The sequence below is a fragment of the Mycobacterium sp. NGS67 genome, assembly GCF_059812185.1.
The window spans coordinates 112,259-169,929 of record NZ_JCALCF010000011.1; the positions used below are offsets into that span (position 1 = coordinate 112,259).

General features: G+C 67.5%; 50 protein-coding genes and 3 pseudogenes (1 of these 53 cut by a window edge). 15 read left to right on the top strand and 38 right to left on the bottom strand.

Features of this window, described 5'->3' with window-relative positions; translation table 11 throughout:
* On the top strand, positions 1-663 hold the 3' portion of the coding sequence (locus AC5Y4D_RS12880) for a serine hydrolase (protein WP_500037330.1). Its footprint begins 294 nt before the window's first position; the window shows 663 of its 957 coding nt (coding positions 295-957); its start codon lies off the left edge, out of view; the stop codon is at positions 661-663.
* Between the two features lie 87 nt (positions 664-750).
* Here the strand turns inward: AC5Y4D_RS12880 and trmD are convergent, their stop codons facing one another.
* From trmD to AC5Y4D_RS12905, 5 genes are all read right to left on the bottom strand, one after another.
* Positions 751-1,437, bottom strand: coding sequence for a tRNA (guanosine(37)-N1)-methyltransferase TrmD (gene trmD / locus AC5Y4D_RS12885; RefSeq protein ID WP_500037331.1), 687 nt, complete (start codon positions 1,435-1,437; stop codon positions 751-753).
* A gap of 16 nt (positions 1,438-1,453) precedes the next feature.
* Entirely contained in the window at positions 1,454-1,975 is a 522-nt protein-coding gene (gene rimM / locus AC5Y4D_RS12890) for a ribosome maturation factor RimM (protein ID WP_499942114.1), read from the bottom strand.
* A gap of 5 nt (positions 1,976-1,980) precedes the next feature.
* Positions 1,981-2,223 carry an RNA-binding protein gene (locus AC5Y4D_RS12895; protein WP_036354608.1) on the bottom strand — a complete coding sequence of 81 codons (243 nt, stop codon included), beginning with the start codon at positions 2,221-2,223 and terminating at the stop codon, positions 1,981-1,983.
* A 5-nt stretch (positions 2,224-2,228) separates the two neighbouring features.
* Positions 2,229-2,735, bottom strand: a complete 507-nt coding sequence (gene rpsP, locus AC5Y4D_RS12900; protein ID WP_499942112.1) for a 30S ribosomal protein S16 — start codon at positions 2,733-2,735, stop codon at positions 2,229-2,231.
* Positions 2,736-2,890: 155 nt separating this feature from the next.
* Positions 2,891-3,310: a nuclear transport factor 2 family protein gene (locus tag AC5Y4D_RS12905; protein WP_499942110.1), complete on the bottom strand. Its 420-nt coding sequence runs from the start codon at positions 3,308-3,310 to the stop codon at positions 2,891-2,893.
* 46 nt (positions 3,311-3,356) lie between these two features.
* On the opposite strand from AC5Y4D_RS12905, the gene AC5Y4D_RS12910 reads away from it, so the two are divergent.
* Positions 3,357-4,226: a D-alanyl-D-alanine carboxypeptidase family protein gene (locus AC5Y4D_RS12910; RefSeq protein ID WP_500037332.1), complete on the top strand. Its 870-nt coding sequence runs from the start codon at positions 3,357-3,359 to the stop codon at positions 4,224-4,226.
* Between the two features lie 66 nt (positions 4,227-4,292).
* Here AC5Y4D_RS12910 and AC5Y4D_RS12915 read toward each other — a convergent pair whose 3' ends face one another.
* The 5 genes and pseudogenes from AC5Y4D_RS12915 to ffh form a co-directional block, all read right to left on the bottom strand.
* The gene (locus AC5Y4D_RS12915) at positions 4,293-4,883 is read right to left on the bottom strand and encodes a TetR/AcrR family transcriptional regulator (RefSeq protein WP_500037333.1); all 591 of its coding nucleotides are present in this window, start codon (positions 4,881-4,883) and stop codon (positions 4,293-4,295) included.
* Positions 4,884-6,709 (bottom strand): annotated as a pseudogene (locus AC5Y4D_RS12920) (N-acyl-D-amino-acid deacylase family protein).
* Positions 6,710-6,741: 32 nt separating this feature from the next.
* Positions 6,742-7,440 carry an Rv2253/PknI dimerization domain-containing protein gene (locus tag AC5Y4D_RS12925; RefSeq protein ID WP_500037334.1) on the bottom strand — a complete coding sequence of 233 codons (699 nt, stop codon included), beginning with the start codon at positions 7,438-7,440 and terminating at the stop codon, positions 6,742-6,744.
* Between the two features lie 213 nt (positions 7,441-7,653).
* On the bottom strand, positions 7,654-8,730 hold the full coding sequence (locus tag AC5Y4D_RS12930) for a metal-dependent hydrolase family protein (RefSeq protein ID WP_500037335.1): 1,077 nt from the start codon (positions 8,728-8,730) through the stop codon (positions 7,654-7,656).
* Between the two features lie 7 nt (positions 8,731-8,737).
* Positions 8,738-10,294 carry a signal recognition particle protein gene (gene ffh, locus AC5Y4D_RS12935; RefSeq protein ID WP_500037336.1) on the bottom strand — a complete coding sequence of 519 codons (1,557 nt, stop codon included), beginning with the start codon at positions 10,292-10,294 and terminating at the stop codon, positions 8,738-8,740.
* Positions 10,295-10,435: 141 nt separating this feature from the next.
* On the opposite strand from ffh, the pseudogene AC5Y4D_RS12940 reads away from it, so the two are divergent.
* A pseudogene (locus AC5Y4D_RS12940) lies at positions 10,436-10,600 on the top strand (alpha/beta hydrolase); the annotation flags it as partial.
* Positions 10,601-10,687: 87 nt separating this feature from the next.
* Positions 10,688-12,403 (top strand): DEAD/DEAH box helicase, encoded by a 1,716-nt coding sequence (locus tag AC5Y4D_RS12945; RefSeq protein ID WP_500037337.1) that lies wholly within the window; start codon positions 10,688-10,690, stop codon positions 12,401-12,403.
* 89 nt (positions 12,404-12,492) lie between these two features.
* Here the strand turns inward: AC5Y4D_RS12945 and AC5Y4D_RS12950 are convergent, their stop codons facing one another.
* From AC5Y4D_RS12950 to sepIVA, 11 genes are all read right to left on the bottom strand, one after another.
* The gene (locus AC5Y4D_RS12950; protein ID WP_500037338.1) at positions 12,493-14,961 is read right to left on the bottom strand and encodes a [protein-PII] uridylyltransferase; all 2,469 of its coding nucleotides are present in this window, start codon (positions 14,959-14,961) and stop codon (positions 12,493-12,495) included.
* Between the two features lie 31 nt (positions 14,962-14,992).
* Positions 14,993-15,331: a nitrogen regulatory protein P-II gene (glnB, locus tag AC5Y4D_RS12955; protein ID WP_036354580.1), complete on the bottom strand. Its 339-nt coding sequence runs from the start codon at positions 15,329-15,331 to the stop codon at positions 14,993-14,995.
* A 2-nt stretch (positions 15,332-15,333) separates the two neighbouring features.
* The gene (locus AC5Y4D_RS12960; RefSeq protein WP_499942366.1) at positions 15,334-16,728 is read right to left on the bottom strand and encodes an ammonium transporter; all 1,395 of its coding nucleotides are present in this window, start codon (positions 16,726-16,728) and stop codon (positions 15,334-15,336) included.
* A 157-nt stretch (positions 16,729-16,885) separates the two neighbouring features.
* Positions 16,886-18,220, bottom strand: coding sequence for a signal recognition particle-docking protein FtsY (gene ftsY / locus AC5Y4D_RS12965; RefSeq protein ID WP_500037339.1), 1,335 nt, complete (start codon positions 18,218-18,220; stop codon positions 16,886-16,888).
* A 236-nt stretch (positions 18,221-18,456) separates the two neighbouring features.
* Positions 18,457-22,062 (bottom strand): chromosome segregation protein SMC, encoded by a 3,606-nt coding sequence (smc, locus tag AC5Y4D_RS12970; RefSeq protein WP_500037340.1) that lies wholly within the window; start codon positions 22,060-22,062, stop codon positions 18,457-18,459.
* A 57-nt stretch (positions 22,063-22,119) separates the two neighbouring features.
* Complete coding sequence (locus AC5Y4D_RS12975; RefSeq protein ID WP_499942094.1) at positions 22,120-22,398, bottom strand: acylphosphatase; 279 nt, start codon at positions 22,396-22,398, stop codon at positions 22,120-22,122.
* The gene (locus AC5Y4D_RS12980) at positions 22,388-22,798 is read right to left on the bottom strand and encodes an OsmC family protein (protein ID WP_499942092.1); all 411 of its coding nucleotides are present in this window, start codon (positions 22,796-22,798) and stop codon (positions 22,388-22,390) included. The genes AC5Y4D_RS12975 and AC5Y4D_RS12980 overlap by 11 nt, the downstream gene beginning before the upstream one ends.
* On the bottom strand, positions 22,795-23,676 hold the full coding sequence (mutM, locus tag AC5Y4D_RS12985; protein WP_499942090.1) for a DNA-formamidopyrimidine glycosylase: 882 nt from the start codon (positions 23,674-23,676) through the stop codon (positions 22,795-22,797). Before mutM ends, AC5Y4D_RS12980 begins: the two co-directional genes overlap by 4 nt.
* A 9-nt stretch (positions 23,677-23,685) precedes the next feature.
* Positions 23,686-24,405 carry a ribonuclease III gene (gene rnc, locus AC5Y4D_RS12990; RefSeq protein WP_499942089.1) on the bottom strand — a complete coding sequence of 240 codons (720 nt, stop codon included), beginning with the start codon at positions 24,403-24,405 and terminating at the stop codon, positions 23,686-23,688.
* Positions 24,402-24,980 (bottom strand): YceD family protein, encoded by a 579-nt coding sequence (locus AC5Y4D_RS12995; RefSeq protein ID WP_499942087.1) that lies wholly within the window; start codon positions 24,978-24,980, stop codon positions 24,402-24,404. The genes rnc and AC5Y4D_RS12995 overlap by 4 nt, the downstream gene beginning before the upstream one ends.
* Positions 24,981-25,038: 58 nt before the next feature.
* Positions 25,039-25,776, bottom strand: coding sequence for a cell division protein SepIVA (gene sepIVA, locus AC5Y4D_RS13000; RefSeq protein ID WP_499942086.1), 738 nt, complete (start codon positions 25,774-25,776; stop codon positions 25,039-25,041).
* 301 nt (positions 25,777-26,077) lie between these two features.
* Here sepIVA and AC5Y4D_RS13005 point away from each other — a divergent pair.
* A pseudogene (locus AC5Y4D_RS13005) lies at positions 26,078-27,259 on the top strand (permease); the annotation flags it as partial.
* A gap of 158 nt (positions 27,260-27,417) precedes the next feature.
* Here the strand turns inward: AC5Y4D_RS13005 and AC5Y4D_RS13010 are convergent.
* On the bottom strand, positions 27,418-28,665 hold the full coding sequence (locus AC5Y4D_RS13010; protein WP_499942084.1) for an HNH endonuclease signature motif containing protein: 1,248 nt from the start codon (positions 28,663-28,665) through the stop codon (positions 27,418-27,420).
* A gap of 107 nt (positions 28,666-28,772) precedes the next feature.
* Here AC5Y4D_RS13010 and purU point away from each other — a divergent pair, with 107 nt between their 5' ends.
* Positions 28,773-29,708 (top strand): formyltetrahydrofolate deformylase, encoded by a 936-nt coding sequence (gene purU / locus AC5Y4D_RS13015; RefSeq protein WP_499942365.1) that lies wholly within the window; start codon positions 28,773-28,775, stop codon positions 29,706-29,708.
* Between the two features lie 11 nt (positions 29,709-29,719).
* Here the strand turns inward: purU and AC5Y4D_RS13020 are convergent, their stop codons facing one another.
* Positions 29,720-30,772 (bottom strand): NAD-dependent epimerase/dehydratase family protein, encoded by a 1,053-nt coding sequence (locus AC5Y4D_RS13020; RefSeq protein ID WP_499942083.1) that lies wholly within the window; start codon positions 30,770-30,772, stop codon positions 29,720-29,722.
* Between the two features lie 115 nt (positions 30,773-30,887).
* Here AC5Y4D_RS13020 and AC5Y4D_RS13025 point away from each other — a divergent pair, with 115 nt between their 5' ends.
* A complete protein-coding gene (locus tag AC5Y4D_RS13025) occupies positions 30,888-31,853 on the top strand; it encodes a metallophosphoesterase (RefSeq protein WP_499942081.1) in 966 nt (321 codons plus the stop codon).
* A gap of 6 nt (positions 31,854-31,859) precedes the next feature.
* Here AC5Y4D_RS13025 and coaD read toward each other — a convergent pair whose 3' ends face one another.
* The 6 genes from coaD to AC5Y4D_RS13055 all read right to left on the bottom strand — a co-directional run bounded on the left by coaD (position 31,860) and on the right by AC5Y4D_RS13055 (position 38,918).
* The gene (coaD, locus tag AC5Y4D_RS13030; protein ID WP_499942079.1) at positions 31,860-32,345 is read right to left on the bottom strand and encodes a pantetheine-phosphate adenylyltransferase; all 486 of its coding nucleotides are present in this window, start codon (positions 32,343-32,345) and stop codon (positions 31,860-31,862) included.
* Between the two features lie 23 nt (positions 32,346-32,368).
* Positions 32,369-32,923 (bottom strand): 16S rRNA (guanine(966)-N(2))-methyltransferase RsmD, encoded by a 555-nt coding sequence (gene rsmD, locus AC5Y4D_RS13035; protein ID WP_499942363.1) that lies wholly within the window; start codon positions 32,921-32,923, stop codon positions 32,369-32,371.
* Positions 32,920-36,303: a pyruvate carboxylase gene (locus tag AC5Y4D_RS13040; RefSeq protein ID WP_500037341.1), complete on the bottom strand. Its 3,384-nt coding sequence runs from the start codon at positions 36,301-36,303 to the stop codon at positions 32,920-32,922. The genes rsmD and AC5Y4D_RS13040 overlap by 4 nt, the downstream gene beginning before the upstream one ends.
* Positions 36,304-36,311: 8 nt before the next feature.
* Entirely contained in the window at positions 36,312-36,941 is a 630-nt protein-coding gene (locus tag AC5Y4D_RS13045) for a vitamin K epoxide reductase family protein (RefSeq protein ID WP_500037342.1), read from the bottom strand.
* 4 nt (positions 36,942-36,945) lie between these two features.
* Entirely contained in the window at positions 36,946-37,707 is a 762-nt protein-coding gene (locus AC5Y4D_RS13050; protein WP_500037343.1) for a DsbA family protein, read from the bottom strand.
* Positions 37,708-37,793: 86 nt separating this feature from the next.
* Positions 37,794-38,918 (bottom strand): alpha/beta hydrolase, encoded by a 1,125-nt coding sequence (locus AC5Y4D_RS13055; protein WP_500037344.1) that lies wholly within the window; start codon positions 38,916-38,918, stop codon positions 37,794-37,796.
* 279 nt (positions 38,919-39,197) lie between these two features.
* Between AC5Y4D_RS13055 and AC5Y4D_RS13060 the strand changes: the two genes are divergently transcribed.
* Positions 39,198-40,046: an aldo/keto reductase gene (locus tag AC5Y4D_RS13060; RefSeq protein WP_499942361.1), complete on the top strand. Its 849-nt coding sequence runs from the start codon at positions 39,198-39,200 to the stop codon at positions 40,044-40,046.
* 4 nt (positions 40,047-40,050) lie between these two features.
* Here AC5Y4D_RS13060 and AC5Y4D_RS13065 read toward each other — a convergent pair whose 3' ends face one another.
* From AC5Y4D_RS13065 to AC5Y4D_RS13075, 3 genes are read right to left on the bottom strand one after another with little or no spacing between them, the layout of a single operon-like run.
* A complete protein-coding gene (locus AC5Y4D_RS13065; protein ID WP_500037345.1) occupies positions 40,051-40,764 on the bottom strand; it encodes an HNH endonuclease family protein in 714 nt (237 codons plus the stop codon).
* Complete coding sequence (gene recG, locus AC5Y4D_RS13070; RefSeq protein ID WP_500037346.1) at positions 40,761-42,989, bottom strand: ATP-dependent DNA helicase RecG; 2,229 nt, start codon at positions 42,987-42,989, stop codon at positions 40,761-40,763. The genes AC5Y4D_RS13065 and recG overlap by 4 nt, the downstream gene beginning before the upstream one ends.
* Positions 42,990-42,991: 2 nt before the next feature.
* The gene (locus AC5Y4D_RS13075; RefSeq protein ID WP_500037362.1) at positions 42,992-44,644 is read right to left on the bottom strand and encodes a DAK2 domain-containing protein; all 1,653 of its coding nucleotides are present in this window, start codon (positions 44,642-44,644) and stop codon (positions 42,992-42,994) included.
* 287 nt (positions 44,645-44,931) lie between these two features.
* On the opposite strand from AC5Y4D_RS13075, the gene rpmB reads away from it, so the two are divergent.
* Positions 44,932-45,126: a 50S ribosomal protein L28 gene (rpmB, locus tag AC5Y4D_RS13080; protein ID WP_036354526.1), complete on the top strand. Its 195-nt coding sequence runs from the start codon at positions 44,932-44,934 to the stop codon at positions 45,124-45,126.
* Here rpmB and AC5Y4D_RS13085 read toward each other — a convergent pair.
* Both AC5Y4D_RS13085 and AC5Y4D_RS13090 read right to left on the bottom strand, forming a co-directional pair.
* On the bottom strand, positions 45,113-47,926 hold the full coding sequence (locus AC5Y4D_RS13085) for an MMPL/RND family transporter (RefSeq protein WP_500037347.1): 2,814 nt from the start codon (positions 47,924-47,926) through the stop codon (positions 45,113-45,115). The two genes, rpmB and AC5Y4D_RS13085, sit on opposite strands and share 14 nt — an antisense overlap.
* On the bottom strand, positions 47,919-48,308 hold the full coding sequence (locus AC5Y4D_RS13090; RefSeq protein WP_500037348.1) for a hypothetical protein: 390 nt from the start codon (positions 48,306-48,308) through the stop codon (positions 47,919-47,921). The genes AC5Y4D_RS13085 and AC5Y4D_RS13090 overlap by 8 nt, the downstream gene beginning before the upstream one ends.
* Positions 48,309-48,451: 143 nt before the next feature.
* On the opposite strand from AC5Y4D_RS13090, the gene AC5Y4D_RS13095 reads away from it, so the two are divergent.
* The 6 genes from AC5Y4D_RS13095 (at position 48,452) to AC5Y4D_RS13120 (ending at position 54,124) form a co-directional block, all read left to right on the top strand.
* Complete coding sequence (locus tag AC5Y4D_RS13095) at positions 48,452-49,672, top strand: sensor histidine kinase (protein WP_500037349.1); 1,221 nt, start codon at positions 48,452-48,454, stop codon at positions 49,670-49,672.
* Positions 49,669-50,325 (top strand): response regulator transcription factor, encoded by a 657-nt coding sequence (locus AC5Y4D_RS13100; protein ID WP_499942061.1) that lies wholly within the window; start codon positions 49,669-49,671, stop codon positions 50,323-50,325. The genes AC5Y4D_RS13095 and AC5Y4D_RS13100 overlap by 4 nt, the downstream gene beginning before the upstream one ends.
* Positions 50,326-50,425: 100 nt before the next feature.
* Positions 50,426-50,869: a nuclear transport factor 2 family protein gene (locus AC5Y4D_RS13105; protein WP_500037350.1), complete on the top strand. Its 444-nt coding sequence runs from the start codon at positions 50,426-50,428 to the stop codon at positions 50,867-50,869.
* A 4-nt stretch (positions 50,870-50,873) separates the two neighbouring features.
* Entirely contained in the window at positions 50,874-52,067 is a 1,194-nt protein-coding gene (locus tag AC5Y4D_RS13110; protein WP_500037351.1) for a sulfotransferase family protein, read from the top strand.
* On the top strand, positions 52,036-53,304 hold the full coding sequence (locus AC5Y4D_RS13115) for a DUF1214 domain-containing protein (protein WP_500037352.1): 1,269 nt from the start codon (positions 52,036-52,038) through the stop codon (positions 53,302-53,304). The genes AC5Y4D_RS13110 and AC5Y4D_RS13115 overlap by 32 nt, the downstream gene beginning before the upstream one ends.
* A 1-nt stretch (position 53,305) precedes the next feature.
* On the top strand, positions 53,306-54,124 hold the full coding sequence (locus AC5Y4D_RS13120) for an oxidoreductase (RefSeq protein WP_500037353.1): 819 nt from the start codon (positions 53,306-53,308) through the stop codon (positions 54,122-54,124).
* Between the two features lie 71 nt (positions 54,125-54,195).
* Here AC5Y4D_RS13120 and AC5Y4D_RS13125 read toward each other — a convergent pair whose 3' ends face one another.
* The 4 genes from AC5Y4D_RS13125 to AC5Y4D_RS13140 all read right to left on the bottom strand — a co-directional run bounded on the left by AC5Y4D_RS13125 (position 54,196) and on the right by AC5Y4D_RS13140 (position 57,653).
* Positions 54,196-54,849, bottom strand: coding sequence for an LppA family lipoprotein (locus AC5Y4D_RS13125; protein WP_500037363.1), 654 nt, complete (start codon positions 54,847-54,849; stop codon positions 54,196-54,198).
* 5 nt (positions 54,850-54,854) lie between these two features.
* Entirely contained in the window at positions 54,855-56,498 is a 1,644-nt protein-coding gene (locus tag AC5Y4D_RS13130) for an alpha/beta hydrolase (RefSeq protein ID WP_500037354.1), read from the bottom strand.
* Positions 56,495-56,785, bottom strand: a complete 291-nt coding sequence (locus AC5Y4D_RS13135; protein ID WP_500037355.1) for a hypothetical protein — start codon at positions 56,783-56,785, stop codon at positions 56,495-56,497. Before AC5Y4D_RS13135 ends, AC5Y4D_RS13130 begins: the two co-directional genes overlap by 4 nt.
* Before the next feature lie 265 nt (positions 56,786-57,050).
* A complete protein-coding gene (locus AC5Y4D_RS13140; RefSeq protein ID WP_499946581.1) occupies positions 57,051-57,653 on the bottom strand; it encodes a DUF1707 SHOCT-like domain-containing protein in 603 nt (200 codons plus the stop codon).
* Positions 57,654-57,671 lie beyond the last annotated feature (18 nt).

Below are 57,671 nucleotides of genomic sequence, written 5' to 3' on the forward strand. Positions count from 1 at the left end.
GTGGCCATCCTCGACCGAGTCACGCATCAGTCGGTCTCCAACGGCAACGACCAGATCATCGCCACCGCGTCAGTGGCGAAACTGTTCATCGCCGACGAGTTGCTGCTGCGGGAGTCCGAGGGCCGTGCGGTGCTGTCCCCCGACGACCACCGTGCGCTGGACGTGATGCTGCAGTCGTCCGATGACGATGCGGCCGAGCGGTTCTGGGGCCAGGACGGCGGCGATGCCATCGTCACCACGGTCGCCAACCGCTACGGGCTGACCTCGACCACTCCGCCCAGCGACGGACGGTGGTGGAACACCATCAGCTCGGCCAACGACCTGATCCACTACTACGAGGGGCTGCTGGACGGTTCGGGCGGGCTGCCGTCGGACCGCTCCCGGCTCATCCTCAACAATCTGGCCCGGTCCACCCCCACTGGCATCGACGGCTACCCGCAGCGATTCGGGATACCGGACGGCTTGTATGCCGAGCCCGTCGCGGTCAAGCAAGGTTGGATGTGCTGCATCGGCGCCGATTGGATGCATCTGTCCACCGGGGTGATCGGAGCGGACCGCCGCTACATCATGGTGATCGAGTCGCTGCAGCCCTCCGACGACGCCACCGCCCGCGACACGATCACCCAGGCCGTCAAGACGATCTTCCCCAACGGCCGCATCTAACCTTTGTTGCGCGAGCAGACGCAGAATCGCATTCAGATCGCCCGTTTCGTGCGATTCTCTGTCTGCTCGCGGCGCGAAGGGGCGGGCTCACTCCAGGAGTTCCGGACGGCGCTCGCGGGTGCGTTGCAGCGACACCTCCCGCCGCCAGGCGGCGATGCGGGCATGGTCCCCGGAGAGCAGAATCTGCGGAACGTCCAGTCCACGCCAGCTCGGCGGGCGGGTGTAGCTCGGCCCCTCCAACAACCCGTCCAGCGCCGACGAATGCGAATCATGTTGATGCGACGCCGGATTGCCCAGCACTCCGGTCAGCAACCGCAGCACGGCCTCGATCATCACCAGTGCCGCCGACTCGCCGCCGGGCAGCACGTAATCGCCGATCGACACCTCTTCGACGCGCATCCGGCGGGCTGAGTCCTGCACCACGCGCTGGTCGATTCCCTCGTATCGGCCGCAGGCGAACACCAGATGACCCTCGGTGCTCCAGCGCTGCGCGGTGGGCTGATCGAACAGTCTCCCGGCGGGGGTGGGAACCACCAATAGCGTTTCCGCCGAACAGATTTCGTCCAGCGCATCGCCCCATACCGGCGCTCGCATGACCATCCCGGGGCCGCCGCCGTAGGGCGCATCGTCCACCGAGTGGTGCACGTCATGGGTCCAGCGCCGCAGGTCGTGCACCCGCAAATCCACCAGTCCAGACGCGATTGCCTTGCCGGGCAACGATTCCCGCAGCGGGTCCAGATAGGCCGGGAAGATCGTGACTATATCGATTCTCACGTCGACACGTGCCCTGTCAGCCGAGATCCAGCAGACCGTCGGGCGGCTCGATCTCCAGGGTGCCGTCCTGCAGCGACACCGAGGTGACGATCGCGCTGACGAACGGCACCAGTACCTCACCGGAATCGCCCTTGACGGCCAACAACTCGGCGCCCGCGGTGTGCAGCACCTCGGCGACGACGCCGACCTCGCGCCCGGCCGTCGTCGTCACCCGCAGACCCTCCAGCTGATGGTCGTAATAGGTGTCCGGCTCGTCGATCGGGGGCAGTTCGTCGGAGTCGATGACGAACAGGCTGCCTCGCAACGCATCGGCGCCGTCCCGGTCGGTGACGCCGGCCAACCGCACCAGCAACCGGGCACCGTGCGGGCGCGCACCCTCGACGACATAGCTGCGCGTAGGAGCAGCATCGCGCGGTTTCTTGGCGCGCAACCTGCTGCCCGGTGCGAACCGGGTGTCGGGATCGTCGGTGCGAACGTCGACCACGACCTCGCCGGTGATCCCGTGGGCCTTGGCCACGCGCCCGACGATCAGCTCCACGGGTGCTACTGGTCGGTGTCCACCACGTCGACGCGGATGCCGCGGCCACCGATTCCGGCGACCAGCGTGCGCAGCGCGGTGGCGGTGCGTCCTCCACGACCGATCACCTTGCCCAGGTCGTCGGGGTGGACGTGGACCTCTACGGTGCGTCCCCGACGGCTGGTGACCAGGTCGACCCGCACGTCGTCAGGGTTGTCGACGATGCCGCGGACCAGGTGCTCGACGGCGTCGACCACGACGGTGCTCACCGGGCTCAGCTCTCGGTGGCGGGCTCGGCCGGCACGGACTGCTCGCCCTGCTCGGACTCGGCGGTGGCGGCCGCCTTCTCCGCGCCGGTCTCGGCGGCCTCGTCACCCTTGGCGGCCTTCTTGGGCGCGGACTTCTTCTTCGGCTTGGTGGCCTCGGTGGTGGGCCCGCCGTCAGCCTCGGCCAGCGCGGCGTTGAACAGCTCGAGCTTGCTGGGCTTGGCGGGCTTGACCTTCAGCCGGCCCTCGGCGCCGGGCAGGCCTTTGAACTTCTGCCAGTCACCGGTGATCTTGAGCAGCTTGAGGACGGGCTCGGTGGGCTGGGCGCCCACGGACAGCCAGTACTGCGCGCGCTCGGAGTCGATCTCGATCAGGCTCGGCTCTTCTTTGGGGTGGTAGCGGCCGATGACCTCGATGGAGCGGCCGTCGCGGCGGGTGCGCGCATCGGCGACGGCCACGCGGTACTGGGGGTTGCGGATCTTGCCAAGCCGGGTGAGCTTGATCTTGACAGCCATGACTGAACTCCTGTGGGTGTCACGCTGCAATTCAGCGACCGGGGCGGGATGCCCGGGTCCGGTTTTGCCTCGCGTGTATGACCGGGGCACGACCTTGGTCGCGCGACGGACAGCCGCCCATTGTGCCAGAAAGCCATGCCCGCGCGGAAATTCGCTTACATGACCTTCTGAAAAGTCTTGGTCTCGACGCGCCGCGTCATCCGCCAGCCTTGCGGGGTGCGCACGAACTCGTCGTCGTACCAGAGCCCGCAGAACAGGATCTGGTCCTGCTCGCCACCGAGCACCATCGGGTTGAAGCAGATCACCCGCGAGGATGCGGTGTCCCCGTCGATGCGGACCGAGAAGTTGCCGAGCATGTGCGAATAGGCCGGGAAATTGGGCAGCACGTCCGACAGCCACTTCTTCACCTTTGGATACGGACCGTCGATGCCGCCGAGTTCGCGGTAGTCGATGTAGGCGTCCGGGGTGAAGACGTTGTCCAGGTCGTCGAAGCGACGTTGGTCGATGGCTGTGCTGTAATCCACCAGCAGCTGTTGAATCTCCAGACGGTCGGAAATTTCGGCCAGGCTCAGCATGCAAACGATTCAACACCCCGCCATCGCGCCGTTAAACTCAGCGCCCATGCGAAAGCTCTTGGCTGCGGCCGCCGCGCTGTTGGTGTTCTGTAGTGCCCCGGTGTCCAACGCGGACACCGACGTGCAGCAGGCTGCCGGGTCGGTGCCGATCCCGGACGGTCCGGCGCAGACCTGGATCGTGGCCGACCTCGACAGCGGGCAGATCCTGGCCGGCCGCGACCAGAACGTCGCGCACGCTCCGGCGAGCACCATCAAGGTACTGCTGGCGCTCGTGGCGCTCGACGAGCTGGACCTGAACTCGTCGGTCGTCGCTGATTCGCAGGACACGGCGGTCGAATGCAACTGCGCCGGCGTCAGAGCCGGACGCAGTTACACCGCACGCCAACTGCTCGACGGTCTGCTGCTGGTGTCGGGGAACGACGCCGCCAACACGCTGGCGCACATGCTGGGCGGTCAGGAGGCCGCGGTGGGCAAGATGAACGCCAAAGCGGCGTCGCTGGGGGCGGGCAACACCCGCGCCGCGACACCTTCCGGGCTGGACGGGCCCGACGGCTCCGGCTGGTCGACGGCACATGACCTCGCCGTCATCTTCCGCGCGGCGATGGCCAACCCGACGTTCGCGCACATCACCGCCGAGCCGTCGGCCATGTTCCCCACCGAGAACGGCGACCAGCCGATCCTCAACCAGGACGAGTTGCTGACCCGCTACCCCGGCGCGATCGGCGGCAAGACCGGCTTCACCAACGCCGCCCGCAAGACATTCGTCGGCGCGGCCGCGCGCGGCGGCCGTCGCCTCGTGATCGCGATGATGTACGGCCTGGTGCACGCCGGCGGGCCGACCTACTGGGATCAGGCGGCCAGCCTGTTCGACTGGGGATTCGCGCTCGGTCCGCAGGCCGGCATCGGCTCGCTTTAGCACCGCGAGCAGACACAAAAGCCCCTGGTTTCGGCACGAAACCGGGGCTTTTGTGTCTGCTCGCGCTCAGGGCCAGGCCGCACCGAAAAGCTTGGTCAGCACCGGAATCCGGCGCTCGGCGATCTCGGGTTGCGGCAGAACGCCTTCCACCACCGCGGCACCGTCGAAGGTATTGGTCAGCAACGCCACCAGGACCGGAAGTGTGTCCTCGGGAACGTCCCCGGTCCCGGGCATCGCCCGCGCCGCCTCGTACATCTTGGACCGGTATTGCCAGAGTTCGTGCTGCAACGTTGCCCGCAGCTTTTCGTCGGTGCGAGCGGCGATCATCAGCTCGTAGAGCACGGCGTTGACGGGGCCGGCGGTGATGTCGCGCAGGATCGTCAGCGCCGCCTCCAGCGCCGGCCGCTCGGCCGGTATCTCGGCGACCTGCTTGGTGAACGACTCGATCTGTCGCCGCAACACCTCCGACGCGGTGGCCGCCATGAAGTCGCCCATCGTTTCGAAGTGGCGGAACAGCGCGCCCACCGACACCCCGGCGCGTTTGGTGATCACCGCAGCCGAGGCCCGGGCGTAGCCGGACTCGATGATGGTGTCGATGCAGGCATCCAGAAGCCGGCCGACGGTCTCCTCACGGCGCTGCTGCTGAGTCCTGGCCATCTAGGCGGGCACGCTCGCCAGCGCCGCCTGCCGCTCGCCGGCGCGCAGGTAGCGGCCCGACTTCACGGTCTGGCCGTAGCCCTCGCAGAACTCGCCGTCGCGGAAGACCACGGCACCTCCGACCCCCGTCGCGACGACGGTCGCATCGTTGCGGTTGACCATCCGTCGCAGGCCGCCGTAGAACGGGACCGCCTCCTCGTTGTAGCTGTCCACCGAGTCGTCGAGGTGGGCGGGGTCGATGACCACGAAGTCTGCCCGGTCGCCTTCGCGCAGCGTGCCGGCGTTGATGCCAAACCACTCGGCGACTTCGGCCGTGAGCCGGTACACCGCGCGCTCCACGCTCAGGAACGGCTTGCCCGCCTGCAACGCGTCCCGCGTTCGCTTGAGCAACCGCAGCGGGAAGTTGTAGAAGGCCATATTGCGCAGGTGCGCACCGGCGTCGGAGAACCCCATGTGCACGCTCGGGTCGGCGGCCAGCTTGTTCAGTTGCTTGGGACGGTGATTAGCGACGACGGTCGTCCAGCGCACGTTGCGCTCCCCGTTCTCGACCAGGATGTCCAGGAAAGCGTCCAGCGGGTGCAGTCCACGTTCGTCGGCGATCGCACCAAAGCTCTTGCCTACCAACGTCTTGTCGGGGCATTCGACGATCACCGCGTCGTGGAAGTCGCGGTGCCACAACGACGGACCGAGCTTCTTGCGGTCGAACTGACGGCGGAACCGGCGCCGGTAGGACTCGTCGGCCAGCAGCTCGTTGCGTTGCAGTTGATCACGAAGATGCAGGGCGGCGGTGCCGGCACCGAACTCCTCGAACACCGGCAGATCGATTCCGTCGGAATACAACTCGAACGGCACGGGCAGGTGCTGGAAACGCACGCTGGAGCCGAGCAGCCTGTTCAGCAACCGGGTACCGCGCCCGAAGATGTGCACGCCCATCGGCATCGACTTGGCGTCGGCCGAGACCAGCATGCTCATCCGAACACCCTTGCTGCGGTTGAGGATTCGGCTGCTGGTCAGGAAGAACATGAACGGCGACAGCGGGCTGTTGACATTGGGCGCGCTCTGCAGGATGCGGCCGCGTTTGCGTAACACTGCGATCAACCGGCGCCGTTCCCGCCAGGTCGCGAAGGTCGACGGCAGCGCGCGGGAGCGGAAGCGCTCCCCGTCGAGCTTGTCGATCGGCGCGTCCATGCCGGACATGCCCAGCATCCCGGCGTCCAGCGCTTGGTCGAGCAGTTTGGCCATCTTCTCCAGCTCGGCGTCGGTCGGCCGCACCGTCTCGTCGGTGGCGCGTTCGAGGCCCAGCACCGAGGTGCGCAAGTCCGAATGACCAAGCATCGAACTGATATTGGGACCCAGCGGCAGGGCGTCGAGCTTCTCGATGTACTCCGCGGGCGTCGACCACGTCCTGTTGTTCTCCAGAGCGCCGAGTACAAAGTCACGCGGCACCGCCTCGACCCGACTGAACAGGTCGGCGGCGTCCTCCGAATCCGCGTAGACCGTCGACAGCGAACAGTTGCCCAGCATCAGAGTGGTGACCCCGTGCCGCACCGACTCGCGCAGGCCCGGGTCGAGCAGGATCTCGGCGTCGTAGTGGGTGTGCACGTCGATGAATCCGGGCAGCACCCACTTCCCGCCCGCGTCGATCACCTCGGGGCATCCGGTCTCGTCCAACGGGGTGGCCGACACCGTGGCCACGACACCGTCCCGGATGCCCAGCGTCCGGGTCTTGGGCTTCGCGCCGGTGCCGTCGAACCACAGGCCGTCGCGGATGATCACGTCGTAGGTCACTGTTCCTCCAAGTCGTGGGCCGGCCCGAACGCTAACATAGATAGCGATCACTCGCAATCTTTTCCCGGCTTCAGCCTCCCGGTTTCGAGCCGGGTTTGGTGCCGGTCGGCGGCGCACCGGTCGCGCCGGGGATCTGGGCCGGATCGGGCACGTCGACTTCCGGTGGTATCTCCCCGCTGCGGGTGATCGCGGCAGGGACGCGGATGACGCCACCTTTCTGGCCGCATTCGTCGGTCTGGACCGAGACGACCATTTCGCCGACGAGTTCGCCGTGCGGTTGCGGGCGCAGCGACAGCACCTGCTCGGTGGTCTGGGTACTCGCGGAGCCGCTGGCCGCGACGCACGGGAAACCGTTGGTTTCCGGACGGGACCGCCACTGCCCGTCGCCGAATTCCAGGATCAGCGGGTGCACGCCGGGCGACATCTCCCGGGTGTGCTCGCTGCTGTCGAGCAGTGTCGCCGCGGCCAGGCAAGTAGCGGAGCACGACGACCGGATGGCCCACCAGGTCGTGACGTCCGGGGGCTGCGGATCAGGTCTGCCGTCGAATGTCTGCGCGGAGCGCCGCAGCTCGAGGCGGTAGGTCCCGGACGACAACGGCGTTCCGGGAGCAGGCGTCGCCACTGCACCCGTCGACTGGTCGGCGGCGGGGGTCTGGTGCGCATGCAGATGATGCCCGACGGTCTTGCCCTCGGCGAACAGGCCGATCCCCAGGATCACCGCGGCCACCCCGAGCACGCCGCGGCGCAGCCAGCGACGCGAAGTCGTCATCGACGTTTCCTCGGAGTTCGGGTAGTCCACGGCGACGGCGCCCGTATCTTCAGCCGCTGCCAACCGGGCAGCCCTGATCTCTCGACCGGGTACGACTGGCCCGTCGACGAGGAAGTCAGCATCCGCACGACGGTGTGACCGGCAAACGTCGCGCCGCTGGCCAAGGCCATCCGGTGATATTAACCCCGCTCGGCGACCAGCCGGCGACAATCCTCAGCTGGGCCGAAACACGTTGCCGCGCAATATCACCAGATCGGGCCGGCTCAGCACACCGGGACCTTGACGCGGATCCTCGGCATAGCACAGCAGGTCCGCGGATGCACCGTGGTCCAGTCCGGGCCGGCCCAGCCAGCGCCGGGCGTCCCAGCAGGCCGCGCCCAGCGCCTCGGTCGGGCTCATCCCGATGCCCTTGAGCGCCTCCACCTCGTCGGCGACGCGTCCGTGCCGGATCATGCCGCCGGCGTCACTGCCGGCATAGATCGGCACGCCGGCTTCGTGGGCGGCGTTGAATCGTTCGGTGCTTCGCGCGTACAGGTCACGCATGTGCGCGGCGTAGACGGGGTAGCGACTGGCCGAGTCCGCGATGCCCGGGAAGTTCTCGATGTTGATCAAGGTGGGGACCAGCGCGGTGCCGTGCTCGAGCATCAGCGCGACGGTGTCGTCGGTGAGGCCGGTGCCGTGTTCGATGCAGTCGATGCCGGCGCTGAGCAGGCCGGGTAGCGCGTCTTCGCCGAAGACGTGCGCGGTGACCCGTGCGCCGTGGGCGTGCGCGACGTCGATTGCCTCTTTGAGGATGTCGTCGGACCACAGCGGGGCGAGGTCCCCGATCCCCCGGTCGATCCAGTCCCCGATCAGCTTGATCCAGCCGTCTCCGAGTCGCGCCTGTTCGGCCACCGCATCCGGCAGTTGCGATTCGTCTTCGAGATCGATCGACAAGCCCGGGATGTAGCGCTTGGGCAGCGCCAGATGCTGTCCGGCGCGGATGATCCGGGGAAGATCAGCGTGGTCGTCGAGGCTGCGGGTGTCGATGGGCACCCCGCAGTCGCGCACCAGCAGGACACCGACGTCGCGTTCGATCTCGGCCTGGACGATCGCCTCGTCGAGTTCGACGCCGCCGTCCTCGCCGAGTCCGATGTGGCAGTGCAGATCCACCAAGCCGGGCACGATCCAGCCGCCGTCGAAAATCGTGTCGGCGCCGTCCACCGGCTCGGTGCTGATGTGGCCGTCGTCGACCCAGAGGTCGCTGACGGCTTCGTCGGGCAGCGTCAGCCCTCGCACGTGCAGGCGCACGGCGCGGTTAGCCCTTACCCGGGAACTTCAGCTTGGACAGGTCGAAATCGGCCAGGCCCGGCGGCAGCTCGTTGAGCCCCTCGGGCATCTGCGACAGATCGGGGAACCCGGCCGGCATGCCCGGCATCCCGGCTCCGAACGGGCTGCGCACTTTCGGCGGCGTCGGACCGCGACCGCCCTTCTTGCCCTTCTTGCCCTTGGCGGCCTTGGACTTCCGGGTCGCCGACTTGCGCCCCATCCCGGGGATGCCCATGCCGCCGAGCATCGAGGACATCATCTTGCGGGCCTCGAAGAAGCGGTCGACGAGCTGGTTCACCTCGGAAACGGTGACGCCCGATCCGTTGGCGATCCGCAGCCGTCGCGAGGCGTTGATGATCTTCGGGTCGGCGCGCTCCTGTGGGGTCATGCCGCGGATGATGGCTTGGATCCGGTCCAGCGACTTGTCGTCGACCTCGGCAAAGGCGTCCTTCATCTGCGCCCCGCCGGGCAGCATGCCCAGCAGATTGCCGATCGGGCCCATCTTGCGCACCGCGAGCATCTGCTCGAGGAAGTCCTCCAAGGTCAGCTCGCCGGCGCCGATCTTGGCCGCGGCCGCCTCGGCCTGCTGGGCGTCGAAGACCTGCTCGGCCTGCTCGATGAGGCTGAGCACGTCGCCCATGCCTAGGATGCGGCTGGCCATCCGGTCGGGGTGGAAGACGTCGAAGTCCTCGAACTTCTCCCCGGTCGACGCGAAAAGGATTGGCACACCTGTCACTTCGCGGACCGACAGCGCGGCGCCGCCGCGGGCGTCGCCGTCCAGCTTGGTCAGCACCACGCCGGTGAAGCCGACGCCGTCGCCGAAGGCCTGCGCGGTGGCCACGGCGTCCTGGCCGATCATCGCGTCCAGGACGAACAGCACCTCGTCCGGGTCGACGGCCTCGCGGATGGCCGCGGCTTGGGCCATCAACTCCTCATCGATGCCCAGTCGTCCGGCGGTGTCGACGATGACGAAGTCGTGGTGCTTGGATTTGGCCTCGGCGATACCCGCCGCCGCGACGGCGACCGGGTCACCCGGTCCCGACTCCGGTGAGGCACCCGGGTGTGGGGCGAATACCGGCACCCCGGCGCGCTGCCCGACCACCTGCAGCTGGTTCACCGCGGCGGGACGCTGCAGGTCGCAGGCCACCAATAGCGGCGTGTGCCCTTGGTTCTTCAGCCGAAACGCCAGCTTTCCGGCCAGCGTCGTCTTACCGGAGCCCTGCAGGCCGGCGAGCATGATCACCGTCGGCGGGGTCTTGGCGTATGCCAGCTCACGGGTCTGGCCGCCGAGGATGCCGATCAGTTCCTCGTTGACGATCTTCACGACTTGCTGCGCCGGGTTCAGCGCACCGGACACCTCGTGGCCGCGGGCGCGTTCCTTGATCCGGTGGACGAAGGCCCGCACCACGGGTAGTGAGACGTCGGCTTCGAGCAGCGCGAGCCGGATTTCGCGGGTGGTGGCGTCGATGTCGGCGTCGGTCAGGCGGCCCTTGCCGCGCAAGCCCGCGAGCGCACCGGTCAACCGGTCGGAGAGCGATTCAAACACGTGGGCCAGCCTAATGGTCAGTGTCGACACGCCCGGCACGAGCGTGCACAGTTGTACGACGACACGCGGCAATTTCTGGCAATCTGTGCACGCTCGGCACGAGACGGGGATCTACGGATGCTTGAGGTGATCGAGAAGGGTCTGGGCGCCGAGCACGACGGCTTCGTCAGTCGATCGGACGTGCACGTCACCGCGCACGCCTACCGGACCGAAGCCGAGTTCTTCGACATGGGGCACAACATGATGCTCGAACCTGGCTGGAGCGACGTCGCCGAGCGTATCCGGGAGCGGCTGGAAACGCGATAGGCTCGGGTCGCTACCGCGACGAAAACCGTTGCCATGCTATGTTTTACAGCCGCACGCACGCCGAGCAGGTACGGGGGATCTTTGTCGATGCAGCCGGTCAGGCCCGCCGACAGCATCGCCGAAGGCAGCCGGCCACTGCGCGGCTGGCAGCGCCGCGCGCTGGTCAAATACCTGGGCAACCAGCCGCGTGACTTCCTGGCCGTGGCCACCCCCGGATCGGGCAAGACGGCGTTCGCGCTGCGCATCGCCGCCGAACTGATCAGCCATCGCGCGGTCGAGCAGATCACCGTCGTGGTGCCCACCGAGCACCTCAAGATCCAGTGGGCCCAGGCCGCCGGGCGCCAGGGCCTGTCGCTGGACCCGAAGTTCAGCAACTCCAACCCGCAGACCTCACCGGAGTACCACGGCGTGATCGTCACCTACGCCCAGGTCGCCGCGCATCCGAGCTTGCACCGGGTGCGCACCGAGCAACGCAAGACCCTGGTGATCTTCGACGAGATCCACCACGGCGGCGACGCCAAGACGTGGGGCGATGCCATCCGCGAAGCCTTCAGCGACGGCACCCGCCGACTTGCGCTGACGGGCACCCCGTTTCGCAGCGACGACTGTCCGATCCCTTACGTCGACTACGAGCCCGACGGCGACGGTGTGCTGCGCTCCCGCGCCGACCACACCTACGGCTACGCCGAGGCCCTCGCCGACGCAGTGGTCCGCCCGGTGGTGTTCATGGCCTATTCCGGGCAGGCGCGCTGGCGCGACAGCGCCGGCGAGGAGCACGAGGCGCGATTGGGCGAGCCGCTGTCGGCCGAGCAGACCGCCCGGGCCTGGCGGACCGCGCTGGACCCCGCCGGGGAGTGGATGCCGGCGGTGATCACCGCGGCCGATCGCCGGCTACGCCAGCTGCGCGAGCACGTGCCCGACGCCGGCGGGATGATCATCGCCTCGGACCGGACCGCGGCCCGCGCCTACGCCACCCTGCTGCAGCGGTTGACGGGCGAAGCGGCGACCGTCGTGCTTTCCGACGACCCCGGGTCGTCGGCCCGGATCAGCGAGTTCGCCGCGAGCACCAGTCGCTGGCTGGTCGCGGTGCGGATGGTCTCCGAAGGCGTCGACGTGCCCCGCCTGTCGGTCGGGATCTACGCCACGAGCGCGTCGACGCCGCTGTTCTTCGCCCAGGCCATCGGCCGGTTCGTGCGGTCCCGCCGGCCGGGCGAGACCGCAAGCATCTTCCTGCCGTCGGTGCCGAACCTGCTGCAACTGGCCAGCGAGCTGGAAGCCCAGCGTGATCACGTGCTGGGCAAGCCGCATCGCGAATCGCTTGAGGATCCGCTGCTCGAGGATCCCGCCACCAAGACGCAGACCGAGCCGGGCGAAGCCGAGAACGGTTTCGTGTCGCTGGGCGCCGACGCCGAGCTGGACCAGGTCATCTTCGACGGGTCGTCGTTCGGGACCGCCACCCCCGCCGGCAGCGAGGAGGAAGCCGACTATCTCGGCATCCCCGGGCTGCTCGACGCCGAGCAGATGCGCGCCCTGCTGCACCGCCGCCAGGACGAGCAGCTGCAGAAGCGCGCGGCCGTCCAGGGACCGTCGGCGCCGAGCACCACGCACGGGCAACTTCGCGACCTGCGCCGCGAACTCAACGCGCTGGTCTCGGTCGCCCATCACCGCACCGGCAAGCCGCACGGCTGGATCCACAACGAGCTGCGGCGTCGCTGCGGCGGCCCGCCGATCGCCGCGGCGACCCGGGATCAGCTGCAGGCGCGCATCGTGGCGGTGCGCCAGCTCAATTCCGAGCCCGTCTAGCAACGCCGAGCGTGAACTACACGACGCTTGAGCGGTGTGTCGCGTCGTGGGATTCACACTCGCCGCACCGCGGCTAATCCGCGACGCGGCTAATCCCCCACCGGCTCGTCGACCAGGACCACAGCCGGGGCCCCCAACACACCCAGCAGGTTCTTCTCCACGGCCCCGCGCGCGTTCGACTCCGGCGGGACCGTCACACAGAACACGTCGGCCGCCGTCGAACCGAAGGTGTTCACCTTCGCCCAGACGATGTCGGTGTCGGCCCGCTCCAGCGCCCACGCCAGCAGAGCCAGCAGACCCGTGCGGTCCATGGCCCGCACTTCCAGGATCAGCTGACCGGGCGTGTCGGTGTCCAGCCACAGGATGCGCGGCGGCGCGGTCGAGCGGGTGACCGGCACCCCGACCTGCACCTCCCCCGCCCGGGCGGTCGCCGAACTGGTGGCTTCGATGTCCCGCTTCTCCAGCGTCCCCAGCACGTCGACATCGCCACGCAAGGCACCCACGAAGGCTTGACGCAACATGTCGGCCGCGGGGGGCGAACCGAACAGCGGCGACACCACGAATTCGGTGATGGCAACGCGCTCATGCACATTCACCGAGGCCGAGTGCACGCGCAGCGAGTTCAGCGCCAGCACCGCGGCGGCTTTGGACACCAGGCCGCGCTCGTCCGGGGCCACCATCACCGCGTGCAACCGCTCGCCTTCGGCGGGGTTGATCTCGACGTGCACACCTTGCTGGGCGGCCAACGAAAGATAGTGCGGCGCAGTCGGTTCGGCTTGAGGCAGCGGTTCGCCGGCCATCGCCATCCGGCAGCGACGCACCAGATCCTCGATCAGGGACGCCTTCCAGTCGCTCCACACACCGGGCCCGGTGGCCTTGGAGTCGGCCTCGGTCAGGGCGTGCATCAACTCCAGCAGTTGCGGGTCCCCGCCCAGCGCCTCGGAGACGGCTTCGATGACCGCCGGGTCGTTCAGGTCGCTGCGGGTGGCCGTGATGGGCAGCAGCAGGTGGTGACGGACCATGTGGGACAGCGTGTCGATGTCAGCCGAGGACAGCCCGAGCCGCTCCGCGATCGGGACCACCAGATCCGCACCGAGCACACAGTGGTCCATGCCCCGGCCCTTGCCGACGTCGTGCAGCAACGCACCGAGCGCCAGCAGGTCGGGCCGGGCCACGTTGGTGCTCAACGGTGCCGCGTGCACGGCGCACTCCACCACGTGCCGGTCCACCGTCCACTTGTGGGACACGTCGCGCGGCGGCAAGTCACGGATCGGGTCCCACTCCGGCAGCAGTTGGCCCCACAACCCGGTCCGGTCGAGCGCCTCGATCGTCGGCACCGCGGTGGGGCCGGCCAGCAGCACCACCAACAGGTCGTCCAGCGCCGCACGCGGCCACGGAATCGGCAGCGGGGGTGCGCTGTCGGCCAGCCGGTTGAGCGTGGCCGCACCGATGGGCACCCCGGTATCGGCCGCGGCCGCGGCCACCCGCAGCACCAGACCGGGATCGCGGTCGGGCTGGGCGTCTCTGGCCAGCACGATCTCCCCGGCGTACTCGACGACACCCTCGTCCAGCGGGCGGCGCTTGGGCCGCCCGATGAACGCCGAGATGCCGCGACGGGGCAGTGCGTTGTTGGCGGTCCGCAACCCGGTGACGGCGTGGTAGCTGATCGTTCGCCCGGCGCTGGAAAGCATGCGCGCCAGGTCGAATCGGTCGCCGACCCCCAACACGGCGCTGACCTCGTCGGCGAACTGCGCCAGCACCTGGTCGCGGCCGCGGCGCGAGACCACGTGCAGTTCGGTGCGCACGTCGAGCAGGGTGAGGTAGGCGTCGTCCAGCGACCCGGCCGGGGTGTCCGGACGGGACATGCCGTGGCGGTCGATCAACTGGGCGAGCGCCAGCGCGTTGAGCAACTGGACGTCGCGCAGACCGCCGCGGCCGGACTTCAGGTCGGGCTCGGCGCGGTGTGCGATGCGGCCCAGACGCAGCCAGCGGGCGTGCGTCATCTCCACGAGTTCGTCCATGCGGGAACGGATTCCGGTGCGCCACTGCCGGCGCACACCGTGGATCAATTCCTCCGAGAGACCTTCCTCGCCGGCGATGTGACGCGCTTCCAGCAGACCCAGCGCCGCGGTCATGTCCGAGTTGGCGATGCCCAACGCGTCGCTGACCGTGCGCACACTGTGATCGAGCCGAATGTTGGCGTCCCACAACGGATACCACAACTTGTCCGCGACCGGTCCCAGCACGTCGGCCGGCTTGCCGTCGTGCAGCAACACCAGGTCGAGGTCGGAGTACGGCAGCAATTCGCGCCGCCCCAGCCCCCCGACGCCGATCAGGGCGTAGCCGCTGCCGTCGGTGATGCCGATCTCGGCGGCCTTTGCGGTCAGCCAGGATTCGTGCAGTTCGAGCACCGCCTTGCGCAGCTCGGCGGGTGCGCGGTCACGAAGATCGTCAGACAGCAGTTCGCGCCGTGCGGCAGCCAGATCGACTGCCGCGACGGCGCTTCCTGCTTGCTTAGATTCCGATGACTCAGCGGGGTCGGGCGGAGTCGACGTCACACCCGCCCGGCCCGTCCGATGAGGTTCGGCGTCACAGCGCGTCGGGCCCGCGTTCCCCCGTGCGCACCCGCACGATGGTGTCCACCGGGCTGACCCACACCTTGCCGTCGCCGATCTTCCCGGTCCGTGCCGCACGGACGATGCTGTCCACGACCTTGTCGACGATGGAGTCGTCGACGACGACCTCGATGCGGACCTTGGGCACGAAGTCGACGGAGTATTCGGCGCCCCGGTAGACCTCGGTGTGACCCTTCTGCCGGCCGTAGCCCTGAATCTCGCTGACCGTCATGCCCAGGACGCCGGCGTCCTCGAGGCTGGTCTTGACATCGTCAAGGGTGAACGGCTTCACGATCGCGGTGATCAGCTTCATGTCTATTCCGCCTCCACTTTCTCGGCCAAGCGCGCCCCTAGCCCGTTCGGGGTGTCCGGCAGGCTGGCACGTGGAAGAACCGAACCGCTGGCGACCGCGAAGTCGTAGCCACTCTCGGCGTGCTCCGACTCATCGATCCCCGCGGCCTCCTGCTCAGCCCCGAGACGCAGCCCGATGGTGTACTTCAGGATAAGCGCAATGATCAGCGTGCCAAGAGCCGAGTAGGTCAACACAGCAAACGCGCCGATGGCCTGTTTGCCGAGCTGGCCCCAACCGCCGCCGTAAAACACCCCCGCAACCGCCGCGGGGGCCTGCGGCGTGGCGACCAGGCCGACCATCAGGGTGCCGGCCAATCCGCCGACCAGGTGCACGCCGACCACGTCGAGCGAGTCGTCGAACCCGAGCTTGAACTTCAGCCCCACCGCCAGCGCACACAGCACGCCGGCCACTGCGCCGATTACCAAAGCGCCCACCACGTTGACCGACGAACACGACGGCGTGATGGCGACCAGTCCCGCGACGATGCCCGAGGCGGCACCCAGCGTGGTGGCCTTGCCGTCGCGGATGCGCTCGGTGAGCAGCCAGGCGAGCATGGCGGCCGCCGTGGCGATGGTGGTGGTGATGAACGTGGTACCGGCGGCGCCGTTCGAGCTGGTGGCTGATCCGGCGTTGAACCCGTACCAGCCGAACCACAGCAGGCCGGCGCCGAGCATCACGAACGGCAGGTTGTGCGGCCGGAACAGCGTGGTGGGCCAGCCCTTGCGCTTGCCCAGGACCAGCGCCAGCACCAGGCCCGCCACACCGGCGTTGATGTGGACCGCCGTACCGCCGGCGAAGTCGACCGCTTTCAGCTTGTTGGCGATCCACCCGCCCGACTCGGCGACGCTGCCGTCGAACGCGAACACCCAGTGCGCGACGGGGAAGTAGACGATTGTGGCCCACAGTCCGGAGAACACCAACCAGGCGCTGAACTTCATCCGGTCCGCCACCGCACCCGAGATCAGGGCGACGGTGATGATCGCGAACATGAGCTGGAAGGCCACGAACACCGTGGCCGGCAGGGTGCCCACCAGCGGGATGGTTGTCTCTGCCACAGCCGGGGTCTTGCTCGGATCGGCAGCGATGTAATTGCCACCGATGAGACCTTTCAGGCCCCAGAACTGGGTCGGGTTGCCCACGACGCCACCCGTGTCGTTACCGAATGCCATCGAGTAGCCGTAGAGCACCCACAGCACGGTCACGACGCCCATCGCACTGATGCTCATCATGATCATGTTCAGAACACTCTTGGCACGCACCATGCCGCCGTAGAAAAACGCCAGGCCCGGCGTCATCAACAGCACGAGCGCAGAACTTGCCAACATCCAGGCCGTGTCGCCCGTATCGGGATGGCCCATCAGCGGGAAACTCACTCGCTATCACCTCCAGTCAGCGTCGGGAGGGCCCCAGATGGATGACTGGCGACCTGATCCAGAACCATGCGCATAAGTTGTTGCGCGAATGGGGCAGCGATGTTTCGTCGCGATTAACGTAAAGGCTGCTGTGTAATACCTGTCATCCGAGCAGGGCGTCGACGAACGCCTTCGGCTCGAACGGCGCCAGATCATCGGGGCCTTCGCCCAGCCCGACCAGCTTCACCGGCACTCCGAGTTCCTGCTGGACGCGGAACACGATGCCGCCCTTGGCCGTTCCGTCCAGCTTGGTCAGCACCGCACCGCTGATGTCGACGACCTCGGCGAAGACCTTGGCTTGGGCCAATCCGTTGTGCCCGATCGTGGCGTCGAGCACCAACAGCACCTCGTCCACCGCGGCGCGACGGGTCACCACCCGTTTGACCTTGCCCAGCTCGTCCATCAGGCCGACTTTGGTGTGCAGCCTCCCGGCGGTGTCGATGAGGACGACGTCGGCGCCGGCGGCGATGCCCTTGTCGACGGCGTCGAACGCTACCGACGCCGGATCGGCGCCTTCGGCACCGCGCACCACCTCCGCGCCGACCCGCGACGCCCAGGTCTGCAGCTGGTCGGCCGCGGCGGCCCGGAATGTGTCGGCGGCACCCAGGACCACCCGCCGGCCGTCGGCCACCAGCACCCGCGCGAGTTTGCCGACCGTGGTGGTCTTGCCGGTGCCGTTGACGCCGACGACCAGCAGCACCGACGGATGATCGGCGTGCGGCAGGGCTCTGATGGAACGGTCCATGCGGGGTTGCAGTTCGTTGACCAGGACGTCGTGCAGCACGGCGCGAGCGTCGGCCTCGGTGCGAACATTGCTGCTCGCCAGCCGGCTGCGGAGCTGCGACACCACCGATTCGGTGACCACCGGGCCCAGGTCGGCGACCAGCAGCGTGTCCTCGACGTCCTGCCAGGAATCCTCGTCCAGGTCGCCGCCGCCGATCAGGCCCAGCATGCTGCGGCCCAGCGCATTCTGTGACCGGGCCAGTCGGCCCCGTAGCCGTTCCAGCCGCCCTTCGGTGGGCGCGATCTCCTCGATCTCGGGCGCCTCGGGCTCCAGCACCTCGAGCGTCTCGAAGCCTTGCGGTATTTCGGGTTCGACCGGCGCCTCGGGCTCGACGACCTCGGGCAGCTGGACCTCGGAGATCGGGCGTTTGGGCGCGTCGCGCGGGAGGGTCGCGTCGTCGCCGACGGCGGGCAAACCGCTGGTGTCGATGCGTTCTACGGGTTCGGGCCGGTCCAGGGTCTCGGTCTGACTCTGGCCCTGGCTGAAGGTGATGCCCGACGAGGCGGTGTAGCCACCGGACTTGTCGATTGCCTCCGTTTCGCGTGGCGCCAGGCTGATCCGCCGCCTGCGGTAGCGCACCAGGCCGACGACGATCGCGGTGATGACGAGAAGGGCGGCGACGACGGCGATTGCGATCCACAGACTTTCGGACACGTTGTCGATCCTTCCAGCCGTGGGGCGCGCGGCTCTCGGTGGGTTGACGACGGTCGCATCCGCCTGCACGTCCCGGACCTCGAATGTGCAGGCAGGACTCTCGGTGTGAAGTCAGGGCTTCGGTTGTGCAGCCAGGGTGGGGATTTCGCGAAAATCCAACCGCCACTGCCCAATCAAAGCCCTGAGTTCACAATCAAAGCCGTCAGTACCCGCTCGAACTTCCGTCGGGCCGCGACTCATCCAGGTGTGCCCACCAACCGGTCTACCTGCTGTCCCCGGATTCGCTGCGAGATAACCGCGGTGATCCCGTCACCCTGCATCGTCACGCCGTAGAGCGCGTCGGCGACCTCCATGGTGGGCTTTTGATGGGTGATGATGATCAGTTGCGAGCGGTCGCGCAGCATCTCGAACAGCCCGATCAGCCGGCGCAGGTTGACGTCGTCGAGCGCCGCCTCCACCTCGTCCATGATGTAGAACGGCGACGGCCGGGCGCGGAAGATGGCAACCAGCATCGCGACCGCCGTCAGTGCCTTCTCCCCACCGGACAGCAAAGAAAGCCGGGTCACCTTTTTGCCGGGGGGACGGGCCTCCACCTCGATGCCGGTGGTCAGCATGTCATCCGGCTGGGTCAGCCGCAGCCGACCCTCGCCGCCGGGGAACAACGCGGTGAACACCGTCTGGAACTCCCGTTCCACGTCGAAGAACGCATCGCTGAACACCTGCAGGATGCGGGAGTCGACTTCGGCGACGACGTCGAGCAGGTCCTTGCGCGCGGCCTTGACATCTTCGAGCTGAGTGGACAGAAAGTTGTACCGCTCTTCCAGGGCAGCAAATTCTTCGAGGGCCAATGGATTGACCCGGCCGAGCTCGGTCAGCTCACGCTCGGCGCGTTTGGCACGCCGCTCCTGGGTGGTGCGGTCAAACGGCATCGGTGCGGGCGCCACGACCTGCTCGCCGCGTTCACGCGCCTGTTCGAACTCGGCCATCTCCAACTCGGTCGGCGGCAGCGGGACGTCGGGACCGTATTCGGCGACCAGGTCGGCCGGCGCCATCCCGAACTGCTCGAGCACCATCTGCTCGAGTTGCTCGATGCGCAGCGCCGCCTGCGCATTGGCCACCTCGTCGCGGTGCAGCGAATCGGTCAGAGCCGACACCCGCGCGCTCAGCGTGTTCGTCTCCTCGCGGACCGCGGCCCGGGCCGCGGATCGTTGCCGGCGTTCGGCGGCCAACTCGTCGCGCAGTCGTGCAGCCGCCTCGACCACTGTGTCGAGGCGGCGGGCCAGTACCCGACCCGATTCGGCGACCGCCGCGGCCACGGCACCGGCGCGCAACCGGGCGGCGCGCGCCTGTTCGGCCCGCAGCCGCGCCTCGCGTTCGGCCGCGGCCGCCCGGCGCAGCGAGTCGGCTCGTCCGCGCACCGCGTTGGCCCGCTCCTCGGCGGTGCGTACCGCCAACCGGGCCTCGACCTCGACGCTGCGCGCGCTCTCGGCGGCGGCGGCGATGGCTTCCCGGGCCTCGGCCGGGCTGGCCTCGGCCTCGGTCACGAGCTCGGTCTGCTGCGCATTACGCAGCCGCGTCTCCAACTCGACGACGTCCTCGACGGTCCGCCCGCGCGCGGCTTCGAGTTCTGCGCGTTGCTGCAGCAGCCGGGTCCACTCGTCGTCGGCCGCGCGCGCGTCCTGTCCCAACCGGCCCAGTTGCTCGTACATTGCCGAGATGGCGGTGTCGGACTCGTTGAGTGCCGCCAGTGCCTGCTCGGCGGCTTCCTGGCGGGCGGTCTGCTCGGTCAGCGCGCCGGACAGCGCCGCGTTCAGCTGCGCCACCTGCTCCTCGGTGGCAGCCAGCTCCCCGCGCGCCTTGTCGATCTCGGAGGCGACCTCCAACGTGGACAGCTTGCGGTCGGATCCGCCGCTCACCCGTCCCGCGCCTACCACGTCGCCATCGACGGTGACCGCCCGCAACTGCGGACGGCCGGCCACCAGATCCAGCGCCGCACTCAGATCGTCGACGACCGCGACACCGGACAGCATCGCGACCATCGCGCCGCGCAGTCGCGGCGGCGCTTCGATCAGGTCCACCGCCCACAGCACACCCGCGGGCAACTGCGCCGACTCGGCCGCGGCGGCAGGCCAGTCGCTCAACACCAGCGCTGCGCGGCCGCCGTCGGCCTGCTTGAGCGCGGTAACCGCACCGCGCGCGGCGTCGACGCTGTCGGCCGCCAGCGCGTCGGCCGCCGAACCGAGCACCGCGGCCAGTGCCGCCTCGTAGCCGGGCCGCACCTTGACCAGTTCCGCAACAGAGCCCAAAAGCCCTGCGCCACTGAGGTTTCGGGTGAGCCAAGCGGCACCGTCCTTGCGCTCCAAGCTCACCGACAGTGCGTCGATGCGGGCCCGCAGCGACGCGACCTGACGCTCGGCGCTGCGTTCGTTGGCCTGCAGCTCGGCGACTCGCGCCTCGGCCAGCCGCAACGCCGACACCGTCCGCTCGTGTTGCTCGTCCAGGCCCAGCTCGCCCTGGTCCAGTTGGCCGACGCGGCCCTGCACGCTCTCGAATTCGGCGCGGGTCTGCTGCGCTCGGGCGGCCGCCTGTTCGATCCGCTCCGAGAGCCGGGCGACGCTTTCGTCGATCGACTCGACCCGCGCCCGCATGGTCTCCACCTGCCCGGCCAGCCGCGCCAGACCTTCCCGACGGTCCGCCTCGGCGCGCACCGCCGCCAGGTGCGCCTTGTCGGCTTCCACGGCGCGGCGCTCCCATTCGGCCAACTCGGCACGGGCGGCGTCCAACCGGGCGCGCGCCTCTTCCAGTTCGGTGAGCAACTGTCGCTCGCGGGAGGCCACCTCGTCGGCCTCGGCTTCCAGGGCGTCTGGGTCGGTGTCGCTGGCCCGCACCGGCTCGACGTCGAGGTGCTGTGCGCGTTCGGCGGCGATGCGCACCGTCGCACCCACCCGCTCGGCCAGCGCGGACAATCGAAACCACGTGTGCTGCACCGCCTCGCTGCGTTGCGACAGCACGGCAAGCTCAGCCTCGTGCGCAGCCAGCTCCTCGGAAGCCACCGACAGCCGGGCGGCGGCTTCGTCGTGCTCGCGGCGCATGGTGGCCTCGGCGTCGAAGATCGCCTGCCGCTCGGTGCGCCGGCTCACCAGGTCGTCGGCGGCCAGCCGCAACCGTGCATCGCGCAGGTCGGCCTGGATGGTCTGGGCGCGACGCGCCACCTCGGCCTGACGGCCCAGCGGCTTGAGTTGGCGGCGCAGCTCGGTGGTCAGGTCGTTGAGCCGGGCCAGGTTCGCGGCCATCGCGTCGAGCTTGCGCAGCGCCTTCTCTTTACGCTTGCGGTGCTTGAGCACGCCGGCGGCTTCTTCGATGAACGCGCGCCGGTCTTCGGGGCGGGACTGCAGGATCTCGTCGAGCTTGCCCTGCCCGACGATCACATGCATCTCGCGGCCGATGCCGGAATCGCTCAGCAGCTCCTGTACATCCATCAAACGGCAACTGCTGCCGTTGATTTCGTACTCGCTGGCCCCGTCGCGGAACATCCGGCGGGTGATCGAAACCTCGGAGTACTCGATCGGCAGTGCGTTGTCGGAATTGTCGATGGTGACGGTGACCTCGGCGCGGCCCAACGGGGCACGCGAGGAGGTGCCGGCGAAGATGACGTCTTCCATCTTGCCGCCGCGCAGCGTCTTGGCGCCCTGCTCCCCCATCACCCAGGCCAGCGCGTCGACCACGTTGGACTTGCCTGAACCGTTGGGCCCGACAACGGCGGTGATGCCGGGCTCGAAACGCAGAGTCGTCGGCGCGGCGAAGGACTTGAAGCCCTTCAGCGTCAGACTCTTGAGGTACACGGTGGGCCAGATTACCGCTGGATCAGACGGCGGTGACCCGGCGCGCCCGTCGTCCGATCACCGTTCGACGAATCCGGTGAATTGTTCCGTCGGCTTCGACCAGTCTTCGACGACTTTGTCCACCCGGCCCGGAGTGTCCCCGCCACGTAACAGCTCGAGCAACCGTTCGCCGGCTTCCCGCGGCCCCTGCGCAACCACCAACACGCGGCCGTCGGCGTGATTCGCCGCGTACCCCGTCAGCCCCTGCTCCAGCGCACGGCAGCGGGTCCACCAGCGAAAACCAACGCCCTGGACATGCCCGTGCACCCAGGCGGTCAATCGCACGTCATCCGACATCTGCGACCCCGAACGTGACCGTGGTGCCCGACTTGAGGGTGCGCCCGACGGTGCACACCATGTCGACGGCCCGCTCGACGACAGTCAGCACGCGCTCCTTGTCCTCGGCGCTGAGACCCGAAAGGTCCAGTTCGAGCGTCTCCTCGAGCAGCGGATAGACCTCGTTGTCCCGGTCGGCGGCGCCCGATACCCGGACCGTCGCTGTGTAGTCGTCGCCCAGCCGGCGCGCCAAAGGCTGATCGCTGGCCATTCCGCTGCACGCGGCCAGCGCGATCTTCAGCAGCTCGCCCGGTGTGAAGACCCCGTCGACGTCTTCGCTGCCGACGAGCACCTGCGCTCCCCGCGAGCTGTGCCCGGTGTACCGGCGCGGGCCGGTGCGTTCGACCCACAGTTCGGTCATGTTTCCCCTTTCCTCGCGGTGTTTCGCGGCCGCGGCTGGCATTTCGGGCAGTAGAACGACGAGCGGTTCATGAACTTCTCCCGGCGCATCACCGCTCCACAGCGCCGGCAGTTCTGCCCTTCGCGACCGTAGGCGTCCAGCGACCGGTCGAAGTAACCCGACTCGCCGTTGACGTTGACGTACAGCGAATCGAACGACGTCCCGCCCTCGGCGAGTGCCTCCCGCATCACTTCGGCGGCGGCATCCAAGACCGCCCGCAGTCGCCGCCGGGGTAGGGTGGCGGCGATCCGCGCGCCGTTCAGCTGCGCGCGCCACAACGCCTCGTCGGCGTAGATGTTGCCGATTCCCGACACGACCTGTTGGTCGAGTAACTGGCGCTTGATCTCGGAGTGCTTGCGCCGCAACACATTCACCACGGCTTCGGCGTCGAACCCGGGATCCAGCGGATCACGCGCGAGGTGCGCGACCGGCGCCGGTACCACGCTGCCGTCCACCGTCACGAGGTCGGCGAGCAGCCACCCGCCGAACGTTCGCTGATCGGCGAAACTCAGTACGGTCCCGTCGTCGAGGAGCGCCGAGATCCGGACGTGGTCGGCGCGCGGAACCTCCCCCAGCAACATCTGACCGCTCATCCCCAGGTGCACGACCAGTGCGGCGTCGGGGTCTGTGCTCTTCTCCAGCAGCAGCCACAGATACTTGCCGCGGCGATCGGTGCCGGTGATCTTCGCATCCAGCAGCCGAGCGGTCAGGTCGCCCGCCCCGGCCTCGTGCCGGCGCACCGCGCGGGGGTGGTGGACCCGGACGGCGGTGATCGTCTTGCCCACCACGTGAGCCTGCAAACCGCGCCGTACCACCTCGACTTCGGGTAGTTCTGGCATCGATAACCGTCAGGGCTTCCCCGCGGGATCGAGCACGTGCGCTGCCTCGAGTGCCTTGTAGGCGGCCGACGCCGCCTTCTGCTCGGCTTCTTTTTTCGAACGCCCCACACCAGACCCGTATTGGGTCTCCATCACGACCACCACCGCCGTGAATTCCTTGTCGTGATCCGGCCCGGTCGAGGTCACCTGGTACGTCGGGGTGCCGAGGGCACACGATGCGGTGAGTTCCTGCAGGCTGGTCTTCCAGTCCAGCCCGGCACCCAGCGTCGGCGCGGTATCCAGCAGCGGGCCGAACAGTCGCAGGATCACCTCGCGGGCCACGCTGATGCCGTGTTGCAGGTAGATCGCACCGAGCAACGATTCCATGCCGTCGGCCAGGATGCTGGACTTGTCCGCGCCGCCGGTGTTGGCCTCACCGCGCCCCAGCATCACATGCACGCCCAGGCCGCCGTCGGGCAGATGGCGCGCGACGTCCGCCAACGCCTGGGTGTTGACGATGCTGGCCCGCAACTTGGCCAGATCGCCTTCGGAACGGTCGGGGTGGCGGTGATAGAGCTCGTCGGTGATGGTCAGTCCCAGCACCGCGTCGCCGAGGAACTCCAACCGCTCGTTGGTGGGCAGGCCGCCGTTCTCGTAGGCGTAGCTGCGGTGCGTCAACGCCAACGACAGCAGGTCTTCGGGCAGGTCGACGCCGAGCGCATCGAGCAGAGTCTGCCGCGACGGGGTCACCGCTCGTCTCCGTCCCGGGGCGGGAACATGCCCGCCAGCTTGGCCCAACGTGGGTCGATCTGGTCGTGCGAGTGGTCGGGTTCGGCGGCCAGCGAGACACCGCACTGCGGGCACAGGCCCGGGCAGTCGGGTGAGCAGACCGGCGCGAACGGCAGTTCCAGGCCGACGGCGTCGACGATGGGTTGCTCGAGGTTGATCGTCTCGGCGACGACGTGGCCGACCTCGTCCTCCTCCGTGGTCGCCTCGGTCGCACTGTCCGGGTAGGCGAACAGCTCGGTCAGCGTCACGCGTACGCGACCCTGGATCGGCGACAGACAACGCGAGCATTCTCCGCTGGTCGGCGCGGATACAGTGCCGGTCACCAGCACGCCTTCGTAGACCGACTCCAGCCGCAGGTCCAGGTCCAGGGGTGCGCCCGGCTGGATGGCGATCAGGTCCAGGCCGATGCGTGACGGGCTGTCCACGGTCTGATGCACCGCGAACATCACCCCGGGCCGGCGGCCCAGGCGGGCGATGTCCATCGTCAACGGCGTGGTGGCGGGTCGCTGCGCCGTCTGGCTGTGCTGCTTTGCCACAAGGAAATCCTACGGCGCGCGGCCGGCAGGTCCACGGCCAGTTCGCCGGGGGAAACGCCTAACGCGTCACGTAGTCGTGCGTACCGGCCGCGGTCCGCAGCTGGTGGCGGCCCCGGCCGACCGACCGCAGGGTGCCGTTCAGGAACTCTTCGAACTCGGCGAGTTTGTTGTCGACGTAGATGTCGCACTCGCCGCGCAACCGGTCGGCCTCGGCGTGCGCGGTGTCGATCAGACGGGTGGATTCGGCGTGCGCGGCCTGCACCACCTCGTTCTGCGACACCAGGCGCTGCTGCTCCTTGATGCCCTCTTGCACGGCCTTTTCGTAGGAGATGTTGCCGTTCTCGATCAGCCGGTCGCATTCGGACTTGGCGCGGCTGATGCTGGCGTCGTACTCGCGCTTGGCCGATGCGGCGATCCGCATGGCTTCCTCGCGGGCCTCACCGACCATCCGCTCGCTGTGCTGACGGGCTTCGCTGACCATCCGGTCAGCCTGAGCCTTGGCATCGGAGAGCAGGCGGTCGGCCTCCGCGCGGGCGTGGTTGATCATCGACTCCGACTCGGTGGTCGCCGATGACACCATCGAGTCGGCGTGGGTCTTCGCGTCGTGCAGCATCGAGTCGCGCGCGTCCAGCACGTCCTGTGCATCGTCCAGTTCGCCGGGGATGGCGTCCTTGATGTCGTCGATCAGTTCCAGCACATCGCCGCGCGGCACGACGCAGCCCGCGGTCATGGGCACGCCACGGGCTTCTTCGACGATCGCGCTCAGTTCGTCCAACGCTTCAAAGACTCGGTACACGGCCATACCCTCCTGGCGTCTCGCCACAATTCCTGATTGTTACCAGTGTGCCTGGTGTTACCTATGTGACGTCGGTGGTGACGTCGGTGTGTCGGGGTGAATTTGTCGTCGTACATCCCTGGTTTGCCACCAGACTATCGCCGCGAGCGGCGCCCGGTCAGCCGTGCAGGAGACGCGGCTCGCGTCGTGGCCGCCCCGATCGTGGTGCGCTTTGCCCGCGCTCGTCCGGGATTTCTTTGGCATCGCTGGTGGGGTTGACAACCTAGATACCCTTGGGGGGTATATCGACGGGAGGCCGGAGATGGATCGAGCGGTAAATGCACTGGGTCACGCGTTGGCGCTGACGGGGTCCATGACATGGGAAATCCTCTGGGCGCTGATTCTGGGTTTCGCCTTGTCGGCCGTGGTGCAGGCCGTGGTGCGCCGGACAACCATCGTCGCGCTGTTGGGGGACGACCGGCCGCGCACGCTGGCCGTCGCGACGGGCTTGGGTGCGGCGTCATCGTCGTGCTCCTATGCCGCGGTGGCGCTGGCCCGGTCACTGTTTCGCAAGGGTGCCAACTTCACCGCAGCTATGGCGTTCGAGATCGGCTCCACCAACCTGGTCGTGGAGCTGGGCATCATTCTGGCCCTGTTGATGGGCTGGCAATTCACCGCCGCGGAATTCGTCGGCGGGCCGCTGATGATCATCGTGCTGGCACTGCTGTTCCGGTTCTTCGTCCGCGAACGACTCATCGATGCCGCGCGTGAGCAGGCCGAGAAAGGCATCGCCGGTTCGATGGAAGGCCATGCCGCGATGGACATGTCGATCCAGGGCGACGGGTCGTTTTGGCGGCGACTGTTCTCCGGACCGGGGCTCACCTCGGTCTCGCACGTCTTCGTGATGGAGTGGCTGGCGATTCTGCGTGACCTGATCCTGGGCCTGTTGATAGCGGGCGCGATTGCCGCATGGGTTCCCGAAACCTTCTGGCAGAACTTCTTTTTCGCTGACAACCCGACATTGTCGGCGGTGTGGGGGCCTGTCGTCGGGCCTGTCGTGGCGATCGTGTCGTTCGTCTGCTCTATAGGAAACGTGCCGTTGGCCGCTGTGCTGTGGAACGGCGGCATCAGCTTCGGCGGGGTCATTGCGTTCATCTTCGCCGACCTGCTGATCCTGCCGATCCTGAACATCTATCGGAAGTACTACGGCACCAAGATGATGCTGACGCTGCTGGCCACGTTCTACGCCGCGATGGTCGTGGCCGGCTATCTGGTCGAATTGATCTTCGGCACCGCAGGTCTCATCCCGGATCAACGCAATGCGATGGTGATGTCGGGCGGGATCTCCTGGAACTACACGACATGGTTGAACATCGTCTTCTTGCTTGTTGCGGCGGTATTGGTCGCTCGGTTCTTTGTCACGGGCGGAATGCCGATGCTGCGCATGATGAATGGTTCACCGGACGCCGAGCACGCGCACGGTGAGCACGCGCATGGTGAGCACGCGCACGGTGGGCACGCGCACGGTGAGCACGGGCATGGCGGGCACGGGCACGGGCACGCGCATGGCGGGCACGGGTGCCACTGACGGGACACCGCGTACCGCACTGGCGAACTTGGCTGCGTTGAGAGTCCGCAGCGGCATCTCGGCGACGGAATCGGCTATGGCTCAGCCCGTTTGGGCTGGAAGGGCGTGTACCACCACCAGTCGGCGCGTTCGCCGAGTGGACCGCGACACGGTGGGACGTCCGGCGGAGGCTGGGTGGGCGGTCGGGCCAGCGATCCCGGGGGCAGGGTCTGGCCGTCGCTGTCGGTGACGGTCAGGTTGTCCGCGGTTCCGGTGATGGTGATCGCCCCGCGGTGGTGCAGCCGATGGTGATACGGGCAGACCAGCACCAGGTTGTGCAGTTCGGTAGGACCGCCGTGTTCCCAGTGCCGGATGTGATGGGCATGCAGACCCCGCGTCGCGCCACAGCCGGGCACGGCACACGTCGGGTGGCGGTGCTCCAACGCGCGGCGCAGCCGCCGACTGATCGTGCGGGTACTGCGGCCAGCACCGAGGGGCTCGCCGTCGCGTTCGAACCACACCTCGCACGTGGCATCACAGGTCAGGTACCGGCGGTCAGCGTCGCTGAGCAGCGGACCCAGATGCAGCGCACCCACCTGCTGTTCCACGTCGAGGTGGGCGATCACCGTGGTGTGCTGGCCATGGGGGCGGCGGGCCGCTTCGGTGTCCCAGCCGGCCTCCACCAACCGCATGAATGCCTCGCCAAGCGCCGGCAACGGAGGCCGCACCTCGGGGTCATCGTCGGCATGATCGCGCGTCCATTCCGCGATCAGCGCTTCCCGATGCGAGGCCAACGCCGCCTCGAACTTGGCAGCATCCAGCCGCGGGAGTCTGATCCGCCAGCACGTGAACTGCTCATCGGAGGTCTTGGTAACCGAAGGCCGCGGTTCCAGGTCGGGTCCGGGATCTGGTTCGGGGTCCGGGCGAGGTTCGAGCTTGACCGCGGTGCGCAACTCGTTGACCGTGGCGACCCGGGCCAGCTGCTCATAATGCTTATCCGAGCCCGCCCCGGCACGCGCGGCGATGACCCCGACCTGATCCAGCGACAACCGGCCCTTGCGCAAGCTGCGGGCACAGCGCGGGAACTCCTTGAGCCGCCCGGCGACCGTAGTCATCGTCTGCGCCGTCGCCGGAGACACTCCCAGCTTCCAGGCCACCAACGCCGAAATCGACCGGCACCCGGTATTGCCCCACAACTGATCACCATCAAGCTCAGCGATGATCTCCACCAGCTGCCCATCAATGGCGTTACGCTGACCGGCCAACTCCGCGAGCTTCTCAAACAACACGTCAATCCGCTTGACCTGGCTCACCGGCTCAGCAGACAAAGCGCTCGAAGACATGTCCTCATCATCGCAGGGGCCACCGACAAGTCCCGGCTGCCGAATCGCCGATGGACCGCGCCGTAGCTCCCTACCCGGCCATTTCCGGCGGTATCGTGGCCTGCGGAATTCCGAGGCGAAAGGGGCCGCGGGTGTCGACGCCGAACGTGCCGGGCAGCTTTCCGCAGCGACCGACCGGTCCCCCACCTCCCGCCGACATCGGCCGTCTGCTCCTGCGGTGCCACGACCGGCCCGGAATCATCGCCGCGGTCAGCACCTTCCTGGCTGGAGCCGGCGCCAACATCATTTCCCTCGATCAGCATTCCACCGCCCCCGAAGACGGAACCTTCCTGCAGCGCGCGATCTTTCACCTACCCGGTCTTACCGCGGCGATCGACGGACTCGAACAGGAATTCGCCAGTACCGTGGCCGAGAAATTCGGCATCGACTACCGCTTCACCGAAGCCGCCAAACCCAAACGCGTCGCCATCATGGCGTCCAGGCAAGACCACTGCCTACTGGATCTGTTGTGGCGCAACCGCCGTGGCGAGCTTCAAATGTCCATCGCGATGGTCATCGCCAACCATCCCGATCTGGCCGAGCGTGTCCGCCCGTTCGGGGTGCCGTTCGTCCACATTCCCGCTACCCGCGACAACCGCGCCGAAGCCGAGCAGCGTCAGCTCCAATTGCTCAGTGGGAACGCGGATCTGGTTGTGCTGGCGCGTTATATGCAGATCCTCACTCCGGAATTCCTCGCCGCGGTCGGGTGTCCGTTGATCAACATTCATCATTCGTTCCTGCCGGCGTTCATCGGCGCGGCGCCTTACAAGCGTGCTCGGGAACGTGGTGTCAAACTGGTCGGGGCGACCGCGCATTACGTCACCGAAGTGCTCGACGAGGGACCGATCATCGAACAAGATGTGGTGCGCGTCAGGCACACTGACACCGTCGACGACCTGGTGCGCGTCGGCGCCGACGTCGAACGGGCCGTGTTGTCCCGCGCGGTCCTGTGGCACTGCCAGGACCGGGTGATCGTGCACGACAACCAGACCATCGTCTTCTGAAACGACGAAACCTACTCGGCCGTGGCAACGTCCATGATCGAGTCGCCGAATCGGGCGCGAAGCGCCCCCCACACATCGGCATACTGTCCCGGCGACTTGCGATACGCGGCATGGCGTTTGACGAACTGGCGCGCCACTGGTGACACGAGCCGCGTCGGGTGCCGCCGCCAGCCGGCCCGCTGCCGGATCTCGGCCAACATCTCGGGCCACGAATACCGTTGGAATTTCAGCACTTCTTGGGCGCGGGTCACGTCCATCCAGTCGTTGAGATACCAACCGTCGTCGTTATCCGGGTCTCCGGGTCGCCCCGCCGGCATCGCGCCCGGCATGCCGGCCGCCGCTGCCATCTTCGGCCCGATCTCGGCCTGCAGCAGCCGGTGCGATTCGTCACCGGCGACCAGCAGCACCTCACGGACCACGTCAGCGTGCGCGGACGCAGCGAATGCCGTTGCGACATCACGGGTGTCGATGCAATGCACGCGTCCGTCGCTGGGCATCGCGCTGCCGAAGAACAGTGCGTCAGGGGTGAATGGCATGGCCTTGAGGTCGACGCTGAGCACGCCACCGAGTCGCAACACCACCCAGTCCAGAGCCGACGACCGCACGATTTGCTCGGCCTCGAGTTTCTGGCTCCCGTACACCTCGCATGGGCGTAGCGGTGTATCCAGCTCAATCACGTCGTGGCGGTAAGGGTTTCGTGCGCCATAGACCGAGCAGCTCGAGGCATGCAGGAAGCGCGGCGGATTGGGTAGCTCTTCGGCGGCACGTACCAGCGCTGCCGTCGCGTCGACATTCACTCGCCGGGCCAGTTTGGGATCGTAGTAGATCAACGGCGGGATCACCCCGGCCAGGTGCACGATGACATCGGGCGCCACCTCTGACACCACTTGCCGTACCTGCTCCGCGTCGCGCAGATCGACCGGCCGGGTCTGGACACCTGCCGGCACCGTGCCCGCCGTACGGTTCACCGTGGCAACCACCCGCCACCCGTCCGCTGCGAACCGCTTGACAGTGTCGACACCGACCAGACCGAAGGTGCCGGTGATCAGCACGGTCTCTGACATGGATGTCCCCGATCCCGTCAACGTCGTTGTCCTGAGAGGACCGTAGCCCACTCAAGAGAGTGAGTGCCATGTTTCGGCCCGAGGGCTTGTCAGACCCGAGTGTCAAGATCAAGGCATGCAGTACTACGACATCATCGGCGACATTCACGGTTGCGCTTCCGCGCTCGAGAAACTGCTCGCCGAGCTGGGTTACGCGCGTGCGGATGTGACCGGCGCATACCGCCATCCCACCCGTCAGACCGTCTTCGTCGGCAATCTGGTCGACCGCGGACCCGACCAACTCCGCGTCCTCGAGGTGGTCAAACGCATGGTCGACGCGGGCAGTGCGCAGATCGTCATGGGCAACCACGAATTCAATGCGATCTCCTACGCGACCAGGAACCCGGAGCACGAGGGACGTCACTTGCGTCGGCGCACCAAGAACAACCAGCACCAGCACAGCGCGTTCCTGAAGCAGCTCACGCTCAGGCAGCGGCGTCGCTACATCGAGTGGTTCAAAACGCTGCCGCTATGGCTCGACCTGGGCGGCATTCGAGTCGTGCATGCGTGCTGGCACGAAGAATCGATGAAATACGTTGAGGCCGAACTGGGTTCGAACCGTTTCAGCTCGCTGGACCAGTTCGCCAGGGCGTCGACGAAGGGCGACCGGTTGTATACCACGGTCGAAGTTCTGCTCAAGGGACCGGAAATCAGCCTGACTGATCATGGCCAGTTGCCCTACCGGGACAAGGACGGCCGGCTACGCGGCAATGCCAGGATCCGATGGTGGGACGACGAGGCGACGACTCTGAGCAAGATCGCGGAGATCGGCGACAACTTCACCACCGAGGACGGTCGGCCCTACCCGCCGTTGCCCGACATCGAGGTGCCGGCCGACGATCGTTCCTTCGTCTACACCGGTTCGGTGCCGGTGTTCTACGGCCACTACTGGCGTGCGGATGACCCACAGCCGCAACGTGATTGGAGCGACCGTTGCGCGTGCGTGGACTTCAGCGCGGTGAAGGGCGGCAAACTAACCGCCTACCGCTGGCGGGGTGAGACCTCGATCGACCCCGATCACTACGTGCAGGTCGCGGCATGACGACCGCTACGCGTTCTTCTCGGCGATCCGTTCGCGCAGCCGACGGTTCACCGGTTCGGGCAGCAGTTCGGTCACATCACCGCCGAGCAGCGCGACCTCTTTGGCCAGCGACGACGACACGAACGAATACCGTGGCGACGTCGCCACGAAAAATGTGTCGACGCCGGCGACGTGTTTGTTCATCTGCGCCATCTGCAGCTCGTATTCGAAGTCGGTCCCGGTGCGCAGGCCTTTGACGATGGCATTCATCCCGCAGGCTCGGACGAAGTCGACCACCAGCCCTTTTCCGGCGGCGGCCCGCAGGTTGGGTAGATGGCTGGTCGACTCCTCGATCATCGCGATCCGCTCGTCGAGGTCGAACATCCCCTTCTTGGCCGGGTTGACCAGGATCGCCACGACGACCTCGTCGAATTGGGCCGCGGCGCGTTCGAAGACGTCGATGTGGCCTAATGTGACCGGGTCGAAGGACCCGGGACATACCGCGCCGCTCATGTCGAAAGACGCTACACGGTGCCTCAGATTCGTTCGGCGAGCTCCAAACGGGTGTCGCCGTAAACCCGTTCGGGCCAGACCGACCAGCCGTCGGGCCAGGACAAGCGCGTGCTGCCGACACCGCGCTCCACCACCGCAACGGTCCCGTCCCGTGTCCAGCCGTGCGCGGTCAGCGCGACCAGGACCGCATCGATCTCGTCGGTGCCCAGGTCGTAGGGCGGGTCGGACAGCACCAGGTCGACTGCAGCCGAAGGGCCGCCGGTCAGCACAGCCGTCACCGCGCCCCGGCGCACCGCGGCTCCGGGCAGTCCCACGGTGTCGATGTTGCGGGCGATCACCGCCGCGGTGCGCTGGTCGGACTCGACGAACAGCGCGGATGCCGCGCCCCGTGACAGCGCTTCCAGGCCGAGTGCCCCCGAACCGGCATAAAGATCCAGTACCGCCAGACCCGAGAAGTCGATGCGGGCCGCCAAGATGTTGAACAGCGACTCGCGCACCCGGTCGGTGGTGGGCCTGGTCCCCCGCGGCGGCACCGCAAGGCGCCGGCCTCCGGCCACGCCGCCGATGATGCGGGTCAGTTCAGCACCACCAGCAGGTCACCGCCCTCCACCTGAGCGGTGTCGGACACCGCCACCCGCTCCACGGTGCCGTCGGCGGGCGCGGTGATGGGTGCCTCCATCTTCATGGCCTCGATGGTGGCGACGGTCTGGCCCGCGGTCACCTGCTCGCCCTCGGAGACGGCCACCGTCACCACGCCGGCGAACGGCGCCGCGATGTGGCCGGTGTTGCCGCGGTCGGCTTTCTCGGCGGCCGGCACCGCGCTGGCGATGCTGCGATCGCGCACCAGCACCGGGCGCAACTGTCCGTTGATGATGAACATGACGGTCCGCATGCCGCGCTCGTCGGGTTCGGAGATGGCCTCCAGCCCGATCAGCAGTTCGACGCCGCGCTCGAGCTTCACCCGATGCTCTTCGCCTTGGCGCAGGCCGTAGAAGAACTGGTTGGCCGACAACTGCGACGTGTCGCCGTAGGCCTCCCGATGGTCCTCGAATTCCCTTGTGGGGCCGGGAAACAACAGCCGATTCAGGGCTGCCTGACGTTTCGGCCCCGCCGCGGACAGCGCGTCCTCGTCGTCGGCGGTCAGTTGCGGCGCCGGTTTGCCCGGTGCGCGGCCGTCCAGCGCCGCCGAGCGAAGCGGCTCGGGCCACCCGCCGGCCGGCTCACCCAGCTCCCCGCGCAGGAAACCCAGCACCGAGTCCGGGATATCCAATCGAGCTGGTTCGGAAGCGAACTCGTCCGCGCTCAGCCCCGAACCGACCAGCGCCAAGGCAAGATCACCGACCACCTTCGACGACGGGGTCACCTTGATCAACCGGCCCAGCACGCGGTCGGCACCGGCGTAGGCGGCTTCGATTTCCTCGAACCGGTCCCCCAAACCCAGCGCGATCGCCTGCTGGCGCAGGTTCGACAACTGGCCACCCGGGATCTCGTGGTCATACACCCGTCCGGTCGGGCCCGGTAGCCCAGACTCGAACGGCGCGTACACCTTTCGCAGCGCCTCCCAGTACGGCTCCAACGCGCACACCGCCGGCAGCGACAGGCCGGTGTCGTACTCGGTGTGCGCGGCGGCGGCCACGATCGAGCTCAGCGCCGGCTGGCTGGTGGTTCCCGCCATCGGCGCGGCCGCCCCGTCTACCGCGTCGGCGCCCGCCTGCCACGCCGCCACATAGCTGCCCAACTGCCCCCCGGGCGTGTCGTGCGTGTGCACGTGAATGGGCAGGTCGAAACGGCTGCGCAACGCACTCACCAGGGTGTGCGCGGCCGGCGCCCGCAGCAGGCCGGCCATGTCCTTGATGCCCAGCACGTGCGCGCCGGCCTCCACGATCGACTCGGCCAGGCGAAGGTAGTAGTCCAGCGTGTAGAGGTCCTCGGCCGGGTTCGACAGGTCACCGGTGTAACACATCGCGACTTCGGCTATCGCAGTACCGGTTTCGCGTACCGCGTCGATGGCCGGGCGCATCGAGTCCAGGTTGTTCAGCGCGTCGAAAATACGGAAGATGTCGATGCCGGTGGCCGTCGCCTCCTCCACGAAAGCCGACGTGACGATTTCCGGATACGGCGTGTAGCCCACGGTGTTTCGGCCCCGCAGCAGCATCTGCAGGCAGATGTTGGGAATCGCATGCCGCAGCGCGGACAACCGCTCCCACGGATCCTCTTTCAGAAACCGCAGCGCCACATCGTAGGTCGCACCACCCCAGCATTCCACCGACAGCAGCTGTGGCATCGTGCGCGCGAGATACGGTGCCACCATCAGTAATCCGCTGGTCCGCACCCGGGTGGCCAGCAGCGACTGGTGCGCATCGCGGAACGTCGTGTCGGTCACGCCGACCGCCGGGGACTCACGCAGCCAGCGCGCGAAGCCGTCCGGGCCCAGCTCCAGCAGCCGCTGCCGGGAACCATGCGCCGGCGCAGCCTCCCGGTCGATCTCGGGCAGTTTGTCCTGCGGGTACACCGTCGAGGGCCGCGCGCCGTGCGGCTGGTTGACGGTGACGTCGGCCAGGTAGGTGAGGATCTTGGTGCCGCGGTCGGCCGATACCCGCGCGGTGAGAAGTTGCGGCCGCTCGTCGATGAACGACGTCGTGACGCGACCGGCCTGAAAGTCCGGGTCGTCCAGAACCGCTTGCAGGAACGGGATATTCGTCGACACGCCGCGGATCCGGAACTCTGCCATCGCCCGGCGGGCCCGGTTCACCGCGGTCTGGAAATCACGGCCCCGACAGGTCAGCTTGACCAGCATCGAGTCGAAGTGGGCGCTGATCTCCGCACCCAGGTTGGTGCTGCCGTCCAGTCGGATGCCGGCGCCGCCGGGTGTGCGCAACGCACTGATCCGTCCGGTGTCGGGGCGGAACCCGTTGGCCGGATCCTCGGTGGTGATCCGGCACTGCAGCGCGGCACCGTGGGGGCGCACCGAATCCTGCGTCAGACCCAAGTCCTGCAAAGTCTCGCCGGCCGCGATGCGCAGCTGACTGGACACCAGGTCGACGTCGGTGATCTCCTCGGTTACCGTGTGCTCCACCTGAATTCGCGGGTTCATCTCGATGAAGACGTACTCGCCGTTCTCGTCCAGAAGGAATTCGACCGTGCCGGCGCAGCTGTAACCGATGTGGCGGGCGAAAGCGACCGCGTCGCCGCAGATCTTCTCCCGCAACTCGGCCGGCAAGTTCGGCGCCGGCGCCAGTTCGATGACCTTCTGATGGCGGCGCTGCACGCTGCAGTCGCGCTCGTAGAGGTGGATCACGTTGCCCTGGGTGTCGGCCAAGATCTGGACCTCGATGTGTCGGGGTCGCAGCACGGCCTGTTCGAGATACACCGTGGGGTCCCCGAACGCGGACTCGGCTTCCCGGCTCGCCGCCTCGATCGCCTCCGGCAACGCGGCCTTGTCACTGACCCGCCGCATACCGCGGCCACCGCCGCCGGCAACCGCCTTGACGAACAACGGAAACCGCATTTCGTCTGCGGCGGCAACCAATTCGTCGGCCGAGGCCGACGGGGACGATGACTCCAGCACGGGCAAACCCGCTTCCCGGGCCGCGGCGACGGCGCGGGATTTGTGTCCGGTCAGCTTGAGCACCTCGGCGTCGGGACCGACGAACGTGATGCCCACCTCCGCACATGCCGCAGCCAACTCCGGGTTCTCCGACAGGAATCCGTACCCCGGGTAGACGGCGTCCGCGCCGCAGCGCCGGGCCGTCTCGACGATCTGGTCGACAGACAGGTACGCGCGCACCGGATGCCCGACTTCGCCGATTTGATAGGACTCGTCGGCTTTGGTCCGGTGCAACGAATTGCGGTCCTCGTAGGAATAGACCGCGACGGTGCCGACACCCAATTCATATGCGGCGCGGAAAGCCCGGATCGCGATTTCGCCGCGATTGGCCACCAACACTTTGGAGATCACGCTCGACCTTAACTCAGAAGTGTCGACCAATAACTCCAGAAGCGCACCATGATCAGCAGGAATACCGCGGTCAACCAGAACGTCGCCAGCGACCACCGCAAACCGAACACCACTCGCAGCACCGAACTGTCGCCGATCGCCGGACGCGCCAAAATCGAGGCCACCACGACCAGCAGGGCGACGGTGATGACCCAGACCACCATGCAGTACGGACACAACGCCCCGATGCGGTACAGACTCTGAAAGATCAGCCAGTGCACAAACGCGGTACCGGCCAGCAACCCGACCAGCAGCCCGACCCAATACCACCGCGGCAGAACCACTTTCGCCACCGCCAGCGCCCCAGTGACCAGCACGACCGTGAACCCCACGATGCCCAGCAACGGATTGGGGAACCCGAACAGCGAAGCCTGGGGCGTCACCATCACCGACCCGCACGACACGATCGGGTTGATGTTGCACGACGGCACGTACGAGGAGTTGCGCAGTAACTCGATCTTCTCCACGGTCAGCGTGACCGAGGCGAGCAAGCCCAGCACGCCGCCGATCAGCACCCACCACGCACTCAGGGTGGGTACCCACGGTCCGCGCGTCGCGGGGAGTTCCAGTTCGGATTGCTCGGCGAGTTCGGCTGACACGAGATCAGGCTTTCGCGGTTGCCGCGACCTCGTCGATCCCCGGGACGTTGCCGACGATTTCCTTGATCTTGGCCACCAGCGCGGCAGGAGACGTCCATTCGTAGTCGGTGCCGTTGATCTTCACGGTGGGGGTCGCGCGGATGTTGTTGGCCGCCGCCAGTCCGGTCACCTTTTCGATGTACTTGCCGCTGTTGATGCAGTCCGCCACTTTGCCGACGGCCTCTGTTTGACGGGCGATCTCGATCAATCGTGCGTTGTCGGGGAAGGTGGTGCCGGTCTCGGCGGGTTGGATATTGGGGTCGTAGAGCGCACTGTGGTACCGTTGGAAGGAAGCGATGGACTCCTCGGCGACGCAGTTGGCGGCCGCGGCGGCGCGCGAGGAATAGTGCTGGGTCCGCGGACTGTCCAGGATGGTCACCATGGTGTAGTCGGCGGCGATCGCGCCGATTTCAATGAGTTTGTTGATGGTCGGTCCGAAATCGCGCTCGAACTTGCCGCACGCCGGACACAGGAAATCCTCGTAGAAGCTCATCACGGCCTTGGGTTTGCCTTGGTCGTTGACCAGCTTGCTGGAGGTCACCCGGATCGCGCCCTCCCCGTTGGCAGCGGCGGCTTGCTTCTTGTGGCCGTTGGACACGATGTAGAAGACCAGGCCGACGGCGAAAAGCACGACGATCAAGGTGCCGCCGATCTGGATGAGTCGGCCGAACTTGCCGTCGCCGGACTTCAGGTCGAGTCGCGCGGGGCGCTTGCGTTTGTCGGCCACAGGATCCTCACGTTTGTTGGCTTGGCCCGCGAAGGGGCGCCTCTAGCGTACCGATTGCGATGGTCGCGACCCGCATCACGACCAGGTCAGCACCGGCTCAGGTGAGCCCGCAGCGCCGAGATCAACTCCGCCGTCCCCGCGGCACTGTCCCCGCCGAGCGCGAACAGGTTCGCAAAGCCATGCGCGAGCGAACCCAGATACCGCAGGTCCACGTCGGTACCTGCGGCCCGCAACGCCGCCGCGTAATCCTCGCCCTCGTCACGCAGCGGGTCGAAGCCGGCGACCGCGATCAGCGCCGGCGCCAACCCCGACAGCGACGGGGCGAGCGCCGGGGAAACCCGCGGATCCGTCGCATCGATCCCCGACTTGCGCAGGTATTGCGTAGTGAACCAATCGATGTCGCGCTTCGTCAGCACGAAGCCCCGCGCGAACAGGCTCAGCGACCGGGTCTGCGCGGTGAAGTCGGTCCGCGGATAGATCAGCCACTGCAGCACCGGGACCGGTCCGCCGCTATCCCGTGCCAGCTGGCTGACGACGGCCGCCAGGTTGCCACCCGCGCTGTCGCCACCGACCGCCACCCGACCCGCTGCCGCGCCGAGTTCTGCGGCGTGTTCCCAGGCCCACTGGAACGCGGCGTAGGCATCGTCGATCGCCGCGGGCGCCGGATGCTCGGGCGCCAGCCGGTAATCGATCGACAGCACGTGGATGCCCGCGTCTCGGCAGGTCAACCGGCACAACGCGTCGTGGGTGTCCAGGTCGCCGATGGCCCAGCCGCCGCCGTGGTAGAAGACCAGCAGCGGCGCTTCCCCGGCGCCGGACCCCGGGGGACAGTAGTGCCGCGCCGCGATCGGACCTGCCGGACCCGGCAGCGAGATCTCCTCCACGTCCACATGGATCTGCGGGCCGGGCATGACTTGCATGTTTTCCCGCATGGCGGCTCGGGACGTGGCGGCGTCGTCGTCGATCACCAAACCGTCGATGCCCACGGCGCGCAGTCCGGTGAGCATCAATTGCAGGGTGGGATCGAGGGTGTTGCCGTCGATGACGACCGACCGCCCCCGCGTCAGGAGCCGCTTGGCGCCGCTGGGAATCCACGGAATGACTTTCACACCCACGTTGGTGACCGTGCCCTGGACACGGGCCGTCCACCCGGTCGACGCGCGCGCTGCCCCGAGATGGAGGTCCGGCGCGCCCGGAAGGCTTCTGGTCATCGGCCGCTCCCTAAAATCTTCGTCACGCTAAACGACGGTCGCTCGATTCCCGCCGTCGGCCCCCTCCGACTTCCCCGGGGGCAACCTTACGTCGTGACCGAAATGCCTGAACCTGCGCAGACCGACCGGCCATCTGAAGTTGTGACCGGACGCGGGCCGGGCATTGATTAGATGGCATATTCAACTCGGTAACATGATGGACCGCGAGTTGGTATGCGTTTCCGCGACCGGCTTGGACCTGAATCCGAGAACTTTCAATTTCATAGGTAGGTGATGACGTTGGCCGGCGAGTCGGGCGCCACTTCTGTCCCCTCGATTGCCCTCAACGACGAGAACACGATGCCGGTGCTCGGCCTCGGGACCGCAGAGTTATCGGACGACGAGACCGAACGCGCGGTGTCGGCCGCTCTGGAGAGCGGCTGCAGGCTGATTGACACCGCGGCGGCGTACGGCAATGAGGCGGCGGTGGGCCGCGCGATCGCGGCGTCGGGCATTCCCCGCGCCGAACTCTTCGTCACCACCAAACTCGCCACGGCTGACCAGGGTTTCAAGTCGTCGCAGCAAGCCTGCCAGCGCAGCCTGGAAAATCTCGGGCTGGAATACGTCGACCTCTACCTGATCCACTGGCCGGCGGCGGCGCTCGGCACCTACGTGGACTCGTTCGGCGGATTGATCCAATCCCGGGGCGAGGGCCACGCCCGCTCGGTCGGGGTGTCCAACTTCACCGCGGAGCACCTGTCGATGGTCATCGACCTGACGTTCGTCACCCCGGCGGTCAACCAGATCGAGCTGCACCCGTTGCTCAACCAGGAGCAGCTGCGCAAGACCAACGCCGAGCACGACATCGTCACCCAGTCCTACACGCCGCTGGCTCTGGGCAAGCTGAACGACAACCCGACGGTGACGTCGATCGCCGGCGAATACGGCAAGACGCCCGCGCAGGTTCTGTTGCGCTGGAACGTCCAGCTGGGCAATTCCGTCGTGTTCCGCTCAGCCAAACCCGAACACATCGCCGGCAACCTGGACGTGTTCGACTTCGAACTGGCCGCCGAGCACGTCGACGCGTTGAACGGGCTCAACGACGGCACCCGGCTGCGGCCGGATCCGGACACCTACACCGGCACCTGACCGTTCACCGAGTCGGGCAGGTGGCCGCGGCCTCCCGCAGTACGCCGGTGGATGCCTGGTCCACCGGCAGCGAATAGCCGCGCAGCACCGCGATGAACTGGATGGCGTACTGGCACGCGAACGCTTTGTTGGGTGGCATCCACTGCGACGGTGGTGAGTCCCCTTTGTCCTGGTTGGCTCTGCCCTGCACCGCCAGCAGGTTGGCCGGGTCGTTGGCGAAGCGCACCCGCTCGGTCTCCGGCCAGTCTGAGGCGCCCATGTCCCAGGCGTAGGCCAACGGGACGATGTGGTCGATCTGCACCGACTCGCCGACCTTGGCGCCTCGCTGGAACGCGATCACGGAGCTGGTGTAGGGGTCGTGCAAGGTGCCGGTGGCTACCGCGTCGGGACACCGTTTTATGGAGACATGCGTGACGTCGACCAGGTCGCGGTTGAGGATGTCGTTGCGGGTGTCGCAGCCGTTGTGGCCCAGCGGGGCGTCGTTGTCGTCGTCCCAGGCGTCGCCGAAAGCCGCCCGCCGGTAGTCGAACCGGTGCGCACGTAGCGGCAACACGAGGATTCCGGCCAGCACGTCGTCACCGGGTTGCACGGTGGGGACGTCGGCGCGCGCGGCGAATTCCTCGGCGTGCCGGGCCGACGACGATCCCAGCGTCTGGTAGGCGACCACCAGCGCCAGCACGGCGACGGCCGCCAACCAGAGCAGTGTCTTGCGAGTCATGACTTGTCCAGGTACTCGATTCGGTCGGTGTCGGTGAATCGTGCTGCCAGCACGGACAATCCGGGGTTGCCCGGATCGGCGCCATACGCTGACTCACAGAATTCCCGGGCGGCCTCGATGTACTCCAGGTGGTCGGCCAGCGACAGCAGTCGCAACGTGAAGGCCCGGCCGGACTGATTGCGGCCCAACACATCTCCTTCCTTGCGTTCCTTGAGGTCCAGGTCGGCCAGCGCGAATCCGTCGACGGTCGCCGCGACGGCGTTCAGCCGGGTACCGGCCGGCGAAACCGGTGAGGTCCAGCTGGCCAACAAGCACAGGCTCGGGTGCCGGCCGCGACCGATACGGCCCCGCAGTTGGTGCAGTTGGCTGATACCGAACCGATCGGCATCCATCACCAGCATCACGGTGGCGTTGGGAACATCGACACCGACTTCGATGACGGTGGTGCACACCAGCACGTCGATCTGGCCGGCGCGGAAAGCGGCCATCACGGCGTCCTTTTCGTCGGCCGACAGTCGACCGTGCATGAGTCCCAGCCGCACGCCGGCCAATTCCTGCGCGCGCAGCCTGCCGAACAAGCCGACGGCGGTCACCGACGGGCGCTTGCCGTCTTCCGTCGTGTCCGACTCTTCTTCGTCGATCCGCGGCGCCACCACATACGCCTGGCGACCGGCGGCAACCTCTTCCCTGATGCGCTGCCAGGCGCGCTCGAGCCAGCGCGGATTCTCCCCGACGAATATCACATTGGAGGTGATCGGCTGACGCCCGCGCGGCAGTTCGCGCAACGTAGACGTCTCCAGGTCGCCGTAATACGTCAGGGCGACCGTACGGGGTATCGGCGTCGCGGTCATCACCAACAGATGCGGAGTGATACCGGCAGGAGCCTTGGAGCGCAACCGATCTCGTTGCTCGACGCCGAACCGGTGCTGCTCGTCGACCACCACCATGCCCAGCTTGTGGAACTCCACCGCATCCTGCAGCAGCGCGTGGGTGCCGATGACGATGCCGGCCTGCCCACCGGCGACCTCGGCCCGAACCTGCTTCTTTCGCGCGGCGCTCATCGATCCGGTGAGCAGCGTCACGCGGGTGGCATCGTCGGCACCGCCGAGTTGGCCTCCCATCGCCAGCGGACCGAGGACCTCGGTCATGGATCGAAGATGTTGCGCGGCAAGGACTTCGGTAGGTGCCAGCAAGGCGCACTGGTAGCCCGCGTCGACCATCTGCAGCATCGCCAGCACCGAAACGATCGTCTTGCCCGACCCGACTTCGCCCTGCAGCAAGCGGTTGAGCGGTCTGGTGAGTGCCAGTTCGTCGGACAACACCGCAAGCACCTCACGCTGCCCGGCCGTGAGTTCGAACGGCAAGCGCTGCAACAGTTCTGCCGCCAGACCGTCGGGCCGGCGGGGAGCCGCGGGCCCCGATTGGGACAACGCGCCGTGCCGGCGGCCGACCAGTGCCCACTGCAGACCGACCGCCTCGTCGAAAGTGAGGCGATCACGAGCCCGGTCCCGCTCGGATCTGCTTTCGGGCAGGTGGATGGCGCGCAACGCGTCGTCTTCGCCGATCAGCCCGAGCTTCGCACGCAGCTCCGGGGGCAACGGATCATCCACCGGGTCAAGCTGATCCAGCACCTGCTGCACGCAGCGATAGATTTCCCAGGTCTGGGCCTTGGTGCTGGCGGGATAGATCGGATAGAACGGCCGCTCGAACGCCGACATGGCCAATTCACCGCTGTCCGTCTTCGACGCATCGGCGATGTTGCGCAGCGAATCGGTGCCGCGGTTCCTGCCGTCCGAGGAGTCCATCAGAAGAAACGCGGGATGGGTGAGCTGCATAGCCCCTTTGAAGTATCCGACCTCTCCGGACAGCATGACCTTGGTGTTCACGGTCAGGTCCTTCATCAGGAAGTCGGCGTTGAAGAAGGTGGCGGTCACCCTGCCGCGGCCTGTCCCGACCGTGACGCGCAACCATTTCCGCGGCCTCTTGCCGGGCTTCTGCTGCCGCATCTGTCCGGACCTCGTATCGGTGATGACGTCGACGATCGTGATGTGCTCGCCCGGTTCGGGGCGCTGGTCGTCGGCGCTGAGCCGGGATGCGCCTTCGACGTAGCTGCGCGGATAGTGCCGAAGCAGCTCGTCGACAGTCAGGAGCCCCAGGCTCTCCTCCAGCGGGTCGGCGGACTTGCCGCCAAGCACAAAGAGCAGCCGATCGCTCAGCGTCGCCACGCCTACTCCACCCCGATCAGCAGCACGTCACCGCGGTGACCGGTGCGGTAGACCACCAGTTCGCTGCCGGGGTGATGGTCGTGCATGTGACTGTCCAGCGCGGCTTGGATGTCCGCAGCGACTCCGTTGTCCAGGTCGTCCAGGTCGGCACCCATCAGCACCGTGACCAGGTCGCCACCGGAGGCCATCAGCAGGTCGAGCAGGCCGATCGCGGCGGCCGGCACGTCGGCGGCGACGATCAGCACCTCGTCGCCCGCGATGCCCAGGCCGTCGCCCGGTTTGCAGGTGCCGGCCCAGGTCAACGCGTTCTCGGTGGCGACGCGCACCGATCCGTGCCGGGCGGCGCCGGCCGCGCGGGCCATGGTGTAGCCGTCGTCGACGGCCTGTCGGCCGGTGTCGTGCACGGCCAGCGCGGCCAGTCCCTGCACCATCGACCCGGTCGGGACCGGCACCACGTCGACGCCCCACCCGATGGCCGCGGTACAACCGGCCACCAGTTCCTCGGCGGCCACATACCCGTTGGGCAGCACCATCACCTGGGCTGCGCCGCTGTCCACCACGGCGCGAACCAGTTGGTGGGCGCTGATGCCGCCGGAGTCGTCCGGTTCCGGTCGCAGTACGCAAGCCCCCTCCCCGGCGAACAACTCCTCGGCACCGTCGCCGTCGACGACGGCGAGCACCGCCCGTTCCCGGGTCCAACTTCCCGCGGGCAGTCCGGTGGCGCCGGAACTCAGCGCCGACACCACGATGCGACTCAACTGTCCGGCCGCCAGACCCGCCTCCACGGCCGCGCCGGCGTCGTCGGTGTGGACGTGCACGGAGTAGCTCTGCGAGGCCGCGGCCGCGATCGCCACCGAGTCACCCAGCTCCTCGAGTCGTTGTCGCAGTGTGTCGGCCGCTGCCGCATCGCAGTCGGCCAGCAGGTACATCACCTCGAACTGCGGAGCCCGGCCCCGGGCGGCGGCGTCGACCACCGACGACCGCGGTGCCGGCTCGTACACCGATCTCGCCGGCGTCTCCCCGGTGATCGTCGAACGCAGCGAATCCAGCATGACCAGCAAACCGCGCCCCCCGGCGTCCACCACCCCGGCGTCGGCGAGCACGTCGAGCTGCTCGGTCGTCTTCTCCAGCGCGACCACCGCGGCGTCACCGGCTGCGACGATCGCCGTGTCCAGCGTCTGATCGGCGGCGGCGCTCTGGTCGACGGCGGCGGCGGCGGCACGCAGCACCGACACGATGGTCCCGGGCACCTCGTCTCCACCCATCGAGGTCACGACCAATTCGACGCCACGCCACAGCGCGGCCGCGAAGGTCGCGGTGTCGATCACGGCCAGCTCCCCACCGGAATCGGCGGCGGCGGTCGCGGTTGCGTCGGCGATGCCACGCAGGATCTGGGAGAGGATCACCCCGGAGTTGCCCCGGGCGCCGTGCAGAGCTCCCGCCGACAGCGCGGACGCCAACCGAACGACGTCGTCGTTGCCCCGCCCGGCTTCGGCATCCGCCTCGGCCAGCGCCGAACGCATCGTGAAAAGCATGTTCGCGCCGGTGTCGGAGTCGGCGACCGGGAACACGTTGAGCCGGTTGATCTCGTCGATGTGGGTGATCAGGTCGCTGACCACGGTGTGGGCCCAGTCGCGCAGGGCTACACCGTCCAGTACCCGACCTGACTCGCCCAACTCGACCCCCACCTCCTTTGTGCACTGACGAGGCCCCCGATCGCGCCAGCGTAGCCCCGGACCGCCGGGACGTGAGCCAGCCAAGAGCCTAGTCAGAGACGCCGACAGTACTGGTCAAGACGAGTCCGGGCGCCGTGCGTTTTGGCGGTTGCCGACCACAGTCGGTATTGTGGGACGGCCTGGGTGAACCCGGGCTATTCCGGCTCAGGCCGGCTGACCCGACAGCGGGTCGCCGGACCCGGCAACAGACTTGAGGAGTTTGAACCATGGCCGCTGTGTGCGATATCTGCGGGAAAGGCCCCGGCTTCGGTAAGTCGGTGTCGCACTCCCACCGCCGCACCAGTCGCCGGTGGAACCCCAACGTCCAGACCGTGCACGCCGTGACGCGCCCCGGTGGCAACAAGCAGCGCCTCAACGTGTGCACCTCGTGCATCAAGGCCGGCAAGGTCACCCGCGGCTAGGCCCCCGTGCCGGCCACCAGAACCACCGACCCAGCAGCGCCACCAGCGACGGCACCACGAATGCCCGCACCACCAGGGTGTCGATCAACAATCCGACGGCGACGGTGGTGCCGACCTGGGCGATGCTGAGCACGCTGCTGGCCAGCAGCGCCAGCATGGTGATCCCGAAGACGATGCCCGCGGTGGTGACGACGCCGCCGGTACCGCCGAACGCGCGGATGATGCCGGTGCCGAGTCCCGCGCGTGCTTCGGATTTGATGCGCAGCGCCAGTAGCAGGTTGTAGTCGGCTCCCACAGCGATCAACGCGATGAACGCGATCGGCGCGACGGCCCAGTGCAGCGGTTGGTGCAGCAGATGCTGCCAGATCAGGACGCTGGCACCCAGCGCGGATGCGTAGGAGGCGACGACGGTTCCGACGACCACCAATCCGGCCACCGGACTGCGCAGCATCACCGTGACGATCAGGAAGATCAGCGCCAGCGCCGCTCCCACCAGCAGCATGGTGTCGCGGCCGACCGAGCGTTGCAGATCGGCCGTAGCCGGTCCGACACCGGCCAGCTGGACGCCGGTCGGGGTCAGGGTCCCTTCCTTGGTGGCCTCCGTCACGGCGGCGCGCACCTGGTCGGCCCGCGCGGCACCGGCGGCGCCCCACTCGTCGCCGTCGCCGTACACCAGCAGCAGGGTGGCGCGGCCGTCGGCCGAAATCAGGTTGTTCAGCACCTCGCGGTAGCGCGGGTCGGACAGCGCCCGCTGCGGCAGGTAGAAACCCGACGCCGCGCTGCCCTGGAACGAGGTGTCGATCTCGGCGAGGTAATCGGTCAGTTGGCGCAGCTGCGGCCCCAGCGAGTCCCGTAGGCTCAGCAACTCGCCGGTGGCCGAACGTGCCTGCGACAGTGCGTCATTCATCGCGGTCACCGATTGCGGCAGTCCGGCCAGCGCGGTGGCGGCGGTGGTCGAGCCGCGGGTCAGCTTGGCGGCGCCGTCACCGATGCGCGTCGAAGTCTGCAGCAGCGAATCCATCGGTTGCAGCACGCGGTCGACGGTCGCGCACAACGGGTTCGCCGTGCAGTCCGGGGTCCGGGCCACGAAGTCGCGCAGCGGGTCCAAGAAACCGGAGACGGTCGTCACCGAGCGCTGCACCCCGTCCACACCGACCCGCATATCCGTTGCCGCCGAGGACATGTCGGCCAGTCCGGCGCTACCGCCGCGCAGTCCGCTGCCCATCCGCTCGACCGCCGCCTGCGTCTGCGCCAGCGCGGAGTCCAGATCGGAGACGCGGGCCAGCCGCTCGGTCAGCGAGTCGACCGCCCGGCTGAACTGGCGGCCGAGCTCTCCGGCCTGATAGCTCAGCGTCGCCTGATCGGGCACCTTGCCGTCTGGCCGGCTCGCCGACTGCACCGAACGCACCCCCGGAACGGCCATGATCTGACGGCTGATCCGTTCGACCGCGATCAGGCCCGCGGGGTTGCGCAGGTCATGGTCGGCCTGAATCGTGATGACGTCGGGCAGCAGGGCGTTGCGGGCGAAGTGCTTGTCGGCCAACGTGTAACCGATGCTGGATTCGGCGTCGGACGGTGTGGCCGCGGGTTCGTTCCAGCCCACCCGCATGCTCGCCAACGGCAGCGCGGCCAGCATGATCAATGCGCCGGCGGCGGCCAGGACGGGTCCGGGCCAGCGCGCCACGCTGGTTCCGACGCGGCGCCAGCGCCCGGCTGTCGTCGACAACCGCGGTTCCAGCACCCCGCGGCGCACCGCCAGACCCATCAGCGCCGGCGTCAGGGTCAGCGCCGCCACCATGATCACCAGAATTCCTATCGCACAGGGTATTCCCGCGCTGCGGAACATCCCCACCTCGGCGAAGCCCAGGCAGGCCAGCGCCACCGAGATGGTCAGCGCCGATCCGATCACCACCGGCGCCACGGCACGATAGGCGTCGGTGAGGGCCCGGCCCGGGGCTACCCCGGCTCGCCGGCCCTCGTGATAGCGGCCGACGAGGAAGATCGCGTAGTCGGTGCCGGCGCCGAGTGTCATGGCCGCCATCAGCGCCACCGAGAACAGCGAAACCTCAACGGCCCCGGCAGAACCCAACGCCGCGACCACGGCGCGCGCCACGGCCAACCCGAGACCCACCGACACCAGCGGGATTCCCGCCGCGATCGGCGATCTGTACACCACCAACAACAGCACCAAGATGAGAACGACCGTCGCAGCGGTGATTCCGAGCATCTGCCGATCGATGGCGGCGAACTCGTCGACGATGGTCGCACCGGGACCCGTGACATGGACCGCCAGACCCGTCGGCGGAGACAACCCGGCCACGGTGCCGCGCAGCGAATACACCGAGTCCCGCGCCTGCGAGGTACCCAACATCCCGGCCAGCCGGACCATCAAGGTGACGGCGCGCCCGTCGCGGCTTTGCGCGCCGGCCGCCGTCGCCGGCTGTGACCACAGGTCGGTCACCGAATTCACATGCCGTGCATCCGATCTCAACGCGGCAGTCAGCGCACCGTAGAACTGGCGGTCCCGCGGCGTCAGGTCACTGTTGCGTTCCAGCACAACGTAAACGAAGTTGTTGCTGGGTGTCTGCCCGAAGAGCTGCGCCGCACGGGAAGCCGCTGTCGAGCTGGGCGCGTCGGCCGGCATGAACGAGCGGGCGTGCGTATCGACCACCCGCTCCAACTGCGGCACCAGCAAATTGCCGACGCCGGCCGCGACCACCCACAGCCCGACAACCAGGATCGCCGACGAACCGGTGAGCCGGGCCAGCAACCGCGACAGGCGGGTGTCGTCGTCACGCAACGGTCTGCCGATTCACCGTCGACCCGTCGAACAGATCCAGTACGCGCTGTTCGCCGCCCGCCAGAACCCGCATCCGCAGTGATCGTCGGCCCGCGACGTCCAACAGCGCCCGCAACCCGGGTGCGGCGGCGGTCAGCTCGGCTCGGGCCTGCTCGGCGGTAATGCCCTCGTACTCCGCCTGATCCAGCTTCGCCGAAAGCATCGTGAACCAACGCTGCCGCAGCGACAGCAGCAGTCCCTCCTCGTCCCCGAACAGGCGGACCACCTCGGCAGCGCGGTCGGCATCGGCCAAGCGAGCCAACGCTTGCGACGGGTCGACTTCGGCGGCTTGGATCATGTCGGCCATGAAGGCCATGCGGTCGTGCAACTGTGTCCATGTCATGAATCGAACGTACGAATGGCGACCCGGTTTGCGCGTCGTGCCGAAGTTCGGTTTCCTTCTCCTACCGCGGTAGGAGACCGGTACCGGCCTTCTTACGACCTCAGCATGATGTGTCGGCTCCCGCCCTCTTCTACGATGGGACGATGTCGCGCACCGCAACGAGTTTCCTGCGCGAACTGCTGCGCCGACGGCAGCAGAAGATCCCGGTCGGTGTCACCTGGGCGTCGGTGGTCGTCACCGATGTGGCGTTGCTCCTCGGCGGCGTGCTCGCGACGGTCCAGCGCCCGGACGGCGACCTCCCGGTTGCGTTGGCCGCGTTGGCAATCGGATTGTCGCCGCTGTTCGTCTTCGTCTTTTTCGACACCAAGGTCAGCCCGGCGCTGATCGGGTTGTCCGCGTTGACGGCCACCGCGGTGTATCTGTTCGGCACCCAGACACCGGTTGCCTCGGACATCGCCCCGTCGTTCGTGGTGTTGATGGTGTTGGTCGTCACGACCCTGACCAACGCAGTCGGTGGCGGCCTCGCGTCGGGCACGGCGGCTGCGCTGCTGTTGACCGCGGCAGCGCTGGGACGCCTCGATGCCGTTGCCGTGTACCTGGTTTTCGTCGCCGGCGCCTGGGTGCTGGGCTACCTGATGAACATCCAGCGCATGCTGCTGGCCGAGCAGATCCGGGTCCAGCAGGTGATGGCCGAACACGCGGCCGCCGACGAACGTCGGCGTATCGCAAGGGAAGTGCACGATGTGATCGCCCATTCTCTGTCGATCACGCTGCTGCACGTGACCGGCGCGCGGCGGGTGCTGCAGCAGGACCGCGACGTCGACGACGCGGTCGAGGCACTCGAACAGGCCGAACGGCTCGGCCGGCAGGCGATGGCCGACATCCGTCGCACGGTGGGTCTGCTGGACGGCGGCGGTCCGCTGCGCACCGCGCCCGAACCCGGCATCGACGACATCGGCGTACTCGTCGAGGATTTCGCGCGGGCCGGATTGGACGTCACGCTGAGTAGGGACGGGTCGACGCAGCAGGTGTCGGCGGCGGTCGGTCTGGCTCTGTATCGCATCGCCCAGGAGTCCCTCGCCAACGTCGCCAAACACGCACCTGATTCGAAATCCACGGTCGAACTTCAGATCTCGGACCGGTCGGCCCGGCTTGCGGTGCACAATCGGCTGCCGGCCGCGGTGCCGACGGCGTCGCCCGACGGCCGCGGGCTGCGCGGCATGCGTCAACGGGTGGAATTGCTCGGCGGCGCAGTCGAAGCCGGTCCCACCCCGGACGGGTGGTCGGTGTACGCCGAGATCCCGCTGCGGGACGACGACGGCGGGTGGCGTCCGTGGTGGTGTCCGTCGAAGGGGATCGCGTGATCGAGGACGCGCCCGAAATCGCCGTGCTGCTCGTCGACGACCAGGACCTGGTGCGGTCGGGGCTGCGCCGGATCCTGCGACGCAAGGACGGTTTCGTCGTCGTCGGGGAATGCGCCGACGGGGACGAGGTGCCCGCCGCGGTGGTCCGGCACCGCCCCGACGTAATCGTGATGGACCTGCGGATGCGGCGCGTCGACGGCATCGAGGCGACCCGCAGGTTAGGCGGCTCACCGCCGGTGCTTGCGCTGACCACGTTCAACGAAGACGAACTGCTCTCCGGGGCGCTGCGGGCCGGCGCGGCCGGGTTCGTGCTGAAGGACTCTTCGGCCGAAGAGTTGATCCGCGCCGTGCGCGCGGTCGCCAAAGGCGACAGTTACCTGGATCCCGCGGTGACGTCGCGGGTACTGAACACCTACCGCAAGGCCGCCGCCGGACCGGTGAACAGTGACATCGGCGAACTCACCCCGCGCGAGCACGACGTACTGATCCTGATCGGAAAAGGAATGTCCAACAACGAGATCGCGGACGAGCTGTGCATCTCCGGGGTCACGGTCAAGAGCCACATCGGGCGGATCTTCGGCAAGCTCGATTTGCGCGACCGTGCCGCGGCCATCGTCTACGCCTACGACAACGGGCTGGTCGCACCGCGCTGAGGCACCTACATCCGGGGCCGATTGATCGTAAGTCGGGTCAGTTCTGCCAAGATTGTCGGGCGACGCAGCGACGGACATTCCACGGACGAGGTGATGCGACATGACGGACACCGCGACGGCGATCACCAACCTCATCTACACCTACGCCCAACTGCTGGACGCCGGCGACCTGGACGGGGTGGCCGGGCTGTTCGAGCACGGCCGCATCTGCGGAGTCGAGAACGGCCCACCCGAGACCGTCTTCACCGGCACCACCGGGGTGCGTGGCATGTACGAGATGATGACCCGCATCTATGAGGACGGCACCCCGAAAACCAAGCACAACACCACCAACGTCCAACTCGACATCGACGAGGCGCAGGGCACCGCGCGCAGCACCTCCTACTACTGCGTCACGCAAGCCACCCCCGACTTGCCGTTGCAGGTGATCGTGACCGGGCACTACAAGGACACCTTCCAGCGCATCGACGGCGTCTGGTGGTTCGACAGCCGCACCATGTTCATCGACCAGGCCGGCGACCTGAGCCACCACCTGAAATTCTGAGCACGTGAACTCCCCCAATCCCTTTGCGCCGGAAGCGATCCTGGCCGACGCCCAACGCAAGGAGTCGCTGACCGACTGGGGGCCGGGTGACTTCCGGGCGCCGCTGGATGTCCTGCTGACCGACTATGGCCGGGCCGAGCTGAACGTCGTCGGCACCCACATCCTGCGGTCGGGACTGGTGCACAGCCTGCGGATGCGGCTGCGCACCCAGGAGTGGATCCGTCGCCACCCGGAGATCCTGGACGAACGGATCGCGCCGCCGATCGTGGTGGTCGGCATGATGCGCAGCGGCACCACCCTGCTGCAACGACTGCTCGCCGCCGACCCGCGCTTCCTGTGCGCCTACGGCTGGGAGGTCGTCGAGGCCGCACCCAAACTCGACTACCGATTCGGCGGTACCGATCCCCGTGTCGCCATCAGCGCAGCGCGCGAAGCGAAAACCCGTGAACTGGCGCCGGAGTTGTTCACCATCCATCCGATGTATGCGCGGGAGGCCGAAGAGGAGATCGTGTTCCTGGCCGACGCATTCTTGTCGCATGTCCCGGAATCCGGTGCGCACCTTCCGCATTACCGGTCCTGGCTCGACGGGCAGGACTTCACCCCCGCTTACGAATACCTGCATCGCATGTTGCAGTTCTTGCAGTGGCAGAAGCGGCAATGCGGTGTCACAGGCGAGCGCTGGGTGCTGAAATCGCCCGCGCACCTGGGCTATCTGGATCTGTTGCGCGCGCAGTTCGGCGGGGTGCACCTGGTCCACATGCACCGCGAGCCGCGCACCACGATCGCCTCGGGCGCCGGGCTGAACGCGACCCTGCATGCCATGCACGCCGACACCGTCGACCTGCATCGCGTGGGCGCGCAATGGCTGCAACGGATGGGCTGGACCAATGATCGGGCGATGATGGTCCGCGCCGGCTGGGGCGACGCGACGCCGGTCACCGACATCGGGTTCGACGCCGCGGTGGCCGACCCGATCGGGCAGGTGGCCCGGGTGTACGACGCCGTCGGCCTGCCGCTGACCGCCGAGGCCGAGGACGCGATGCGTCGCTGGCTGGTCGAGCGTCCGCGCGAGCCGGACCGTCCGCCGTACCGGCCGGCCGACTACGGGCTGGCCGATGAGCAGATCGACGAACGATTCACGTTGTACAACAACACTTTTCCAGAGTATGTCGGTAAGTCAGGAGCAACTCGTGGTTGATCATCCCGTGTCGACGGCATCCCAGCGTGAGCAGGAACTGGCCGCCCTGGATCTGATCGAACATCCCACCGTCAAGGGGGCGTACACGTCGGTGGCCGAAACCTGGCTCGGCCGGGCCAAGGCATCCGAGGCGATGCGGGAACGTTTCGACGACGCCTTCGCCGAGGTGATGTTCTCGGCCGCGGTGTGGTCCTCCAACCAGGACAAGCTACGGCCCAAAGTCTCCTGCATCACCCGGCTGGGACACCCCGTCGACGGCCGCGACATCCCCGGATCCCGTTGGGGCATCGACAATCCCGACAGCGTGTACCGGGTGATCCCCATTTCCGGCGACGAGCGCTACGAGATCCACGGCCGGGTCGGCGAACACCGCATGACCGAGAACTACTTCACGCTCTGGGACGCCAACATGGGCACCGTCGACGTGCTCAACGGCCGCACCATGCAGGTTGACTCCGACGGCAGCTTCACCATCACCGTCGACGCCGAACCCGCGAACGGCCGTCCCAACCATGTGCGCACTTCCCCTGCGGCGCACGAGTTCTACATCCGCGACGTGTTGCTGAACTGGGACCGTGACGACCCGAACTTCTTCGAGGTGCAGCGCCTGGGCGGCAACCCCGCCACCCCGCCCCGCTCCCTGGACGAGCAGGCGGACGCGACGGCGGCGATGATGGCGTACTTCGCCAACTTCACCGGCAAGCTCAGCCACGGCGTCTACAAGATGCCGGCCAATCAGTTCGACCTGGCCTGGTCGGCCGACAAGGACGGCGCGATGCGCAACCAGTTCTACGTGATGGGACGCTTCGACCTGGCTCCCGACGAGGCGTTCGTGGTCGACCTCAACGACGGTGGCGCCGAATACTTCACGGTGCCGCTGAGCAACATCTGGGGCACCACGCTCGACATCATCGACCGCACCGGCAGTCTCAACAAGGCGCAGTCGCATGCCAACGAGGACGGCACCTATACCTATGTGATCTCCCCGCAGGATCCGGGAGTGGCCAATTGGATCGACACCGACGGGTCGCGCGAAGCGATACTGACCCTGCGGATGGCCGAGTTCGGCGAACGGGGTCCGCGCGAGGGTCTCGGTGCGCACGGCAGGGTGGTGAAGCTGGACCGCCTTGACGCCGAGGTGCCGCATCTGCCGCGGGTGGACGGGGGGCAGCGGGCCGTCGAACTCGCGGAACGCCGCGCCGCCTATCTGCGGCGGCTACCGGAAGGGACGGTCTGAGATGGGCCGTTGGTTGGTGACCGGCTGCTCCACCGGATTCGGGCGCGAAATCGCCCGTGCGGCATTGGAAGCCGGCCACAGCGTGGTGGTGACCGCGCGGCGGGCCGAGGCCGTGCAGGATTTCGTCGACGAGTGCGGTGATCGCGCGCTGGCGGTCGGACTCGACGTAACGGACGCCGCCCAGATCGCCGCGGCGGTGTCGGCGGCCGAGGAGGCGTTCGGCGGCATCGACGTGCTGGTCAACAACGCGGGTCACGGTTACCTGTCGGCGGTCGAAGAGGGCGAAGACGCCGAAGTACGAAAGTTGTTCGACGTCAACTACTTCGGCGCGGTCGACATGATCAAAGCGGTGCTGCCGGAAATGCGTGCCCGCGGCTCCGGGCACATCGTCAACATCTCCTCGATGACCGGTCTGGTCGCCAACCCGCCCAACGCCTACTACTCGTCGACCAAGTTCGCGCTGGAAGCCGTCACCGAGGCGCTGGCCACCGAGGTGAAGCCGTTGGGAATCAAGGTGACCGCCATCGAACCGGGCGCCTTCCGCACCGATTGGGCGTCGCGCTCGATGAAGGAGACCGGTAGCCCGATCGCCGACTACGTCGACGTGGCCGCCCGCAAGGACCTGATCAAGCAGTTCGCCGACCACCTGCCGGGGAATCCGCGCAAGGTCGCCGAGGCGGTACTGACGGTCACCGAACTCGACGACCCGCCGCTGCGGCTGCTGCTGGGCCGCGACGTGCTCAAAGCAATGCGCGACAAGATCGCCGCGATGTCGGCGTCGATCGAGGAATGGAAAGCCGTGACGAAGGACGTCACCTAGGGAGGCCGAGCAGACGCAAAAGCCCCTGATTTCGGCACGAAATCGGGGCTTTTGCGTCTGCTCGCGCCCAGCTAGTACGCGTCCGCGCTTCGCCCGCCCCCAGGCCCGTCGAACAGGTACGGGTAGTGCACGTTCGGGTCATTCGCGGGACGGAAGCTCGGCGGCGGTGGGCCAGTGCGCCAGGCCGCGGGCAGGTGGCAGCCGGTGTCGTAGGAGTAGTCGAGCGGGCTGCCGTCTCGGCCGTTCACCAAGCTGATCGTGACGCCGTCGTCGCGACCCTGCGAATAGTTGGCCGAGCCCATTGGCAGCGGCGGACTTCCGGGTGCGGCGTTGTTGGGTGTGAAGCCTGCTGTCGCGAAACGCGGTCCGAGCTCGGTGACGATCTGCAGCCAGTCGGCGGGTGTGGGCGCGGGCTCGGCGAAGAACATGTCGCTGTTTGTCTGCCGACCGATGCTGCGGGTGAACGGGTGCTGGCAGCCGTTGGTGGAGTGGCTGGCGGGCATGGCCGAAAAGCGGCTCGGCGCTGAGTGTTTCGTGATCGCCGCCCGGATCGCGCCGTCGAGGTCGGCCAGCTGTTGCTCAACCCTCTCCAGGTCGGGACGCCCGTTCACGATCTCTTGCAGCCGGTCCAACTCGGGACGGCCGGGGTTGGCATATGGGTCGAAGGTGTTCGGTTTGACACAGCCGCTGAGCGCAACAGCGACACCGAGCAGCGTCACTGCAATACGGTTCACGGCCGGTCGGGACAATTGTCGGTCATCCAGGGGGTAATGAGGTCGGCGGGCAGTCCTGCCAGGACTACCGAAAGGTTATAGGCACTCATACGTAGGTTGCCGTTGCTGCCCATCCGGGTGTACTCGGAATGCCCGTAGGCCCGCTCGTGCAGTTGACCGTCGCCGTACGGCCCGTCGAACGCGTACCCGGTTTCGGTGGACAGTTCCGCCATGCCCGGCACGTCTTGCGGCGGGGCGCCGAACGCGCCGAACGCTGGAATCAGCTCTGAGACAACGTCGTCGGCGCCGATCATGTAGTACGCGTGCCCGGGCAGCACGCCCAGTTGCGCGGCTTCGGTGAGTTCCGTGCCAGGCGAGCCGTAGAGCACGACGTCGCTCACCGGTGCGCCCTGTTGTACGGCGAGACTGGTGGTCAATGACCCGTAGGAATGCCCGAAGGCGGCGATGTGTTGGTCCGGGAGGTTACTGGCTGCGGCTAATCCCCGGTAGAAGTTGTTCAGGGAACGCGCGCCGTCGCGGGCCAGCCAATCGTGGCTGACATCCTTGAGGCTGTCCGGCGCGTCGTAGCCGAGCCATGCGATGGAGGCGACGGCGTCGGGATGCTCGACGCCGGCGTTGCGGCGCAATAGTGCCGCCTCGTTGCGCTGAAAACCCGCCTCCCGCACCATGTTCGCTACGCTGGCGCTCACTCGGCTGTTCAAACCGCTCACCGACACGGCGACGCGTTCTGCGTTGTCGACGTCGCCAACGCCTACCGCTGCCAGCACCTTTCCGGGTTTGCTTGTGGTGTCCAGCAGGATCAGGCCGGCACCGGGATTGTCGGCCAAAACCTGTTGCAGCGCCTGCAAGTCGGCCAACTTACCCGGGTTGGTGTGCCAGCCATAGGAATCGAGCCAGCCCTGCTGTAGCCGATCGATTTCGCGGTGCAGCGTAGGAACATTGAGTTGGTTGCGGACGACGACTGGGATGCCGTCCAGGTTGCGGACGGCATCGGGGAATTGTTGCTTGACCTGATCCTGTTCGTTGGGGGTCAGCGACCGCCACCACAAGTTCACTTGTTGCGCAGTGCTGTTCGCCGACGGCAATGCCGGCAGGTGAGGTGGTCGATGGGCGAGCTGGAGCTCGACTTGCGCAGCGGAGAGGTCGCCGTCGGCACCGCGAATCGCCGCCGCCAGATCCTCGTCGGCGATCTCGGCCGATAACAACAATTGCCGCATGCTTTCGGTCAGTCGCATTGCGGCTTCGAAGATGTTCTGTTGATCGGCGACCGACCGGGAGACCAGGTCGGACGGCAGCGCGACCGCGCCGGTGCGGTCGTCGATGATCAGCTGGTTCTCTCGTGCCAGTCCGCGTAGCGCCTGAAGGCGCGATTTGATGGTGGCGACCTCGTCGGCCGATTGTTCGGCCGCGTGCGCGACGGCGTCGCAGGCGTCGGCGTGTTCGTCCAACACCGTCGTGGTGTGGTGGGCCGCCGCCTGCGCGGCGTCGGCGGCGTCACCACCGAAACTCAGCAGACGCATCGTCTCGCTGAGCGCCGCCGACGCGGTGCGGGTGCCGTGGGCGCGCCTGATCGCGGCGTCGAATACCGTGCGGATCGCTGCGGGATCCCAGCGCTCGATGTCCGCCGGACTCAGCGTCATCCAAGATCGCCGGCGCCGTACCGGTCCATCATCAAGAAGGCGACGGCGGCCACCTTCAAGCCGTCGGCATGGTCGCCGAAGCGGGCCAGGTGGCTCGCGCTGCTAGCCGTCCAGCAGTCCAGCAACTGCAACAACGTTCCCGCGGAGGAACCGACCCAGCCCGGTTGGGCGCCGTCGGCGTCGCGATGACTGGACTGCTGCAAGTTCAGCAGTGAGCGGCCGTGGTCGGCCAACTGATCGCCAATCCGGGACAGCACTTCGGGACTGACCCGTACCTCTTCTGCCATGACTACCCCTCGCCGAGAACAACTTTCGGCAAAGTGTGATCGCAGACAGCGGGGCGGGCGACTCACCATGGTCAGCGCCTGTGCATGACTTGCGGCGCTTGGCGTCAAAGCGTATTACGCATCGGATGGTGAAGGCATATCGAGCACGGGTTCGGTTTCATTCGCGCCCGTGCGTGGCGTGGTGACCGAACACCCGAGCGGGTTGCTGCGCACCGGGTCGGCCTACGTTCCGCACGGTGCGTGAACGGTCCCCGGGCCGGCGTCGTTACTTACGGAACTTGCGCGCCTTGCGCCTGATGCCGACGCCGCCCCACAGCGAGAATCCGTGGATCCGCACGTTCGGGGCGCCCGGACTGCCCCCGTCGACTACGGCGTGGTCGAAGTTGCCCATGATCCCGCGACCCTCGATCTCGACGTTGACCTCCGGCGGCAGCAGGATGGTCTGGGCGCCCATGATCGAGTACGCCTTGATGTCGACTTCGGTCGAGGTGAAGTCGGCGTAGCGCAGATCCACCACGCCGCTACCCCAGAACGTGAACGTCGTCAGCTTCCTCGGCACGTTCCAGCGACCGCGGCGTTCGAAACCGCTCATGATGGCCAGCAGCAACGTGGACGGCGCCGGATTGCACTTACCGCCGCGACGCGCGCTCACCGCTGTGCCGGGCAGATCGGCGCGCAGCTGGTCGAGCTCCCGATAGGTCGTCGCCGCGTACGCCTTCGTTAGCCGCTCTTCGTATTCGTTGGGTTGCAGGCGACCCTGCTCGGCCGCGTAGGCCAGCAACTGCGCAATCTGAATGCGATCGGTGTCGGCGGCGCGCGCCAAATCCTCGCGCGTGGCGTTCACATCACGCCGGGCTGGGTTGGTCATCTCACCCGCGAGCTTACG

Excerpts from the sequence above, each read along its gene's own strand:
- rpmB (WP_036354526.1), top strand. The coding sequence starts at position 44,932 with ATGGCCGCTGTGTGCGATATCTGCGGGAAAGGCCCCGGCTTCGGTAAG.
- AC5Y4D_RS12910 (WP_500037332.1), top strand. The coding sequence starts at position 3,357 with ATGCGAAAGCTCTTGGCTGCGGCCGCCGCGCTGTTGGTGTTCTGTAGT.
- AC5Y4D_RS13055 (WP_500037344.1), bottom strand. The coding sequence starts at position 38,918 with ATGACCAGAAGCCTTCCGGGCGCGCCGGACCTCCATCTCGGGGCAGCG.
- AC5Y4D_RS12945 (WP_500037337.1), top strand. The coding sequence starts at position 10,688 with ATGCAGCCGGTCAGGCCCGCCGACAGCATCGCCGAAGGCAGCCGGCCA.
- AC5Y4D_RS13120 (WP_500037353.1), top strand. The coding sequence starts at position 53,306 with ATGGGCCGTTGGTTGGTGACCGGCTGCTCCACCGGATTCGGGCGCGAA.
- mutM (WP_499942090.1), bottom strand. The coding sequence starts at position 23,676 with ATGCCAGAACTACCCGAAGTCGAGGTGGTACGGCGCGGTTTGCAGGCT.
- AC5Y4D_RS12905 (WP_499942110.1), bottom strand. The coding sequence starts at position 3,310 with ATGCTGAGCCTGGCCGAAATTTCCGACCGTCTGGAGATTCAACAGCTG.
- AC5Y4D_RS13135 (WP_500037355.1), bottom strand. The coding sequence starts at position 56,785 with ATGGCAGAAGAGGTACGGGTCAGTCCCGAAGTGCTGTCCCGGATTGGC.
- AC5Y4D_RS13115 (WP_500037352.1), top strand. The coding sequence starts at position 52,036 with ATGTCGGTAAGTCAGGAGCAACTCGTGGTTGATCATCCCGTGTCGACG.
- AC5Y4D_RS12915 (WP_500037333.1), bottom strand. The coding sequence starts at position 4,883 with ATGGCCAGGACTCAGCAGCAGCGCCGTGAGGAGACCGTCGGCCGGCTT.
- rpsP (WP_499942112.1), bottom strand. The coding sequence starts at position 2,735 with ATGGCTGTCAAGATCAAGCTCACCCGGCTTGGCAAGATCCGCAACCCC.
- AC5Y4D_RS12975 (WP_499942094.1), bottom strand. The coding sequence starts at position 22,398 with ATGTCGGATGACGTGCGATTGACCGCCTGGGTGCACGGGCATGTCCAG.
- AC5Y4D_RS13130 (WP_500037354.1), bottom strand. The coding sequence starts at position 56,498 with ATGACGCTGAGTCCGGCGGACATCGAGCGCTGGGATCCCGCAGCGATC.
- AC5Y4D_RS13065 (WP_500037345.1), bottom strand. The coding sequence starts at position 40,764 with ATGACTCGCAAGACACTGCTCTGGTTGGCGGCCGTCGCCGTGCTGGCG.
- AC5Y4D_RS13025 (WP_499942081.1), top strand. The coding sequence starts at position 30,888 with ATGCAGTACTACGACATCATCGGCGACATTCACGGTTGCGCTTCCGCG.
- AC5Y4D_RS13090 (WP_500037348.1), bottom strand. The coding sequence starts at position 48,308 with ATGACATGGACACAGTTGCACGACCGCATGGCCTTCATGGCCGACATG.
- glnB (WP_036354580.1), bottom strand. The coding sequence starts at position 15,331 with ATGAAGCTGATCACCGCGATCGTGAAGCCGTTCACCCTTGACGATGTC.
- AC5Y4D_RS12980 (WP_499942092.1), bottom strand. The coding sequence starts at position 22,798 with ATGACCGAACTGTGGGTCGAACGCACCGGCCCGCGCCGGTACACCGGG.
- AC5Y4D_RS13105 (WP_500037350.1), top strand. The coding sequence starts at position 50,426 with ATGACGGACACCGCGACGGCGATCACCAACCTCATCTACACCTACGCC.
- AC5Y4D_RS13095 (WP_500037349.1), top strand. The coding sequence starts at position 48,452 with ATGTCGCGCACCGCAACGAGTTTCCTGCGCGAACTGCTGCGCCGACGG.
- AC5Y4D_RS12925 (WP_500037334.1), bottom strand. The coding sequence starts at position 7,440 with ATGACGACTTCGCGTCGCTGGCTGCGCCGCGGCGTGCTCGGGGTGGCC.
- AC5Y4D_RS13020 (WP_499942083.1), bottom strand. The coding sequence starts at position 30,772 with ATGTCAGAGACCGTGCTGATCACCGGCACCTTCGGTCTGGTCGGTGTC.
- AC5Y4D_RS13010 (WP_499942084.1), bottom strand. The coding sequence starts at position 28,665 with ATGTCTTCGAGCGCTTTGTCTGCTGAGCCGGTGAGCCAGGTCAAGCGG.
- AC5Y4D_RS13140 (WP_499946581.1), bottom strand. The coding sequence starts at position 57,653 with ATGACCAACCCAGCCCGGCGTGATGTGAACGCCACGCGCGAGGATTTG.
- coaD (WP_499942079.1), bottom strand. The coding sequence starts at position 32,345 with ATGAGCGGCGCGGTATGTCCCGGGTCCTTCGACCCGGTCACATTAGGC.
- AC5Y4D_RS12960 (WP_499942366.1), bottom strand. The coding sequence starts at position 16,728 with ATGGGCCATCCCGATACGGGCGACACGGCCTGGATGTTGGCAAGTTCT.